The following is a 57,671-nucleotide window of genomic DNA, read 5'->3' as shown; positions in this document are numbered from 1 at the left end:
TGTTCGTGGCGGTCACGGTGAGGGTGAAGCTCTGATCGACGGAGACGAGGCCGTCGGAGAGGCGGAGCACGACGGGGTGATCGCCGACGTCGGTGGGGGTTCCTTCGAGCGCGGCGGTTCCGTCGCCGTGGTCGGTGAGGGTGAGCCAGTCCGGTCGTGTGGGGGCGGTGATCGTGAGCGCGTCGCCGTCGGGGTCGGCGGCGGACACGGCGTACGTGTATGCTTCGCCCTGAACGGGGCCCGTCACCGGCGCGCTCGTGAAGGCCGGCGCGTCGATGACGGGGGCGACGGTGACGGTGACCGTGGCCGTGGCCGTGGCCGCACCGTCGCTGACGGTATAGAGGAACGTGTCCTCGCCGAAGAAATCCGCCTCCGGGGTGTATTGCAGGCTCTCGCCGTCGGTCTGAGTGACGACGCCGTGGGCAGGTTGGGTGAAACTGCTGATCGTGAGCGCGTCGCCGTCGGGGTCGCTGTCGTTGACGAGCACGTTGATGGTGACGGCGGCGTCCTCGTTCGTGGCGGCGGCGTCGTCCGAAGCGGAAGGCGCGCTGTTGCCGCCGAGCACCTCCACGGAGGCGAGCACGTTGCCGGCGTCGTCCCGTCCTCCGAAGACGTAGAGGGAGCCGCCCACGGTCACCGCCGCGAAGCCTTCGCGCTCCGTGTTGAGGGGCGTGGCCGTGCGCCACGCATCGGCGTTCGGGTCATATGCGTTGACCGTGGGTACGACCCGGTTGGCGGCGCTTCGTCCTCCCAGGGCATAGATCTCGCCCCCGAGGGCGGCGGCTGCGAGCCCGCCACGGGGCGGATCGAGCGAAGCTCCGAGCGTTTCGATGCCGTTCGGGTCATAACGCTGCACGGGGCCGCGCGGGCCGGACGTGGAGAAGCCGCCGACGGTGTAGGCGACGCCGCCGAGCGTCACCGTGGCGTGTGAGGCACGCGGCACGTCCAACGCCCAGTTGTCTTCTTCACTCCAGAGCCCGGACGTCGTGTCCAGACGCTCCACGTCGTTGAGGATCTGCGCGTTCTCGTTCGACCCGCCGACCACGTAGATCGTCCCATCCAGCAGAGTCGCCGACGCCCCTTCCCGCTTCTCTTCCAACTCGGCGGCGGAGGTCCACAGGCCGGTGTCGGGATCGTAGACCTGCACGTCGTCTTTGACGTCGCCGTCCTTGTCGCGCCCGCCGAGGACGTAGATGTCTCCTCCGAAGACGACGGCGGCGGCATTGAATCGCTCGTCGTCCATGCGGGGGAGGGTTTCCCAGGTGTCGGTGTCGGGGTCGTAGCGTTCCACCACGTCGAGCACGGCGCCGTTTTCGGCCTGCCCGCCGAGGACGTACACCTTGCCGTCGAGGACGACGGCGGCGACGCCCCAGCGCGGTGTGGGCATGGGCGTGCGGAACGTCCAGCTTTGCGCCGACGCCCCCGGGCCCCACCCCGCCGTCGCGATGAGCAAGAGTGTGAGAAAGATCCCTGGTCTGTTTCGCATTGTTACGGATTTACCTACTGCTGCGCAAATCATGCGCTAGATGAGGCCTTTCGACCTCTTTCATAGAGCTTATGTCAATCACCGTTCCACTTTCCGAAGTCTGCCGCCGTTTCATGGGACGTATGCCTCCCGCATGTTGTATCGAAGGGTCTCCACGGTCCCGGCCGTCACCCGGATCGTATCCTGAAGCATGCCGAGTTGGGGGTGTTCGAGCCGCAAGACATGCGGGCCGGGCGCGAGGAGGAGCGGCTGATCGAGCGGGGTGGCGTCGCGGTACACGTCGTCGACGTAGACGTGCGCCCAGGGGTTGACCTGAAGCGTGATCTGCCCGACGTGGTCCCAGAACGAGAACGCGAGGTCGGCGGCTTCGCCGGGGAGGACCTCCACGGAGCGGGTGAATGAAAGCGACGCGGGAAAGCGAGGATTGCGGAACGCGATCTCGTGGGGGCCGGGAGGGAGTGTGAGGGGCTCTCGCAAGGGCGTCGTGCCGATGGAGTCGCCGTCGACGAACACGACGGCCCACGGCGAAGCCGAGACGCGGAGGCTGCCGGGGCGCGTGTCCTCCGTTTGGACGGCGAGGGTGGAAGAGTCGGTTGGTGCGGGTGCGGCGGCGGTGGCCGTGCGGAGGGTGTCGGGCGCCGGCGAGGGGTCGGCGGGGGCTTCGTCGGAGGGTGGTTCGGCGGCTTCGAGGCGGGGTGAGGCGTCCGCTTCGTCGGTCGTTTCGGGCGTGCGCGCCGCCAGACGGGTTGGCCCGGCCGTCGAAGCCCCGGCGGGCGGGTCGGTCGCGCCTCGGTCCCCCATCCACACGACGCCGGAATAGCCGAGGCTTACCGCGAGCAGGCCGGCGAGCGCGAGGCCGAGGCGTCGGCGCGTGCGCGCCGGTCGGGCGATGTCGTCGGGCCCGGCGGTATTGCGGTCGGTCGGCGGGGAGGCGATCCGTGCGGCAGGGGTGCGGGGCAGGCGCCTCCGGTACGTCTCGGGGTCCCGGAGGAAAGCGGCGAGCTCCTCTGCGCCCTCCGCATAGCCGTATGCACGGCAGAGGGCCTCGAGGTCGTCGAGGAGCGCGTCGGTGTCGGCATACCGCTCTTCGGGCTTTTTAGCGAGGAGCCTGCGGCAGAGCGCGCGCACGCCGTCGGGGAGGTGAGGACCTTCGAGGAAAGGGGTGGGGTCGTGGTGGAGGACGGCGTCGAAGAGGGCGCTGGCGTCCGGGCCGGAGAAGGCGGGCCGCCCGGCGAGCAGTTCGAAGAACGTCGCGCCGAGGGAGAAGAGGTCGGAGGCCCGGCAAGGGGTCGCGCCGAGCACCTGTTCGGGGGCCAGGTAGGCGAGCGTGCCGCGCACCTCCTCGGGGGGCGCCTCGTCGTCGGGGACGGAGAGCGAGGCCATGCCGAAGTCGGCAAGCTTGACGCGGCCCTCGTGCGAGACGAGGATGTTGGCGGGCTTGATGTCTCGGTGGAGCACGCCCGTCTCGTGCGCGGCGCGGAGGCCCTGCGCGGCCTCGTGGAGCACGTAGACCGCCAGGGCTACCGGCAGCGGTCCGCCGGCGCTCAACTCCGAGAGGTTGAGCCCGTCGACGAACTCGGCTGCGAGGTAGGCTACGCCCCCGTCGCGTCCGTATTCGTAGATCGCCACCACGTTGGGATGCCGCACCCGGGCCAGGAGCCGCGCCTCGTCTTCGAAACGCCGGACCAGCTCCTCATCCTGCCCATGAGGCGGGCGCAACACTTTCAGCAGGACGAACCGGCCCTGCGCGCGCTGATAGCCCTTGTAGACGATCGTGGTGGCGCTCTGAGCCAGTTCCGCAAAAGGTTGGATGCCGTTTATTGGTCCGGCGATTCCCATTCTTTCAGCTTGTAGTGAAGCCAGCGCCGCGACACCCCGAGCACGCGCGCCGTCTCGGAGATGTTGCCTTCGTGGGCCTTCAACGTTTGAAGCACGGCGCGTTGTTCGATTTCCTTGAGCGTCAGGCCCGGCTCGAACGGGTCGGCGGCGATCGGCTCGGGCAGGCGGAGGTCCTCCCGCCGAATGAACGTTCCCCGGGCTAGTACGACGGCGCGCTCGATCGTGTTTTCGAGCTCGCGCACATTGCCGGGCCAGGCGTACGACTGAAGCAACTCCAGCGCTTCCGGCGCGAAGCCCTTGATGTAGTCGCGTTTCCCGCGCGCATACTTGTCGAGGAAGTGGTGGGCGAGCAGGGGGATGTCGTTTCGGCGGAGCCGGAGGGGGGGCATCGTGATGGTGAGCGTGTTGAGCCGGTAATACAGATCTTCGCGGAAGTCCCCCGATTGGATGAGTTCCTTGAGCGATTTGTTCGTTGCCGAGAGCACGCGCACGTCCACGCGCCGGATCTGCGTGTCGCCCACGCGCTTGATCTCGCCGGACTGCAGCACGCGCAGGAGCACCGTTTGCATGCGGGGGCTGAGGTCGCCCACCTCGTCGAGGAAGATGGTGCCTCCGTCGGCGACCTCGAAGAGGCCGCGCTTGTCCGAGACGGCGCCGGTGAACGCCCCGCGTTTGTGGCCGAAGAGTTCGCTTTCGAGGAGGTCGTCGGGGAGCGATCCGCAGAAGACGGCCACGAACGGCTTGTTTTTGCGCTCGCCGTTGTAGTGGATGGCGCGGGCGGCGAGCTCCTTCCCGGTGCCGCTCTCGCCTTCGATGAGCACGGTCGCGTCGGTGTCGAGCACGCGCGATATGGTCTCGAAGACCTCGCGCATGGGGCGGCTCTGCCCGATGATCTCGTCGAAGCCGTGGAGGCGTTGCACCTCGCTGCGCAGGCGGCGGTTCTCCTCGCGGAGGGTCTGGTAGAGCCGGGCGTTTTCGAGCGCGATGGCGGCCTGGTTGGCGAAGGCGTGGAGGAACGGCAGGCTCGCCCGCGTGAAGCGCCCGCGCTTGGTCAGGCTGTCGAGGTAGATCGCGCCGATCTGCCGGTTCTTGATGCGCAGGGGCACGCAGGCGATCGACTGGATCTGTTGCACGACGATGCTCTCGGTCTCTCGGTACCGCTCATCCTTCAGCGCTTCGAAGACGAGGATCGGCTCGCCGGTGTGGAGCACCTCGTGCACGACGCTCGTCGAGATGCGGACGAGCGCGCCGAGTTGCTCCTCCGTCACGTTGCGGCTGCTCTTGACCTCGAAGCCCTCCGGGCGATCCCGCGCCGTCAGGAGCACGAAGCCGCGTTCGGCGTCGAGCGTCTCCATGGCTATCGCCAGCACTTTCTCCAGCAGAACGTCCGGATCCTGGATCGTGTTGATCGTCAGGCCGATCTCGGAGAGGGCCTCGAAGGTGGTCTGCGAGGCGTCGTGGGTAGGCTCGGATGCGTTCATACGTGATCAGGGTTGGACCGAGGATGCCGGGGCGTAGCGCTCACGGAATGATGAAGCCGACCTCTTTCGAGCCGCTCCGGTTGCCGAACTCGTCCACGATGGAGACGGTCCAGAGGTAGGAGCCGGGCGCGAGCGGGGCGGCGACCTGCACCGAGGTGCTCTCGGGCGGGAGGCCGGTCATCAGCCGCTCGCGGACCTGCACGTTGGCCTCCTGCCGGATGATCTCCACCTGGAACGTGAACGGATAAGGCAGCCGCACCCGCTCCCATGTCAGCACCGGCGTCGGGTCGCTGAGGACGGCGAGTCCCTGCGGGTCCACGGCGACGGGCGTCTCTTCAATGACGCGCACGAGCGTCCAGGGATCGGTCATGTGTTCGAATCCGGCGCGGTCGCGCAGGCGCAGGCGAAAGGGGCGGCCCATGAGCGCCTGCAAAGCGCCGGTCGGGAAGTCCGCCTCCGGGAGGCTTCGGGTAAAACGGCCCGGCTCGGAGGCGCTCGGCAACGCCGTGGAGTAGCCGAGTTCCGGTATCTCCAGGAAGACGGCCTCGATGTCGGCGACCCCGTCGGGGTCGGTGATCTGTGCGGAGACCTCCAGCCGGAACAGGTCCAGCGGCGGCGGCCACCACCGGCTGATGTGGACCGTGGCCGTGGTCAGGTCCACGACCGACGGCAGCCCGTCGAGCCGAAGCGTGGTCTCGACCGGAGGCCCGAGCGGCACGGCCACCGTGTCGGTCGTGACGGCAAAGCCCTCCTTCAGGGCCTGCACGACGTACGTATCGACCGGAATCCGCCGGAAAGCGAACCGCCCCTGTGCGTTGGTCAGCGCCACGAACGGGCCGGGCGTCAGGCGCACCTCCACCCCGTCGAGGTTCCGGTACGGCGCATAGAAGCTCGTGACTTGCCCGTTCAGCGTGCCCACCTCCTCGAAGTTCTCCGACATCGGGTCGAGCGGATTGCCGTGTCCCGCGTCTTCGAGGCAACCCGTCGCGAAGACGAGGCCGACCACGACGGTTCCGGCCAGGGCGAGGCATCGACTCATCGCGCTGCGGGACGATATCATCAGGGTTGACGGGTCGCTTTGGTGGTGGTGGACACGGGCCGCTTGCGCCGCCTGCGGAGGCCGCCCCCTTCCTAATGTACGCAGCCGCGGCTTCATGCACACCCGGCGTATGAAAGGCGCCCCCCGCCCATGCCCGGCGCTCGCGTCCTTCTCCATACGTCAAGGCACGGAGAGGGTTCAGAGCACGAGGATGCTTCGGACGCGCGCGCCCCGGACGTCGAGGTCGCTGTCGATGGTGCGCCGGAACCGCTTGCGGCCCTCGGGAGCCACTTCGTCCACTACGATCATCATGGTAGAAATGCGGCGGTTGTCGGCGTCGAAGAGCGAGACCTGAATCTGGGCGTGATGGACGGGTTCGGGCGTCGGGTTGTAGAGCGTGCCGCTGAGCACGCGCGTGCCGCCGGGCAGGCGTTTGTACGTGAACGCTTCGATCTGCACGTTCGGCGCGTGCGTCTCCGTGTCCGCGTGGCTGCATGCGGACAGGGTCAGGATCAGGAGGCTGAGCAGCGTCATTCGCATTGCCACGCTTCCGGGGTCTGCTTCAACTCGTCTCTTCCGTGGGTTGCCGGCGCGCCGTCGTCGTTTCCCGGGGACGGCGTCTGCTCCGGGGAACCGCCGCCGCTCAGGCGAGGTCGGCCAGGTTGGCGCGCAGCCGCTGGAGTTCGGCCCGGGCGTCTTCGGCCTTTCGCCGCTCCTTCTCGACCACCTCGGCGGGCGCTTTCGTGACGAACTGCTCGTTCTGGAGCTTGCGCTCGACGCTCGTGAGGAACCGCTCCTTCTGTGCGATCTCCTTCTCGAGGCGGGCGCGTTCCACGTCGAGGTCGATCATGCCGGCGAGCGGGACGAAGACCTCGTGCCGGCCCACCACCACCGAGGCGCTGGCCTTCGGTTTGTCGAAGCCGTGGCCCACCGTCAGTTCGGCGACGCGGGCGAGCCGGAGAAAATAGTGAGGATGCGCGCGGAGGGCGGCTTCGAGCGCGTCGGCGTCGGCGACGTTCACCGTGGCGGCAATCGCCTTGCCGGGCGCGACGCCGTACCGGCTCTTCACGTTGCGAATGCCGGAGACCATCTCCTGGATCACGGCAAAGACTTCGGCGTCGGCGGCGTCCGTCTCCTCCGGGTTCGAGACGGGCCAGGCCGAGACGATGCATGCCTCTTTCTCCGCGCGAGGCCGCAGTTTCCACCACAGCTCCTCCGTCAGGAACGGCATGAAGGGATGGAGGAGCTGAAGCATCTTCTCGTAGAGCTCGACGGCCAGCGCGATCGTTTCCTCTTCCATCGCCTCTCCGGCGGGCGGTTTGATGAGCTCGAGGTACCAGTCGCAATAATCGCCCCAGAAGAGCGTATAAATCTTCGTCAGTGCCTCATTGAGCCGGTAACGGTTGAGGTCGTCCTCGAGGTCGGCAATGGTCCGGTTGAGGCGCGTGAGCATCCAGCGTTCGACGAGCTCGAGTTCGTCGAACGAGCGGCGGCGGCGGTAGTCCTTCGCGGGGCGGCCGTCGGCGTCGGTCTCCATGAACTGCCCGAAGACGTTAAAGGCGTTCCAGATCTTGTTTGCGAAATTGCGCCCCATCTCGAACTTCGAGGGGTCGAGCTTGATGTCCTGCCCCTGCGCGCACAGGATCGTCAGCGAGAAACGGACCGCGTCGGCGCCGTACTGCTCGATCATCTCGAGCGGGTCGATGCCGTTGCCGAGGCTCTTCGACATCCACCGGCCGTATTTGTCCTTGATCATCCCCGTGATGAAGACGTCGCGGTACGGGACCTCGCCCATGAAGTAGAGGCCGGCCATGATCATGCGGGCGATCCAGAAGAAGAGGATGTCGTAGCCCGAGACGAGCACGTGTCCGGGGTAGAAATAGGCGAGGTCGCGGCGGACGGTTTCACTGTCTTCGGGCCATCCGAGCGTGGCGAAGGGCCATAGCCACGAGGAGAACCACGTGTCGAGCACGTCCTCGTCCTGAATCATGCCCGGCTCCGGCTGCTCGACCGACACCACGAAGTCGCGGCTCTCGTCGATCTCGCCGTGCTCGTCGAGGTAATACCAGACGGGGATGCGGTGGCCCCACCAGAGCTGCCGCGAGATCGTCCAGTCGCGGATGTTTTCGAGCCAGCGGAAGTATTCGTTCTCCCACCGCTTCGGGTAAAAGGTGACCTTCCCGCTTCGGACGGCTTCGAGGGCGGGCTCGGCCAGCGGCTTCATCCGGACGAACCACTGCCGCGAAAGCAAGGGCTCGATGACGGCCTTCGAACGATGCGAGATCGGGACGGACACCGTGTACGGCTCGACCTTTTCGAGCAGCCCCGCCGCTTCGAGGTCGGCCACGATCTTCTCGCGCGCTTCGAAGCGATCCATCCCCGCGTACGGCCCGCCGTTTTCATTGATCGTGGCGTCCGGGTTCATGATGTTGACGACGTCGAGGCCGTGGCGCCGGCCGATCTCGAAGTCGTTCTTGTCGTGCGCCGGGGTGATCTTGAGCGCCCCCGCGCCGAAGTCCCTCTTGACGTATTCGTCGGCGATGACGGGGATCTCGCGTCCGATCAGCGGCAGCACGACCTTCTTCCCGATGAGCCGGCGGTAGCGCTCGTCTTCGGGATGCACGGCCACGGCGGTGTCGCCGAGCATGGTCTCGGGGCGCGTGGTGGCGATGGTGAGGAAGCCGCTTCCGTCGGCGAGGGGGTAGCGGACGTACCACAGATGCCCCTCGCGCTCGACGTTGTCCACCTCTTCGTCGGAGAGGGCGGTCTGGTCTTTCGGGCACCAGTTGACGAGGTAGTGCCCGCGGTAGATGAGGCCGTCCTCGTAGAGTTTGACGAAGACGTGTTGGACGGCGCGCGCGTAGCCCTCGTCCATCGTGAAGCGCTCGCGGCGCCAGTCGCACGAGTCGCCGAGGCGGCGTTTTTGCCGGAGGATGATGTCCCCGTATTCCTCGACCCATTCCCACACCCGCGCGATGAAGCGCTCGCGTCCGAGGTCGTACCGGGTCTTGCCTTCCTCTTTCTTGAGCGTCCGCTCGACGACGTTCTGCGTGGCGATGCCCGCGTGGTCCTTGCCCGGCATCCAGAGGGCCTCGTAGCCCTGCATGCGGCGCAGGCGCGTGAGCGCGTCCTGGATCGTGTCCTGAAGCGCATGGCCCATGTGCAGCCGTCCGGTCACGTTCGGCGGCGGCATCATGATCACGTGCGGCTCTTTCTCGGGGTTGACCTCGGCGTGGAAGAAGCCGTTCGCCTCCCAGTACGAGTACCACTTCGCTTCGATGGCGTGAGGGTCGTACGTGGTGCGCTTTTCGGCTTCGGCGGGCGTGCTCGTATCGGTAGACATAGGGTCGGTCGAAGTCCGTGGATGCGTCCGGACGCGGCGACCGTGCCCGGACAATCTTATAGACAACCGAAAACCCGGTCACGGCAAACGGGGTTCCACGCTCGCATCGGCGACCCGGCCGCGCAGACCGGATTGACGCGCAATTCTTCCGGCAGGGCGCAAAAAAAGAGCCGCCAGGTCATTGGGACCTGACGGCTCGGGTGTTGCTTTGATGTGCCCAGGACTGGAGTCGAACCAGCACGCCCTTTCGGGCACCGCCCCCTCAAGACGGCGCGTCTACCTATTCCGCCACCTGGGCTTGTTTCGGAGCCATTGTAGAACGTGAATCGTGGATTTGTTTCCCGGGAGGAAACGCTTGATTCAAAATCTAAAATCGCCCCTTTCTCTTCCGTGATCCCGCCAGGATTCGAACCTGGGACCCTCTGATTAAAAGTCAGATGCTCTGCCAGCTGAGCTACGGGATCGTCGAGCGCGCGGCCCGAAAATACAGAGCGCCAAAGTTACAGCCCGCCTGCGCCCGGCGCAAGGTGGGCGGCCCGCCCGCCCGGTGAAGTATTTATGAGAACGCACGCGGGGAAAACAGGTTCGGGGGGCGTCGTCAGGCCTCGGGCCTCCGGCATGGCCTCTTCGGCCAGAGCTCGCGCATGGGCCGACGCATGACGAGCCGGCCCTCCATGAGCGAGCGGTCATAGTTGATGAAGCCGTTGACGAGGTAGATCTCCTCGGGCGTGCAATCATAGATCAACTTGCACTCGCGGTCGCCCCGGCGATAGTCGTGCGTGAGGATGAGGGCGACGAGGCCGTTGCGGGCCGAGCCGACGAAGAGGTCCACCTCCTCCCCATCGCTGCCGAGGGTGTCGGGGATGTAGCCGTAGTCGATGGGGTAGCGGATGTCGGGGAAGCGGGGATGCGCCGAGCCGTAGGGCCGATCGAGGGTATAGCCGTTGCGGGCGATGAGAGCTTCCCAGCCGTTCCAGTCGAAGCGGTCGGCGATTCGGCGGAGGAAGGAAGGCGAAACGTGCATGGGGAGGGAGGCGGTTCACGGGGCGGCGTCGTGGGGGAGAAATCGCGGGCGGTTCGCGAAAATAAGGTCCCTCCTCGTTACTTGATAAAGCGTTCCGAGCCTGGCGCGAAGGGGCGTGAAGAAGAACTGTTAAGACCGTGTGTTAGAAGCGGCGATCAAAGGAAAATAAAGTGCGCCACACCCCGGAAAAAGCGCTTGCGTTTGACATGGGGAATGCCTAGAATGATCCGAGCGAACGCATGATAGGAAGATGTAAGGTGCACGTCTCGGGTAGGATTCATGCTTCGATTTTACGTGTGCGCCGATGCCTTCGCGATAGATGATTTGCCACCTGAAAGAGCGAGTTGCCGTCGATGCGCCGATTCCCCTCTTGCATTGAACTCGCCGCGCCCGTAGTCCCCGGGGCGTCCGGAGTCAAATCATACCATAGATTGCTATCATCCAAGAAATATCCGGTTGCTCCGGCAGCTGATATTATATACGCAGTTGCATTCCCTGTGGGGGTATCCGCTGGTCCGGGGGGATCCCTGAGGGAGTGATTCATGGCTTATGTATGACGGCATCCGATTTCTTAATCGAGCGATTGGAAGTTGGGAGACCTCGTCGTGTCGCGCGTTCCGGCGCGCGTGCTTTTTCGCCACAGAATGAGGTCGCGGACGTGATCGGTCGGCGGCGCGAGGGGTCGAAAGACGTCGTACCGTTGTTACACCCATTTAAAAAACCCTTTACTCAAAACAAGCATCTGGGAGGTTTCTATGAAACGATTTAGTACTGTGCTGGCTTGTCTGTGTATGGCAGGCATGTTTTTCAGCACCACTGCGCTGGCGCAACGAGTCGTCCAAATGCGCGGTGACATCTCGGCTCCGCTGCGTACGATGATTGGCCAGACCAATCACATGCAGCGCGGTGTGGCGCCGTACGCCATCCCGAACAAGTTCATGCGGTCCGACAAGGGCAACGGCGCCGGCCGTCAGGAGCGTACGCGCGGCGTGCAGGACTTCTACGGCACGGAAGGCACCAATGGCGTCAACGTCAGCTTCGAAGGCGCGCAGGATGCGGACAACGCCGCGCTGCTCGGCTTCGCCATCGTGCCGCCGGACACCAACGGCGACGTTGGTATGGACAACTACTTCCAGTGGATCAACCTCGTCGCCGAGATCTTTGCCAAAGACGGCACCTCGCTTACGGGGCCGTTTGCGGGCAGTGACTTCTGGATCGGCTTCGGCGGCCTCTGCGAGACCACCAACAGCGGCGACCCGATCGTGCTTTACGACGAAAGCGCCGATCGCTGGTTCATCACCCAGTTCGCCATCGCCTCGACCTTCTCGCAGTGCTTCGCCGTCTCGACGACGAGCGATCCCCTGGGGTCGTATGCACGGTATGAGTTGGACTTTGGCAGCGACCTGCCTGACTATCCGAAGTTCGGCATCTGGCCGACCTCGGGCAGCGGCACGGATTCCTACGTGATGACGGCCCGCATCTTCGCCGGCGGCTTCTCGTTCACCGGCATCGACGCGTGCGCCCTGGATCGTCAGGCCATGCTCGCCGGCGCTGCCACGGCCACGTCGGTCTGCTTCGACCTGACGAACAACGACGGCTATCTGCCCGCCGACGCCGACGACGTGCCTCCGGCCGACGCGCCCGCGCTGCTCATGGGCTCCCCCGGCACGACCGGCGGCGCAGACGTGCTGGAGATCTTCGAACTCGATCCGGACTTCGACAACGGCGGCGCCGGCGCCACGCTGTCGCTGGCCGCGACGGTTCCGGTCGACCCGTTCGACCACACGATCTTCTCCGTCCCGCAGCCCTCGCCGGGAGAAACGCTCGACGTGCTCGAGTTCACGCTGATGAACCGGGTGCAGTGGCGCGACGTGACCGGCTCGCCGACGCTGTTGGCCAACCACACCGTCGACGTGGGCAGCAACCGCGCCGGCATCCGCTGGTACGAGCTGCGCGACAGCGGCGGATGGGGCGTGCACCAGCAAGGCACCTATGCGCCGGCTGACGGCGAAAACCGCTGGATGGGCTCCATCGCCATGGACGGCGCGGGCAACATCGCGCTGGGCTTCTCGGAGTCCTCAAGCCAGCAGATGCCCTCGATCTACTACACCGGTCAGACGGCGGATCAGAGCGGCACCGGCATCATGAACGTGGCCGAGACGCTGATCCATGCCGGCACCGGCGTGCAGACGGCCTCCTCGAGCCGCTGGGGCGACTACAGCGCCATGAACATCGACCCGGTCGATGATTCGTTCTGGTACACCCAGGAGTACTATGCCTCCACGGGCAGCTTCGACTTCCACACCCGCATCGCCAACTTCACGCTCGATGCAGGCGCCGGCGGCGGAACGCCCGTCGTGGACATCACGATGCCGGCCGACGGATCCGTCTTCGCCACGGGCGACCTGATCCACTTCGAGGGCACGGCGACCGATGCGGAAGATGGAGACCTGACGGCCAGCCTGGACTGGACCTCCAGCATCGACGGGACCATCGGCAGCGGCGGCATGTTCGACGTCGTGCTCAGTGACGGTATGCATACCATCACGGCCTCGGCGACGGACAGCGACGGCAACACCGGCACCGACCAGATCACCATCACGGTCGGCGAAGTGCTTTTGGACTGCAACGCCTTCACCGAGGTGACGATGGTCGATGGCTTCGCGTTCGAATGGTGCTGGAACGGCGAAAAGATCGACGGCGCGATGGGTCCCGGTGGCGCCGACGGCGTTACCCAGCCCCCGCTCGTCTGTGACACCGACGGCGCGCTGGACGTCGAACTGACCGGTTCGGCCGTGAACATCTACCCCGTGACCTCCTCGACGGGTGCGGTCTGCCGCAATCCGGCCGGTGGCGGCGGCACGTTCACGCAGCTGGAGGCGGTCAACGAAGCGCCCGACGGTTGCACCTCGTTCTCGGACTCGTTCACCTACGATGGTGAAAGAACCGGCAACCTCACCTACGGCGGCGACTGGACGAGCTATTGCTTCGGCGCGCCGCTGGCTTCGGGCACGTGGAGCGGTACGTTCGACGCCTCAGGCCTGTCGGGACCGGTGGCAACGCCGTTGCCGGCCATGGGCGCCGTGGCGATGAAAGCCGCCAAAGCCGAGACGGGCAAACTCGCGGCCGCCGTGGGCGAAGCCGGCGTGCCGGTTGAGTTCACGCTGGAGCAGAACTACCCGAACCCGTTCAACCCGACCACGCAGATCGCCTTCGCGCTCCCCGAAGGAGCCGACGTGACGTTGAAGGTCTACAACGTGCTCGGTCAGGAAGTGGCCACGCTCGTGCAGGGCTACCAGGCCGCCGGACGTCATCAGGTGATGTTCGACGCGACGGATCTGAGCGCGGGTGTGTACCTGTACGTGATCCAGGCGGGTGACTTCACGGCGACGAAGCGGCTGACGCTGCTCAAGTAAACCGGGGAACAGACCTCGTCTCGATCTTCGGATCGACCAGACCGAAAGGGCCGGATGGCAATGCGCCGTCCGGCCCTTTCTCTGTTCCGGGTCAGCGAGCCCGGAAAACGACGTCGAGGAGTCTTGCGCCGAAAGCGCTCGCCTCGGGTTCACTGAGGACCCCTTCCTTGCGGATGCCTCCATGATTTTTAGTCGAAGCGCCTGACCTGAATCGCTCCATTTTTGCCGTATATAATGGAGGGCCTTCCGTAAAGGTCAATCTCAGGATTGCAACGCGCATGATTGGCCGATTCGGAATGCGTCTTCGAGAAGAATCTCCAGCCACATGAAAATGCGCCTTCGCGCAGGGGATGTCACGGTGATTGAGGAGGAGCGCGCGTGGATGACGAAACGTTTCGCTTCGGCGCTTCTTCTGTGATCTTCCGGCTTCTCGGGGCGTCGGCGTGCCCTTTCTTGAATGTGTTGAGGAATCGGTGTGTCGCGTGAAAGGATGGTATTTCCCACAAACGTGTTCGAGGTTCGCAAAAGCGTTCCTCGTTCCTTTATTAGCCCGGATATCAGGCGGTCTCGCCTCGTGTCATAACGTCGCGGTTCCTCGCGGCGTCTCCCATTATCGTCAACCCTTTATCCATTCATACCAAGTTACTCTTATGAGCCGAATGTATACGATGCTGGCCCTCGTGATGCTGGCAGGAATCTTTTCCACGGATGCCGTACAGGCGCAGCAGACGAAGTGGGTGATCCCCGCCGTCCAGCACGACACCTCCGCGCCTCTGCGCACGATGGCGACGGCGCGCGCCCCTCGTTTCAGTGATCAGATTTACCAGGTGCCGAACAAGACGCGCGGAGACAGCCGCTCCGTCGCGAACGTCTATACGGGGCCGGACGCCGCGCTGCAGACCGCGCAGGGCACGAGCGCGACCTCGGTGCTGTCGGATTTCGCCGGCGCGGACAACAACGACAACGCTTCGGTGGTAGGCTTCCGCGTGGCGCCCCCGGATACGGACGGCGACGTGGGGCCGAACCACTACGTGCAGATGGTCAACCTCGTCACGACGATCTTCGACAAGACCGGCGCGATCGTTCAGGGGCCGTTTGCTACGAGCGACTTCTGGGCGGGCTTCGGCGGCCTCTGTGAGACGACCAACCAGGGCGACCCCGTCGTGCTTTATGACGAAACCAACGACCGATGGATCGTCAGCCAGTTCGCCTTCGACGGAGGGTTTACGCAGTTCTTCGAGTGTGTGGCGGTCTCAACGACGGGCGACCCGACCGGGACGTATCATCGCTACGCCTTCGACTTCACGTCCATCGGCTTCAACGACTATCCGAAACTTGGAATCACCACGGAGTCGGTCACGCTGATGGCCAACCTGTTTGCGCCGCCGTCGTTCTTCTTCTCGGGATCGTTCATCGGCGCGCTCGACAAGAACGCGATGTATGCGGGACTGCCCGCCACGATGGTCGGCTTCAACCTCGGCGCCTCGGAGTTCGGCTTCGTCGCCGGCGATCTCGACGATCCCGACGGCACGGCGGGGTTTGTGCCGGCGCTCTTCGCCACGGCCATGTCCCGCGCGAACCTGTTCGATATCTGGGAGGTCGATGTGGACTGGACGAACCCGGGTGCGGCCACAGCCTCGCGCATTGCCGGTATTTCCATCACCCCGTTCGACAGTGACCTGTGCACGGCGGCCCGAGAGGCGTGCGTCCCGCAGCCCGGCACCGGTTCGGATCTCGAAGCGCTCTCCGACCGGCTGATGCACCGGCTCCAGATTCGCGACTTTGGCACGCATCTGAGCATGCTGGCCAACCACACGGTCGATGCCGGCAGCGGGCGCGCCGGGATCCGGTGGTATGAGATGCGCAGCACGGACGGCGGCGCCACGTGGACCGAGCACCAGGAAGGCACCTATGCCCCGAACGACGGTCTGCATCGCTGGATCGGTTCGATTGCCATGAACGCCGCCGGCGACATTGGGCTGGGCTTCCTGCGTTCGAGCAACACCGAGTTCGGCTCCGTGGCCGTCGTCGGGCAGACCGCCGACCAGAGCGGCACCGGCATCATGAACGGCGCCGAAGAGGTCTGTGTGGCCGGCACCGACGTGCAGACCGGCACGGCGCGCGCCGGTGACTACAGCGCCCTGAACATCGACCCGGGCAGCGACACGTTCTGGTATACCCAGGAGTATTTCAACACGAACACGGGCGGCACGCAGTCTTTCCACTGGGATACGCGCGTATGTGAGTTCGACGTGATGTCCGGTGGCGGCGGCGGCGGCCTCCAGGTCACCATGACCCCCGTCAATCCGCCCATCGTGATCGGCGCCGGCGGCGGCTCGTTCGACTATACGTTCCAGATCGACAACACCGGAACGGTTTCGGAAACGGTCGACATCTGGATCACCATCACGGGCAACGGCATCAGTCGCACCCTCGGTCCCGTGACGAAGACCATCGCCGCCGGCGGCACGCTCAGCAAAACGTTCACGCAGACCGTTCCTGCCGGCGCACCCGCAGGCACGTACACGCAGACGGGCAATGTGGGCAACTTCCCCATCGCCGACGCCAGCGACAGCTTCACGTGGGAGAAGTCGGCGGCGAAAGGCGGGGAGATCGCCATCGTGAGCGAATGGGGCTCGAACTTCGAGCAGGTCTTCGCCAGGGGTGGAACGGAAGCCGGCGTGCCGGATGAGTTCATGCTGGAGCAGAACTACCCGAACCCGTTCAACCCGACTACGCAGATCGCCTTCGCGCTCCCCGAAGGAGCCGACGTGACGTTGAAGGTCTACAACGTGCTCGGTCAGGAAGTGGCCACGCTCGTGCAGGGCTACCAGGCCGCCGGACGTCATCAGGTGACGTTCGACGCGACGGATCTGAGCGCGGGCATCTACCTGTACGTGATCCAGGCGGGTGACTTCACGGCGACGAAGCGGCTGACGCTGCTCAAGTAAGCCGGGGAACAGACCTCGTCTCGATCTTCGGATCGACCAGACCGAAAGGGCCGGACGGCAATGCGCCGTCCGGCCCTTTTTACATTTGTGAAGCGTTCCGGCAAGGATTCTTCTCCAACGGCTCTTTATATTTGCTGTGCCGGATCCATCAGACACGCGACGGCCGCCCGGATGCAGGAGGTTGCGGTCGCCGGAAGCCGCGAAAAGACTGTTTCTGCGCGTATATTGGATCAGCAACCCTGTTTGATTGCAAGGTCGTGAAAGGGTATATAGCGGGGGCCTTGCCTTACGGGCAATCCTTATTTTTCAAGATCCACATGCCCGGTCGTTCCCGTTCAGGCAGGAGACGAAGTCCACGCCGGTAGGTTATTCCGTACAATGCTCGGAAAGGGATCTCCGATTGGAATTGGAGAGGACTTGTTTTCGAAGCGTGTGGCGGGGATAAAGCGTATGGATGGTTCGGTGGTCGGGAGATCTCGACCTTGCCGTTTCAGGGGCTCAGGGGCTCAGGGGTCTGGCATCCATCCGATGGACGAACCCTATAGATGAAAAGGACGAGGAGGTTGCGATGTTCGGGAAGCGTCATCTCTGGCTTTTGGGCATGATGGGGGGCCTCACGGTGATGGCCGTTCAGGCACAGCCGACGTTCACCGATGTGGCGGCGAGCGCGGGGGTCGAGCGCTTGCATACCGGCCTCGAGCACGACGACATCGGCATCGGCGCCGGCGCGGTCTGGTTCGACTTCGACGCCGACGGCGACCTCGACCTGTACGTGACGCAGCGCACCGGCGCCAACCACCTCTTTCGCAATGACGGCGGCGGGTTCACGGACGTTGCCGCCCTCGTCGGGGCAGAGGATGCCGCTCACGACGGCGCCGGGGCGGCCGCAGCCGATTACGACAACGACGGCGATCTCGACCTCTACCTCGCCAACACCGACGCCGACGTGCTCCTGCAAAACGTCGGCGGCGCCTTCATCGACGTGACCGATGCCGCTTTTCCGGACGCCGCACACCTGAACGCACGCGGCGCCTCGGCCTCGTGGGGCGACTACGACGGCGACGGCTTCCTCGACCTCTTCGTGGCCAACCACATCCACCTCGACGGGCTGCAGCTCGACCGGCAGGATCGCCTCTTTCACAACAACGGCGACGGCTCCTTCACCGACGTCTCCATGCTGCTCGGCATCGGAGAGCTCATCGGCTTCGCCTTCATCGGAGGATGGACCGACTTCGATGATGACGGCGACCTCGATCTCTTGCTCATCAACGACTGCCCCTTCGGCGGCCTTGCCACGCGGCCCACCAAGCTGTTCCGAAACGACGGCGGCATCGACGGGGAAAACTGGCTCTTCACGGAGGTCAGTGCCGAGGTCGGAGCCGATCACTGCCACAACGGCATGGGCCTGGCCGTGGGCGATTATAACGGCGACGCCCGGCTCGACTATTTCTATACGAACATCAGCCAGCCGCTCCTGCTCGCCAACCAGGGCGGCGTGTTCACGGATCAGACGCTGGCCGCCGGCATCGACGCGGCGACGGTGCCCGGCGGCGACGACACCCTCGTGAGCTGGGGCACGAACTTCCTTGACGCCGACCTCGACGGATGGGAAGACCTCTTCTTCGTGGCCGGAACGATCTCGGGCTCGACGGACGAATATCGGCCCCAGCCCGATCGTTTTTACCTGAACAACGGCGACGGCACGTTCACCGACCTCTCCGACGCCGTCGGCCTGGCCGACACGCTGACGGGTCGCTCGCCCGTCTTCGGCGACTACGATCAGGACGGCGATCCGGATCTGTTCGTCGTCAATTACGGCGAGATCACCCGGCTGTGGCGCAATGACTACGACGGGGGCAACCACTGGCTCATCGTCGAACTCGAAGGAACGGCCGGCAACCGGGACGGCATCGGCGCGCGCCTGACGCTCCGCACGCCGGACGGACGCGAGCAGATCCGCGAGACCCGGAGCGGAAGCAGCCTCGGCGGCGGCGACGACCTGGCGGCGTATTTCGGCCTCGGCGCGAACACGACGGTGGACGAGCTGGAGATCCGGTGGCCTTCGGGCATCGTGCAGACCCTCACGGGCGTGAGCGCCGATCAGCGCCTGCGCGTGGTGGAAGAGGGCGTGCGCGTGACGACGACGCCGTCGGTGTGGCCCGTCGAGATCGCCGCCGGTGGAGGGAGCATCGTCTATACCCTCACCCTCGAAAACCATACGGCGACGACGCAAGTCCTCGACGTGTGGATCACGATCAGCGGGCCGGGGGTGAACGTGACGCGCGGCCCGGTTCCGGTGACGCTGGCGGTGAACGGGCGGTGGAGCAAGACCCTGACGCAGACGGTCCCCGGCAGCATACCGGGTGGCTCATACACGCTTAAAGCGCAGGCCGGCGCGTTCCCGATCGCCTCGCAAAGCGATGCGTTTGCCTTCGAGAAGGCGGCGGCCAAGGGCGCCGCTGCGTCCGGCGGCGAGGCATGGGGCGGGCCCTGGGAGGGCCGTCTGCATGCCGGGCCGGAGACGCCGCGCCGATTTCGTCTCGCGGAGAACTATCCCAACCCGTTCAATCCGGAGACGGTGATCGCGTACGAGGTGGGCGTGGACGGGCCGGTTCGTCTGGCGGTGTACGACGTGCTCGGGCGCGAGGTGGCCGTGCTCGTCTCGGGGGTGAAGCCCGCGGGCGCCTACCGGGCGTCGTGGGACGGTCGGGACGCGAGCGGCGCACCGGTTCCGTCCGGGATGTACGTGTACCGGATGGAAGCGCCGGGCTTTGCGCAGACGCGCCCGATGATGCTCGTCAAATAGCTTTTCTGCGATCACGGTGCGGCGGGGGCGCCGTGTCCTTCCCGAAGCGTATCCACCTTTCCGCCCGGGAAAGGCCCGAAGCGCTCCCGCGCTCCACCCGGCCAGACGACCAGTGCCTCCTCGATCTGCTCTGCGCCCGTCAGGCCGAAATGGACGCGTGGGTCGTTCGAAGCCTGATAGCTGTACGCCGTTGCGACGGCGCGCCACTGCGTGCGACCGCCCGTGGTGAGGCGGACCATGGCGCCGATGGCGTCGCGGCCCGAGGCGTCGAGCACGCGGAAGGCGGCCCATCGCCCGCCGTCTCCCGCCCGGTTGCGGAGCAGTCGCACGCGCCCGCCGTTGTTCACCACGGCAACGTCGACGTCGCCGTCGTTGTCATAATCGCCGAAGGCGGCGGCGCGGCTGGTCTCGATGAACGTCTCGGCGGCGCCGCCCGGCGGCCTCACCTCTTCGAAACGTCCGTTGCCCCTGCCCCGGAAGAGCTGATTCGGTTCTCCGAACGGATCGTCGCCGAGAGGGGCCAGGGACTTGCCCACGCGTCCGTTGGCCACGTAGAGATCGAGGAGGCCGTCGAGGTCGAAGTCGGCGAAGCCGACGCCGAAGCCGGTATAGCTGATGCTCGGAGCGGCGAGGCCGGTCCGGATGGTGGCATCCTCGAAGACGCCGCCGTTGTTGAGGTAGAAGGTGTTCGTCTCGTCGCGGAGGTGGGTCATGAACAGGTCGAGGTCGCCGTCGTGGTCGATGTCCACGGCCGTCACGCCCATGCCGGCCTCGGCCATGCCCTGCCGGTTGACGGCGTTTCCGGCGACGAGGGCGCGGTCCTCGAAGGTTCCGTTGCCCCGGTTGATCCAGAGCTGGTTGGGGTTGCCGTCGTTCGTGACGTAGAGGTCGAGGCGTCCGTCGCCGTCGAAGTCGCCCGTGGTCACGCCGAGGCCGTTGCCGCGCACGCGCGCGATGCCGGCGTCGCGGGTGACGTCGGCGAAGGAGCCGTCGCCCTCGTTGTGAAAGAGCGCATCGGTGGCGGGGGCCTGATAGTTGGCGGGCTGGCAATAGTCGCGCTCGTTTCCTCCGGCAAAGCAGGCGATCTCCTGTGCGGGCGACCAGTCCACGTAGTTGACGACGTAGAGGTCGAGGCGTCCGTCGTCGTCATAGTCGAGGAAGGCGGCGCTCGTGCCCCATCCGGGATGCCCGACGCCTGCGGGGTCCGTCACGTCGGTGAACGTGCCGTCGCCGTCGTTTCGGTAGAGGACGTTCGGTCCGACGTTCGTGACGTAGAGGTCGAGGTCGCCGTCGCCGTCATAGTCGCCCACGGCGCAGCCCATGCCGTAGCCTCCGTCGCCCACGCCCGCTTCGTCCGTCACGTCGGTGAAGGCGGCGCCGTCGTTGCGGAAGAGGCGGTTGCCGGGATGCTCGGGCGCGTCGGGGTCGAGTTCGCCGCCCTGCACGAGGTACAGGTCGAGGTCGCCGTCGCCGTCATAGTCGATCCACCCGCCCCCGCCCGACATGATCTCGGGAAACCACAGGCGGGGGTGGAGGGCGCGGATGTGCGTGAAGTCGATCCCGGCCTCGGCGGCGACTTCGTCGAACCACGGCGCTTCGGTTTTTGGGGCGGCGGAGCCGTCGGGTGCGGAGCGGGGTTCGCCCGCACATCCGGTGAGCAAGGCCAGGAGCGCCCCGGCGTACGGCAGAAGGAACGGGCGGCGTATCGTCATGAAGAAAAGGGAGCGCGGATGCTTCGAGCGTATGCGAAGAGGGCGGCGAGAAGGCGGGCGGGGCCTCATGGCGCCTCTTGAAACTGACGGCTCAGCCGGGCGATGATGGGATGATCCGGGGCGAGTTTCCGGGCGCGCGCGAGCCTCGCGCGAGCCTCCTCGGGGCGTCCCTGCACCCACGCGATGCGGGCGAGGCCGACCTCGGCGGGAAACATGCCCGGGTCGAGGCGGAGGGCTTCTCGGTACTGCGTTTCGGCTTCTTCGTATCGTTTGAGACGGAAGAGCAGGTCGCCGGAGAGGGCGTGCGCTTCGGTTTTCGTCGGATCGCGGCGGAGGCATTCCGCCAGCTCGTCGAGCGCCTCGTCCAGCCGTCCGAGCCGGGCCAGCGCCTGTCCCCGCGCGAAGAGCGCCTGCGGGAACGTGGGCGCGCGCGCCAGGGCCGAGTCGGCGAAGGCGAGGGCCTGTTCCGGGCGCCCGGCCTGCATGGCCCACGAGGACAGGTTGAGATACGTCGAGAAGCGGGCGTCGTCGAGGGTGCGGGCGCGTTCGAGGAGCCGGTGGGCTTCGTCCGTCCGTCCCATCCGCAGAAGCGCGACGGCGAGGTTGTTGATGACGTCCACGTTCTCGGGATGGGTCTTGTACGCTTTCGTGAGCAAATCGACGGCTTTCTTCGGGTTTCCCGCATTCAGATATTCTCCGGCCCGTTGCAGCCGCGCCGTGAGGTTGACGGCATAGGCGCGCACGCGGTCGGTGAGCGCATCGGGGAGGTAGGCGCGTCCGGCATCGACGCCGAGGGAACGTTCGCGCGCGGCCTCTTCCGGCCGGTTCATGCGCTGATAGGCCTGGCCGAGGAGATAGTGCGCGGCCCGGTAGTCGGGGGCCATCGCCACGGCTCGTTCGAGCGCCTCCGCCGCTTCGGCGGGTCTGTCCTGCTGAAGAAGCGCGTCGCCGAGGCCGGCGTAGCCGTGCGGCCGCTCCGGCGAGAGCGCGATGACCCGGCGGAACGCCGCCTCGGCTTCAGCGAAGTCGCCGTGTTCGAGCAAGGCTTCTCCCAGCCGTTGCTGTACGGCGGCGTCGTCCGGATACTGCTCGGCGAGCGTCCGGAGCATCGTCAGCGCGCCTTCGAAGTCGCCGGCCTGCCGGGTGGCGATGGCCAGGTGCAGCCGCCACCCCGGGTCGTCCGGCGCCAGCCGCACCGCCTCGGCGTAGCTGTCCCGCGCTTCCTCCCAGAGCAGGTTCGCCTCGTAGACCAGCCCGAGGTCGCCGTGGGCCGAGGCTTCACGCGGGTGCTTCTCGGCCCGCGCCACCTTCGCCGCCACGAGCGCCGCCACGTCCGGATCCAGCGTGCGCTCGGCGGACGGATGCACGACCGGAGGCGAGGCACGGAGCATAGGCCAGAGGGAAAACTTTGTCGCGAGGATGAGGGTCAGGGCCAGGACGAGGAGGGCGAGTTGCTTCTTCTTTAAATACATCAAACCTGCGCTTCGGAGAAAGGGGGGATCGAGGGTTGGAATATACGACAACGCCTTTGCGCCCCCGGGGTTTTGCCGTCCGTTGGGAAGGCGCGCTCACATGTCCCGAAACCGATTCACGAAGCGGCGTGGCGCGATCTCGGCGCTGCGGGAGGGGCGTGGAGCCGCGCGAGGTGGTCGAGCACGTTGCGGAGGGCGTCGAGCTTGACCGGCTTGGACAGATAATATTGCATGCCGGCGGCCAGACATTCTTCGCGCTGGCGATTCATCGCGTTCGCCGTCAGCGCGACGAGGTGGGGCGCGGGGCGATCGCCGTAGCGCTCGCGGATACGCCGGGCTGCCTCGAGGCCGTCCATCTCGGGCATCTGCACGTCTAAGAAGACGACATCGTATGATCGCGTCTCCAGCGCGCGAAGCACTTCGAGGCCGGTCTCGACGAGGTCGGCTTCATAACCGAGCCGGGCGAGCATCCGGAGAGCGACCTTCTGGTTGATGGGGTTGTCTTCGGCAAGCAGGATGCGCAGCGCGCCGGCGGGGACGGCGTCCGGAGGCCGGATGCGGCGAAGTTCGACCGGCGAGGGGGACGAAAGCGCATGCTTGAGCACCTCCCGGAGGCGCGAGAGCTTGACGGGGCGGGGAAGCTTCGGGGCCGCGTGGGGGCCTTCGTCGGAGGCGTCGCCAAGGGGATGGAGCGTCACGACGGGCAGGGCCGGGGAGCAGGCGGCAAAGGCCTCGCGCGCGCCGGGGACCGCGCCCTCGATGAGGGCGGCGGCATAGTCCGGGTCGCCGTCGAGCAGGCGGCGCGCTTCGTCGCTCGTGGCCACGGCGTCGACCGGCATGCCGAGCGCTTCGAGCTGGCGGACGAGGCTCTCCCGCAGTGCGTCGTTCGGCTGGACGAGCAGCACCCGCCGACCGGCAAGGTCGGGGTCCGGGGCTTCGCCCGCGCTCGTCTCGGCCTCTGTCGCCTCGATGGTGAAGGTGAACGTCGAGCCTGCGCCTACGGTGCTTTCCACCCGCATCGCGCCGCCCATGAGGAGGCACAACCGCTGGCTGATGGCGAGACCGAGCCCCGTTCCTCCATACTTCCGCGTCGTCGAGGCATCGAGTTGCGTGAACGACTCGAAGAGCCGTTCCAGATGCGGCTCGGGGATGCCGATGCCCGTATCCCGAACCGAGAAGCTGAGCACGCACCGCCCCGCCGTGCGACGCTCCAGCGCCGCGCGCACGATCACCTCGCCCGTCTCGGTGAACTTCACGGCGTTCGAGAGCAGGTTCACCAGGATTTGCCGCAGGCGCGTCACGTCGCCGATGACGGAGGCGGGCGTTTCGGGTTCGAGGATGTACGCCAGCGCCAGCCCTTTCCCGGAGGCTCGAAACGCCACCACGTCGAGCGCATCTTCGAGCAATGCCCGGACCGAGAAGGGCTGCTTTTCGAGCGTCAACTGATTCGCCTCGATCTTTGAAAAGTCGAGGATGTCGTCGAGCAAGCTGAGCAGGGCGTCGCCGCTTCGGCGGATGATGGTTACGTATTCCCGCTGTTCGGGGTCGAGGTGCGATTGTTCGAGGAGAGAGGTCATGCCGATGACGCCGTTCATCGGGGTGCGCACCTCGTGGCTCATGTTCGCGAGGAAAGACGACTTCAGGCGGGTCATCTCTTCGGCGCGTTCCTTGGCGGCGATGAGCTGGGCCTCGTATGCTTTGCGTTGCGTGATGTCGTGCATGACGAGCAGCCACTGCTCCTGCCCGGTGATCTCGATGCGGTTGGCGCGCACGCCGACGAACACGTCCTGACCGGTGCGGGTGCGCAGGCAGGCTTCGAAGACGGGCGGTTCGGCGTCCGAGGTGTGGTGGAGGACGTCGTCCCACCGGATGTCGTCGGAGAGGTCGTGGAGGTGGAGGGTTCGAAGGACGGCTTCGGGATAGCCGAGCACGCGGCAGGCTTCGGGGTTGGCGGCGAGGATGAGGCGCTCGGCGTCGGCGACGAGGATGATGTCGAGCACGCCCTCATAGATGGAACGGAAGCGTCGGTCCGTCTCGGTGAGCTGCCGGGTGCGCCGGAGCACCTGCCCGCGCATACGGATCACGCCGGCGAGCGCGAGGATGAGCAGGAGCAGGGCCGCATAGGTCATCTGCCGAAAGAGCCGGTTCGGGAGGCCGGAGCGCACGAGGTCGCTCTGGGAGCGGACGAAGAGTTGATACCCTGCGTCGAGCGGTTCCTCCCGGTCGAACTGTGACACGATGCCGGTGACGCGGTAGCGGTCGCCCACCGTGGCGTGCAAAAGGTCGATGTCGTTGCTTCGCTGGCGTTCGGCATAGACCTGAAGGCGCGCGTCGTTGTCCTCGGGGTCCATGAGGGTCAGGTACTGTCCGCCGTTCGAGGCGCGGTCCTTGAGGAGCACGCGGCCCGTCACGGAGACGAGCCTGCCCTCGTAGCGCTCGTCGCGGACCTGTGCGAGGGGCAGCTCCAACGGCGACGGGGTCGGGCCCCGGGCGCGACGGGTGCTGTAATACAGCGGCCGCAGGTGCGTCAGCCCCGCCCGTTGCGCCACGATGCCGGTGACGATGAGGCTGTCGCCTTCCGCTACGGGATGCGGGATCGTGTCGTCGATCACGCCGATGCCGCCCGTGTCGTCCTGAAGGAAAAGCTGGAGGCGGTCCGTATGCAGCACGCCGGAGCCGACGGTGGCGTACCCGGCCACGGTGAGCGTGTCCCCGAGGCGGTCCGGGACGAAGTCGCCGTCGGCGTCTCGCCGGGCCTCGGCGATGGGCACGGGCACGTCGCGGCGCGCCCGCTGGGCGAAGAGCGGATGCGCCGGAAAAACGGCGAGGAGCATCAGGAAAGCTCCTGCGAGACTTCTTTGTGCGCGTCTCAGGGCCACAACGATGGGAGGAGAGTGGTACGACTCCCCTCTGGTATCGTTGATTCCGAGAGATGCTTAATGCGCGGCGCGGCGAAAATGTGGCGGAAAAGGCCCCTTCCGAGCGATCCGAAAAAGGCTTTTCCCCTCGGCAAGATTGTCCGGAGGGGAGATGCCGCTCGGAAACCCGCCCCGTTATTTTTCCTCGGGCATCACCACGCGGATGTGCAGTTCTTCGAGCTGGTGCGGGTCCACGGTGTCGGGCGACTGCACCATGAGTTCCTGGGCGCTCTGGGTTTTGGGGAACGCGATCACCTCGCGCAGTGAGGCGCCGCCGGCAAGGATCATGGCGATGCGGTCGACGCCCAGGGCGATGCCGCCGTGGGGCGGCGCGCCGTAGCGGAAGGCGTCGAGGAGGAAGCCGAACCGTCGCTGGGCCTCCGCTTCGTCGATGCCGAGGAGCCGGAACATCTGGCTTTGCACTTCTCGGCTGTGGATGCGGATCGAGCCGCCGCCGATCTCGAAGCCGTTCAGCACGAGGTCGTACGCCCGGGCCTTCGTCGCGCCGGGGTCGTCGAACATGGCGTCGAGGTCTTCGGGGCGGGGCGCGGTGAAGGGATGGTGCCGGGCCACGTAGCGTTGCTCGTCCTCGTCCCATTCGAGCAGGGGGAAGTCCGTCACCCAGAGGAAGTGCCACGGTCCGTCGTTGCCCTCGGGGATCAGGTCGAGGTCGCGCGCCATATGGAGGCGGAGCGTGCCCATCTGTTCGAAGACCTTCGGTTCGGGGCCGGCGAGCACGAGCACGAGGTCGCCCGGCAGTGCGCCGACGGCCTCGACGGCGGCCTCGACGTACGCCGACGGCAAGACGTGCTCCTTCACCGACGAGAGCACGGGCGCCCCCGGGGCAGGCTCGGAGGGCAGGCGGAAATAGATCAGCCCGCCCGCGCCGATGCGTTTGCGCACGACGTCCTTGTCGAGCCGGTCCATGTAGCCGCGGCCCTTGTCGCCGTAGCCGGGCACGCGGAGCGCGACGATGCGGCCCTCGCGGGCGAGCACGTCGTCGAAGACGCGGAAGCCGGAGCCTTCGAACACGGCGCTGAGGTCGTGGATCTTGAGGCCGAAGCGCGTGTCGGGCTTGTCGGAGCCATACGTGCGGATGGCCTCGTCGTAGGTCATCCGCGGGAAAGGCGTGTTGATCTCGATGCCGCGCGTCGCCTGCCAGATGTCTTTCATCAACCCCTCGATCAACTCGAAGATCATCTCTTCGGTGGCGAAGGTGACCTCGACGTCGATCTGTGTGAACTCGGGCTGGCGGTCGGCGCGGAGGTCTTCGTCACGGAAGCATTTGACGATCTGGAAATAGCGATCGAAGCCGGCCACCATGAGGATCTGTTTGTACGTCTGGGGCGACTGCGGGAGGGCGAAGAATTTGCCGGGATAGAGGCGGCTGGGCACGAGGTAGTCGCGCGCGCCCTCCGGCGTCGATTTCATGAGCACGGGCGTCTCCACCTCGACGAAGGCATGCCGGTCGAAGAAGCGGCGGGTGGCCTGATAGAGGCGGTGCCGGAGCATCAGGTTGTGTTGCAACTCGGGCCGCCGGAGGTCGAGGTAGCGGTACCGCAAGCGCAGGTCTTCGTTGGTGCGCCGGCGTTTCTCTTCGTGCGCCGAGACGGGGAAGGGCGTCGGCTCGGCGGGGTTGAGGATGATGAGTTCATGCACGCGCACCTCCACCTGGCCCGTCGGGAGCTTCGGGTTGACGGTCTCCTCCGAGCGCGGCGCAACGATGCCCCGGACGGAGATGACGAACTCGTTCCGGAGCGTGTTGCCGAGCTCGTGGGCTTCGGGGTCGTCCTGCGGGGAGAAGACGATCTGCGTCAGCCCGTAGCGGTCGCGCAGGTCGATGAAGATGACGCCGCCGAGGTCGCGGCGGGTGTCCACCCAGCCTTTGAGGACGACCTCGCGCCCGACGTGCTCGGGCCGGAGCGCGCCGCAGGTATGGGTGCGGCGGCCGTGGGTGTCCTGGTTGACGGTGGCGTGAGAGCGCGGGTGTAGGGACATAGGAGAGGTTCGGCGAAGAGCGGCCCGCCAGGCGCGACGGGCTCGGGATGCTGAAAAAAAAGGGCCTTTCGGCCCTCACGGTATACCCGTAAATATACGCGCCAAAGGCGACGATGATGGGGGGGCAATCCTGAAAAATTGGTTTAGACGCCGATCTCGGGCTTTTCTGCCCCGGAAATCGTATTATCCACCGCGCTCGAACCCGAGGAAGTATCGGTCCGGGGCCGGCGGTTCCACCTTCAACAGAAACCAAACCAAGAGATCATGGCAAACGTTGATTTCGGTCAGGCGGGGGCGCAGGGGAAGACCTTTTTCGGTCACCCGCGCGGACTGGCTACGCTCTTCTTCACCGAGATGTGGGAGCGTTTCAGCTATTACGGGATGCGCGCGTTGCTCGTCCTGTTCATGACGGCGGCGGCCATCGAAGCCAACCCCGGCCTGGGTTTCTCTACGGGCACGGCCACGGCGATCTACGGGCTCTACACGTTCTTCGTCTACGTGCTTTCGCTGCCCGGCGGGTGGGTGGCGGACAACCTCTGGGGGCAGCGCAAAACCGTTCTCGTGGGCGGCATCATCATCGCGCTCGGCCATTTTACGATGGCGGCTCCACTGGTCGGCCTCCCGGATCAGCCGACGTTTTTCCTCGGCCTCATTTTCATCGTGTTCGGCACGGGGCTGCTGAAGCCGAATGTGTCCACCATCGTCGGGGACATCTATCCCGAGGGCGGGGCGCGGCGCGACGCCGGCTTCTCTATCTTTTACATGGGCATCAACCTCGGCGCGTTCATTGGGCCGCTCATCTGTGGTTTTCTGGGAGAGAAGGTTAACTGGCACATGGGCTTCTCGGCGGCGGGCTTCGGAATGCTTCTCGGCCTGATTCAGTACAAAATGGGCGACAAGTACCTCGGAGAGGCGGGTTACCTGGATACCGAGGACGGCCCCGACGTGGTCGCCCGCAAGACGCGTCGGTTCTTCACGGGCTTTGCGGCGCTGGTGGGGCTCGCCGTCATCTTCGGCTGGATGGTGGCGCAGGGGATCATCCCGCTGACGATCCAACAGATCGCGGGCAGTCTCGGCGTGGTGGTGGTCATCCTGGCGGTGTTGTATTTCGCCTATCTGATTTTCTTCACGCATCACACGAAGCTGGAGAAGAAACGGCTGGTCGTGATCTTCTGGCTCTTCATCCTCGCGGCGGTCTTCTGGAGCGGATTCGAGCAGGCAGGCTCTTCGCTCAACCTGTTCGCCAAGGAACTCACCGACCGTGTGATCTTCGGGTGGGAGGCCCCGGCCAGCTTCCTACAGTCGATCAACCCGATCTTCATCATCCTGCTCGCCCCGGTTTTCGGCAGCCTCTGGGTATGGCTGGCGCGGCGCAACGCGAACCCGTCGATCCCCGTGAAGTTTGCGCTGGGGCTGCTGGGGCTGGCCGCCGGCTTTTTCGTGATCTCGTGGGGCGCGGCGCAGGCGACGCCGGAACACCCGGTCTCGCCCGCCTGGCTCATCGTGACGTACTTTCTGCACACGTGCGGTGAACTGTGCCTGAGTCCCATCGGTCTCTCGTCGATCACGAAGCTGGCGCCGCACGGACGCGTCGGTCAGATGATGGGCGTGTGGTTCATCGCAGCGGCGCTCGGGAACCTGTTCGCCGGACTGATGGCGGGTCAACTGGAGGCGTTGCCGCCGGATGCGCTCTTCTGGAACGTGGCGCTCTTCGTGGGCGCGGCCGGCATCGTGGCGCTCCTCGCCGCGCCGCCGGTGCGCAAGCTCATGGGCAACATCGAGTGACCGCACGTCGCTCCCGGATGTCTCGAAGAAAGCCGCGCCGAAACCGAACGGCGCGGCTTTCTCGTGTCCGGCCGGGGCGGATCGGCGCTAAAACGTCGGGTTGAGGCGGAGCCGGAGCGTCGGCCTGCTTCCGAAGCCGAGGTCGCGGAGGGGCCAGGAGAGCTCCAGGCGCAGGCGCCGGTCGTGGAGGCCGATCCCGAAGCCCGCCGCCGGAACGACGTCGTCGAGGGCGAACGCATCGGTTCCCCGGTCATTGACCCATCCGGCGTCGAAGAGGCCGAAGAGCTGGAGGTCGTCCCACAGGATTTCGTTGAGGGGGGTGCCTTCGTAGAAGGCCAGCTCGAGGTTGGCCAGGAGCATGCGCGTGCCGGGGAAGACGTTTTGCGGATAGGCCCGCATCGAGCCGACGCCGCCGAGGGTGAACGTCTTCTGGACCGGGGCGTCGCCGGTGGTGAGGCCGCCGCGCAGGCGCACGTTCAGGCCGAGGCCGCCGGCGGGCACGTAGGCGCGCACGTCGCCGGTGTACCGGTTGAACGAGAAGTCGCCGCCGAGGCCCTCGCCGATCTCGGCTTCGAGTCGGAAGGCCGCGCCGCTCGGGCGTTTGTCGAGGTCGTGGATGCGCCCGCCCTCGAAGGCGAAGACGAACGAGTTCATGTCGCCCTCCCGGACGGACGGGTTCGCGCGGAAGCCGTCCCTGCCGAAGAGCGACCATGAGGTGCGTTTGTCGAGACTGCGATAGGCGTCCTGCCGAAACCCGGCGCTGAACTGTGCAAAGGGCGTCAGGTGGGCGACGGCGTAGAGCGTCCAGCCCTCCGTCTCGAAGTAGTCGAAGAAGTCCTGGTTGAAGAAGAAGGCGGCGGCCGTGTTTTCGCTCCACGAAGCCTTCCACAGGTCTTGAGTGGCGGTCTGCCGCCGGTACGCGCCGCCGACCTTGACGTCGAACCGGTCGTCGCCGTAGCGCGGGCCGAAGCGCGCCTCCGCGCCGATCTCATAGCGCGCCCGGTCGAGATCGAAGGCATAACCGATCTGCCCGATAATTTTGCCGCGCTCATAGCTGTCCCACGCCAGCGGCCCCCGCCCGAGGCCGAGGACCAGCCCTTCGACGCGGTTGTACCGGACGGCGGGGATGGGGCGGTAGACGCCGTTCTCGGGATAGGGCCACCGGCTCCAGATCTCGCCCACGAAGGCGTACGGGGTGTCCCGGTCGTGCCGATGCCGGTAGGCGACGGCGTAGTCGTCTTCCCTGCCGAAGCGGGCGCGGGGCTCGTCGTGGCTTCGGCGGCGGGTCCTCCGGCGCGCCCGGTCGTCACGGCGCGCATCTCGGGCGCGGCGCTCGCTCAGGGTGAAGCGGTCGCCGTCCGCACGGTGCGCTTCGGCCAGACGGCGCACCGTGCGGACAGCCTCCCGAAGGCTGCGCTCGATGCGTGCGAGCCGGTCGGCGAGGGGGTATTCCTCTTCGTCTTCGAGGTCTCGGCGGAGGTCTCGGACCCGGGTGTGGAGATCTTCGAGCAAGGCGGCGAGGCGTCTCAGGTCGTCGCCGTCGAGGGAAGGCGTCGCGGCCCTGTCGGGCGCGAGGCCGAGCGGGGCGGTGGCCGTCGTCAGGCGATCGCTCATACGGCGAAGCCGCTCGCCGAGGTCGCCGGTCTGGTTCATCGTGATCTCGTGGATGACGGCCATGACCGTCTGGAGGGCCGAGACGACGAGGGTGCGCTCGGAGGCATATCGGTCCGCCGTCGCGGGAGCGGATTCCTGGGCGAGGAGCGGATGCCCGAGCGCGAGCATCATCCATCCGAAAACGCATAGAACACGGGCTGTCCTGGCCATAGTCGTTCGAGAGTTGGGGGGGGATGTCGAGCGGATGAACGGGCCGCGGCCTCGCTCGAAGGAAGTACGCATCCCGGCGAACGATGGTTACAGACGGGGCGCAGCGCCGGGGCGGCTCAGGCGCGCGCGTCCTCGGAGAGCAGGCTGAGCGGCTTCCAGACGGGCGGGGTGAGACGTTCGAGCCGAACCCAGCGGGGACGGGCGACGGGCGGGCGCGGAGGCGCGATGCGGGCGCCGCCGGCCGTTTTCGTTCCCGGCTCCGAGGTTGCCACACGCGCGACGACCCGCGGGAGGGGCGCGGGGAAATACGCCAGGAGCGCTTCGAGCACGTGCCTTCCGGGCAGCGTGCCTTCGATCGGCACGCACTCCCGCACGAGCGTCGTCTTCGTGATCAGGCGCAGCCGAAGCCGCCGGGCGCGGTCGTCGAGGTGGCCGACAAGGCCGAGGGGCACGAGGAAGTCGCGGGCGCTCGGCCGTTCCCGCACGGTGATCTTCAGGAAAGCGGGCGCGCCGTCGGGGGCGAAGACCGTGCCCGAAACGACGCCGACCGGAAGGCCGAGGGCGTCCGTCACGTCATAGCCGTGCACGCCGCGTGGCTCGGGCGAGGTCGGTGCGTCGATGAGGGTCCAGCGAGACATGGCCTGAGGGTGATGAATCCGGTGGGCGGGTGAGCGTGAAGGCAGGGGGTTTCATCACGGGCGGCCTCACCGATAAGGGACGTCGGCTCGCGGTGCGTTTGGGAACGGGCGGAGAAAAGGGGCGCAGGTGTGCGAAGAGGGGCGGGAACTACCCCCGGAGCACGCGCTCGAAGGCGTCGGCGATGCGTTCGATGGCGAAGGTGCGCTCGGCGTAGGCGCGGGCGTTGCGCCCGAGGGTCTCGCGGAGCGCGGCGTCGGCGAGGAGCCTCTCGGCCGCCGCCACGAAGCCCCCGGCATCGTCCGGCGGTGTGACGAACCCGGCCTCGTGCCCCGTCACGATGCGGGCGGCGAGGTTCTCGGGGGGGACGGCCAGGAGCACGGGCCGCGCCGCGCACAGATACGAGAGCACCTTCGAAGGGACGGAAAAGACGCCCGCGTCCGGTTCGAGGAGCGCCACGAGCACGTCCGCCGAGGCAAGCACGTCGGGGAATCGTTCGAAGGGCTGGAAGCCAAGGATGCGGAGGTTGTCGAGTCCGCGTTCCGCCTTCCGCTCGCGCAGCCATTCGGCCCCGAGGCCTTCGGAGACGACCACGAGGCGCACGTCGGGTTCGTCGCGGAAGCGGTGGGCCAGGCGGACGAGAAGCTCCGGGTTGTGCTTCATACCGAGGTTGCCCGAATAGAGGAGGACGCGCCTCCCGGCGAGGTCGTGCGCGCGCGCCCATTCGTTGTCCCGCGCGCGGAGAGGCATCTCGTCGAGGGGAGCCCAGTTTTCGATGACGTGGAGCCGCTCGTCCGGCAGTCCCGCCCGGCGAAGGATCGGGCGGAAGTCTCCGGTGATCATCACCACGGCGTCGCTTCGCCGGAGCAGCGCCCGCTCGCGCCGGACGTAGAAACGCCCGACGACCTCGCCGGCGACCGGGACCTTCTTCCGGAGCAGGCGATGCGTGGCCACGCCGAGGAGATCCTGAAGCCAGAAGACGAACCGGATGTCGCGCGCCCGGCAGGCATCGAGCAGGCGACGCTGGGCGTCGAGCGGCGTATTTCCTGAGAGCACGACGTCGGGCCGGAAGCGCTCGGTCACCGCGACGATGCGGCGGCCGTACTCGTTTTCCTGCCGCCACCGTTTGACGTACGCGTATTTGTCGAGCGGCTCGCGCAGGCGCACGCCGGTGATCTCGAACGTGGCGGGATCGCCGGGGAGGCGGCGCATGGCGCCGTGGGCAGTGTTCGGGAGAGAACCGCAATACGCGTGAAGGACGGTGTGCCCCCGACGGGCGAGCGCCCGGCTGAGTTGCACCTGAAACGGGTGCCCGGCATAGTCGTGGACGAGGATGCGCATGATCGGGGAAGCGTTCCCTTGTTTTTTCGATTCGGTGTGGTGAGCAAATTTTATGGCTCAGGGAAGGAAGGCCGTGATGCCGGGGTAGTGTGCCGTCAGTTGGGCCTCATCAATCACCCCCCACCGCGTCGGTAACGGGTGGTCCGGTCGGTAGAGCGACACTTCCAGCGTGTCCATGATCTCGAAGAGGGAACGTTGTTCGTCACGCGAGAGCTCGTTTTGCCAGGATCGAAGTTGTTCGAGAGGAGACGTCGTCGAGGTATATGCCGAAGCCGGTTTTTTCGTTGAACGAGAGGGGCGGCGAACGACTTTCTTCATTCGGTCAAGATCCGTCAACTCCAGATTCCGGGCCAATGTCGGGAGGACGTGTTCGGGCAGGAGGATCACTTCCTCATAACTGAGATGAAGCCAGCGGGGGCGTTGCGGGAGCAACTGGAGCGGAATCCGGTTTTCCAGTGTCCAGTTCAGAACATGTCGCTGGAGCAAGGTTCCCTTTTTCTCGAGGTCCCTGCAGAAGGAGTATTGTCTTTCGTCCAGGTGGCGAGCGACGAAGGTCTCGTTGCGCAGATAGGCCGATGTCGTCGGAGACCACTGGTTTCGAATAATGGAGCGCGCTGTCGGGATGGGATGGCGCGTCAGGTAAACGATATGCACGTCATAGTGGGTGTCGAACCAGTCGATCAGGCCTTTGGCATCGGTGATCTTCAGGAGGAGCCGGTCTGAAACGAAGTCGAAGGCCGGACGCCAGAACTCCCAGGGAGCGTTCACTTGCAGAGCGCCCGTAAAGAGCAGGTCCAGGTAGCGTTTGACTTGCCGTTCCAATTCGTCATTGAGGTACATGAACTGGCTTTGCTCCGGGATGGGCAGGTAGGCGATCTGAGCCGAAGACGCTGAGAAGAGCGAGAAGGGTTGATTGATGTATTTGAGACCCTTGTTGACGGACAAAACGTCCATGAGCCAGCTGCTTCCTCCACGACGGTGCGCGAGGAGGCAGATGTTTTTTTGGGGTCCCGGGCGATGGTGGTTGAGAAGCCAGAGCGTTTCTTTGAGAGCCTCTTTCCATGTTTTTCGCAGGGAGTCGTACGTTTTCATGTCGCCGGTAAGAGAGGTCAACTCAGAGATTTGCGGGCTATAAAAGTTGGGAGCTGGTTGAGCGCCCGAACCATATGGCGCACGGAAGCCTCCCACGAATGGGCGCGGGCTACGGCAAAAAGAGCGTCGCGGTGGGCGGCGGAAAGCCCGTCATGGCGGATGGCCTCGATGCGCTCGATCCAGGCCTGCGGGTCGTTATGGATGAGGCTGGGATAGATGCAGGCTTCCGCCTGGGGTCGGACCTCTTCCGTGGCCAGGAAAGGCACGCCGTGGGTCAGTGCGCCGAGGAGCTTGAGCTTGGCGCCGGTGGCATACGGGAACGGGAGGATGGCGAACATTGCCTGCTGATAGAGATGCCGCAATTCGTCGTCCGAGACGTCCGGGTGTAGTTGCCAGCCGTGTTCCCGGCAAAGCGTCCGGACCGCCGGGGAGGGGGTGCTGCCGGCCACGATCACTTCGAGGGCGTCTCCGAAGCGGGCGCGGAGCGGCGGCAGATACCGCCGGGCAAAGTGGGTGAGGGCATCCCGGTTCATTCTGACGCCCAGCGAGCCCACGAAGATCAGGCGCAGGCGCTCCGCGTTCGGAGGGAGCGGCGGCGGCGGAGCCGGAGGAAGTTCGACGCCGATGGGCACGATCAGAGACGGGTGGTCGGGATAATAGCGCCCAAATCCGTCACGGTCCTCCTCCGTAACGTGGAGGAAAGTGAAGTCCTGCGCATGTCGCCGAAAGAAGCCATGGAGCCATCGTTCCGAAAAATAGGCGGCCAGTTTTCCGAGCGGGTTGTCGGTCGTCCGGCGCAGGTCCTGAAACCACTTGAACTCGTCGTTGTGCGTGAAAATCAGGTGGCCGCGATCGGCGGGCAGGTCCGGTGTCTCCGCGACGAGCTGCGCCGTGGTGATGTAGCTGCAAAACACCGTCCGATAGGCCGGATCGCGCAGATGGGTGAGAGCTTCCCGGCGGAAGGCGGGCGTCGTGAACTTCTCGAGGTAAAAATGACTCCGCCGCGCGAGCACCTGCAACGCCGCCGCCCGTTTCGAACGCATCTGGTTCTCGAACGACCGACGTGCGACCTCTCGACCCTCCTGATAGCGCACGATCCGGTCGGAGGCCAGGACGTCCACATAGGGCACAAAAGCCGAGAGGGCGCACGCGGTTCGGTCGACGAGGATATTCGCGCCGGTGCGGGGCGGATACACCAGATGAGGGGCCAGGATCAGGCAGGGCGCGGCGGGATCGAACTCGGGTGAGGGCATCAGGCGTTCGGGGACATTGCGGCGTTGCTCGCCACGGGTTCATAGCCCAGTCGTCCAGCCAGCGGCTCGCAACGCTCGGCGATCATCTCCACGTGGCGGGGCGAAATTTTTCGCAAATAGCGCTCGTTGACGTCCGGCTTCAGCGGGTGCCACCGATCTCGGAAGCGGCTGCCGAGCGGGATCACGTGATGCGGCCGGGGGAGCATGTCCTCGTCGAAAGTGAGGTCGAGGAAGTCGCACAGGTCTCGGAGCGACGGCTCGGGGCTTTGGAGGAAATCCTCGAAACGCATCACTTTGAAGTGGCTCACGTGTGGGCCGTCTTCGAGGGCGCAGCCGATGGCGTTGGCCCAGTGCTCGGCGCAGTACGCGACGCGCTCGTCGAGGCTCATCGTGGCGGCGTATCGCTTCATGTCGATGGCTTTGCCCAGCGCCGCCCGGTAACAGGCCGCATAAGGGTTGCGCGTGATCAGGACGAAATACGGCTCCGCGTCGCCCAGCAGTGCCTGGATGAACCGCATCTTCACGGTGAAGACCTGGCTCTTGTCTGTGAACCGCTTGTCCGGGTCGCCCCCGCCGTATTTGTGGAGCGCCTCCCGGATGAGGAACCGCAGCTTCCGCGCGTCCCGTTCGTTGTAGTCCGCCTCCGTCCGCCGGTAGCCCTCGAGCAAGTCGTCGGTGGCGTATGACCAACTGCGCGGGCGGGTCAGGCGCTCGTGGCTCGGCTCGCCCCAGTAGGCGTACCGGGCCATCTTCAGGTTGGGGGAGAGCCGCAACTCCATCACCCGTTGCATCTCGTCGGCGCCCGACCAGTACCGGTGGTCCCCGGAGATCGAAAGCACGTCCGGGTGTCGCCGGATCATGCGCGAGATCAGGGTGAGACCGCCCCCCTGATTGCCGACGAAGAAGATCGGCCGCCGGATCGGAATGTGTTCGTACCGGCTGAAGAAACGGCGCGGATCAAACAGCCAGCGGTTCCGTCGCCAGTGATAGACCATCGTGTTCAGTCCGGAGGAGGGATTAGCCATCGCGTGCGTCGGAGTTACGGAGCCTGTCGGGAAAACTTAAGGGAGGAGCGTCGTGCCGGATTCATTCCTGGAGTCGCGGTCGGCGGTACGGGGCGCGGTGGGTACGTCCATATGACCCAGTAAGGTTTCGAGGAACCGCTCGATCGTGTTTTCCCGGGCGAAGCGCTCGGCTTCTTCCTCGTCGAAGGACAGGGCGTCGGGCCGGGTGAGGGCGAGGACGAGCGCTTCGGCCAGCGCCTTCGGGTTCGTGGTGTCGACGGTCAGGCCGAGGCGACGGCGGCGGATGTGTTCCCCCAGCACGCCGTAAGCACTTCCGACCACCGGGACCCCTTCGGCGGCGGCGCGGACGAGGACGCCGCTCGATCCGACATGCCGAACGTAGGGCAACAGGGCCAGATCCGCGGCCCGGAAGAGGTCCTGGATCTCCGCTTCCGGCACGAACGCATCCCGGAGGATGAGCTGAAGACACGTCGTCTCTCGGAGGTGTCTGATCGCCGCGTAGACCTGTGCGGCCTCGCTTTCGGCCACGGCGCCGGCCAGCACGATGCACATGCGCGCGGCGGCGGTTTCGGGGACGTGCGCGAGGGCGTCGAGGAGGGCGAGGACGCCTTTCCGCTCGTCCAACACGCCGAACATGAGTGCCGTTTTACGTCCCGGCTCCACCCCCAGTGCGGCCCGCACCGTCTCCGGCGCGCGGGCCGGCGCCGTGCGCTCGATGCCGTCCGGGAGCGCCACCGCACGCGCCTTCGGGGCGAACTTCCGGACGTGCGGGACGACGAAGGGGTCGAAGCAAAACAGGTTCAGGAAATGAGGATTCCGAAGCGCGGCGGTGAGCATCACCTTTTTGCGAAAGCCCCGCACCTTCTCTTTCAGATCGGGAGACGCGCCGCCGAGGGTGTGATAGTGAAACGTGGGGCGAAAATAGATCCCGGAGAAGCGCACCGGGAAATCGAAACGAAGGTCGAGGGCGAGGGAAAGCTGTACGTGATCGAAGTACATCAGCAGGCAATGATCCGGGCGGAGGGTGCGGACGTATTGGCGGAGCAGACGCCCGTGTTCCCGGTCGTTGCGGGCAAGCCGAAAAGGTCCCGGCGGGTCGAGGCGGACGGTCTCCCGGATCGGGATCAGCGCGATGTGCTCCGTATGGGCGGCTTCGACGAGTGACGGCAGGGCGGGGTGTTTTTCCAAAAACGATTCGGGCACGACGATGCTGAGGCGTCCGGGCGGCTCGTGCCGGGTCCAGTATTTGACCATCTGTTCGATGTGATGCCCGTGATGCCCGCCCGCATAGAGGTCGAAGAGCATCAGGTGAGGGCCGTCCGGGGCCGGGGTGTGAGGGTCCATGCGGAGCGAGAGGTCAGGGTCAGTGCGGGGAGGCCGGGCGAAGGCGTCGGAAGTAGCGCGTGAGCAGGGCGGAGAGGATCAGGACTTCGGAGGCGAGGAGGACATAGCAAAGCGCGAAAGCGGCATAGTGAGGGATCAACAGGAAGTTGGCGACGAGACTGAGGAGCGAGATGATCCCGAGCGTCGCGGCCAGGTAGCGTTGTTCGTCGGTCGCCATCATGACCACCGAGAGCAGCCCGTTGAGGCTCATCAGCGGGTAGGCCCACGCCATGATGCCGAGCAGGTCGGCGGAGGGCGCGAACTCCGGACGGCCGCCGCTCAGCAACCGGATCACCGGCTCGCTGAAGACGGCGAGAGGGACCGCGATGGCCAGCGCGGCGAGGAATGCGCCGCCGGTGCTCAGCCGGACCAGCCGCCTGAAGTCCCTCGTCTGGCGCTCTTTGAAAAGACGCGAGAGGCGGGGGAGGACGGCGGCCGACACGATGGCCGGGAGCATGACGAGCGCTTCGAGGATGCGGAAGGCCGCGCTGAACTGCCCGACGGCGGCCTCGCCCTGCATTGCTTCGAGCAGCACCGGTCCGATGCGGACGTAGAAGACGACGAACAGCCCGAAGAGGCCGAGCGGTAGCGCCGCCCTGAGTTTGGTCTTGAGGAAGGAGAGGGAGAGCAGTCCGGAACGGAACGGGGCAAAGCGCCGGTGCACCCAGCTGACATTCCACGCAAGCGCCAGCATCATCCCGCCCGCCAGGCCGAAGAGGGCGCCCTGAGGCGTGCCGGAAATCAGGAGCAACGCCATGCCGCCGCCGATCACCAGCACTTTCTCTAAGATGAGTGACAGGGCCTCGAAGCGGAGCACCTCGAAGGCGCGGTAGAAAGTCCGGCAATAGCTCACGGTGATGAGGCCCGTCGTGTAGAGTCCGGCGGCGGCCAGCGCCGGCAGCTTCGGCGAAGGCATGGCGGTCAGGAACCCGATCAGGACGACGAGGCCGAGCAGGATCAGCCCGACGCCGAGGCGGAACGCCAGCAGGTTCGAGAAAAAGGCTGACGCCTGCGCCCGGTCGCGCGCCACCTCCCGGATGGAATAGGTGGTCGTCCCCAGGTCGCTGAACGCCGCCGCGATGGTCATCGTGTAGAGCGCCCAGTTCATCACGCCGTAGCCGTCGTCGCCGAGAATGGTGATGCAGTAGTGTGTGATGAAGACGAACCAGAGCGGCTTGACCGCCGCGCTCCCGATACCGAGCCATGTGATGTTGCGCAGGATGCCGGCCCGGTCAGGGGGGCGAATCCGGGAGGGAGAATCCGGGGCAGACATGGCGAGGCCTTCAGAGACTGGAAGCGGCGGAATCATTCTTGACGCGCCGGTAGACGCCTCCGGCCAATCCCATCAACAACGCCATGATAAAGGGCGGATCGTTTTGATGGAAGGGGTTGGAGGTGTTGGCCACGAGCGGAAGGGCGAGCAGACAGACGGCGGCTGCCAGCGCGCCCAGGTGCATCAGCCGGGGCGTGACGGTGCTTCGGAACGCCTGCACGCCGCGCCAGGCCATTTTCAGCCAGAAGAAAAGCACCGTAAGCAGTCCGAAGAGCCCAAATTTGAACCAGAGGTAGACATAGCCATTGTGCGCGAACGTGCCGTCGGTGGTGTGGTGGGTCGTGATGTTGAAGAAATGGAAGGAGCCGCCGAGGCCATAGCCCAGGATGGGGTTTTGCTTGATCCGTTCCCACACGGCCCCCGATTCGAGGAACCGGTTGAGCAGCGAGATGTCCTTCGTCGTTGCCGACTGGAGGGTGGCCAGACGCTCGACCAGGCCGGAGAGCACGAGAAACATGGTCTCGCGGAGGAAGAGGAAGCCGATCGTGAAGAGGAGGGCGGCGCCCAGAAAGGCCATGGCCAGCATCCGCTTCTTCTGAGGCGTCTTCACCAGCGCGAAGAGGAACAGCGCCGCCAGGGCGAACGTGATCCAGTATCCCCGGCTCTGGGTCAGGATCAGTCCCCCGAAGAAGAGCGCGAAGAGCGGCAACAGGAGCAGCGCCGCACGCCATCGCCGCGCGAAGACGATCAGCGTCAGCGTGAACGTGGAGCCGATCATCAGGAGGATGTCGTTCGTGGCCACCCGCCCCTTCTCTACCTGCCAGACCTGCGTGGCCGAGAGCAGGATCGCCTGGTAGTTGATGAAGTTGCGCATGGCGACGAAGAAGGCGATCCACAGGATGATGCCGAGGATCAGGACCGGTCCTTTGCGATAGCGGATACAGGCTTCCCGGACCGGAAAGTAAAAGGCGAGCATGGAGAGGGAAACCCACTCGCTGATGATGGCGCCGGGCTTGTTGCCGAAGAGGAGCAGTCCCGTCACGCCGGCAAGGGTCATCAGTGCGAGGAAGAGCACGAGCGCCTTTTCCTCCGCAGTCTCCACGAGCCGTTCCCGGTAGAGGAAGAGGCGGGTGAAGTACCAGTGGCCCAGAAAGGCAAGGTAGTAGATTCCGTAGAGTGCCTCTTCGGGTTGGATACCTTCCTCGTAGCCTACGATGAGCACGAAGGAGGCCAGCACTACGCACAGGTTGAGCAGCGGATGCCGGAAGAGGTACCACGCGCCCAGGCCGCCGAGGAGCAGGATCGGGAAGAAGGGCAGCGCCTCCGGGGCGGCCCAGGTCAGGAACGCCAGGATCAGGAGTCCGAAGCCGAAACCGGCCCGGATGAGCGTGCGGCCCCACGCGCCGAGTGTCTCCGGTGTCAGCGCGAGCGTCTTCATGCGGAGGGGGCGCCGTGGGCGGCGGCGTCACCGTCGGCGGCGGCTTCGTGCAGGCGGCGGGCGAAGACGGCGTGGTTCCGTTGCCACCACTCATAGGTCAGGACGAAGATCACGGCGAGCAGGAAGGCCGACAGCGTGGCCGCGATGCAGATGATCGAACGCTTCGGTTTGTCTTTCTCCACCGGCGGCACGGCGGGGTCGAGCACCTGCACGGCCTCCTTGTCGCGCTCCTCCTCGAAGCGGGCCTGCTCCAGCATCGGCGCGATGAGTTCGAGCGTGCGTTCCTGGATGGTGCGCTCCAGCGTCAGCTCGGCGTATCGCCGGACGGCGGCGGGCACCTCGTCCTGCGCGATGGGCAGGACGCGCTCCCGGCCGTCGAGCGCCTGCTGGTATTTCCGCTCGGCGGCCTCGACGAGCGCGCGGAGGTTCCGGACCTGCGGGTTCTGCGGCCCGAGGGTCGAGCGCAGGGCCTCATACTGGATCTCCAACTGAAGGGCATTCACGCGAAGCTGGGCGACCTGCTCGAAATAGGCGGTCGTCTGCGCTTCGAGATCGAAGACGCCGTAGTGCTCCTGAAAAGCCTGAAGTGAATCGAGGAGGGCCGCCCGCGCCTGCTCGGACTCCAGATAACGTTGCTGCACGTACCGCCGGAAGTTGCCCGCCGTCTCCGAGGAAAGCTTTCCGTTGATCTCGTTGAGCCGGGCCACGAAGAAGTTCGCCATGTCGGCGGCGCGCTGCGGGTCCTTGTCGTAGACCTCTACCGAGAGGAACTCGTACTCGTCGTCGATCAGAAACTCGGCGTTGTCGGCGAGGGCTTCGATGGCGTCTTCACGCGGGGTGTCGCTGTCCTCATACTCATAGACGTGCACGAGGTCGAACGCATCGACCACGCTTTCGAGCATGGTGCGGCTGCTGAGGATGGCCAGGTAGCGCGTGTAGTCCCCGCCGCCGCCGAGGATGGATTGCGCGGCGGAGGAGAGGTCGCCGAGGAGCGCCGAGGCCAGCCCGCCGGAGGCGCCCTCGGGCAAGAGGAGCCGGGTCGAGCCTTTGTACCAGTTCGGCAGCAAGAGCGAGATCACCACCGAAAGGACGGCGACGACGCCCGTCACGCCGGCGATAAAACGGCGGCGGCGATAGAGCGTCCCGAGGGTCGACCACAGGTTTTGCTCCGCGCGCGCCTCGCGGGCCGGGTCCGGCGGATGAATCAACTCGTCGAAAGTATCGCTCGTGGGGGGGAGACTCATGGAGCTGGATTATCTCGTGATGGCGGCAAAGGCGGTGATCAGACCTGCGATGGTGGAGACGCCGGCGATGACGGTTTGCAAACTCAGCAGGCGTGTCTGCCGCCGCGACGTCCGGTCGGTGACGAGGAGCGACTGAAGCTCGGGCGTCTCGGCGACGGGTTCGCGGTTGACGAAGACGGTGTCGCCGGAGCGCACGAGGACGTCTTCGCCCGTCTGCACGGCGCCCGTGCCGCCTGCGAAGACGTAGATGCCTCTGGTGTCGGGGCCTACGCCGCCGGCCGCCTCGATGTAGTGGCGCGCCTTCCGGCCCGGCTCGAAGGGGACGTAGCCGGGCAGGATCACGTTGCCCGTGACGAAGACGGTGCCCTCGTCGCGGGGGAAGACGACGACATCGTTGTTCTGAAGCACGAACGTCTCGCCGCCGGTTTCGAGGACCTGCGCGACGTCGACGGCGATGCGGTTGCGCCGGAGCTCGGTCTTGAGGTAGGTGCGCCCGAAGAAGTCGAGGTCGCTGATGCGCCCGTCGCTTTTGAAGTAGTTGGATTCTCGCCGTTCGACGTACGCCGCGCGCACGTTGGCGTCGGGCTTGAGGCCGCCGCCCATCTCGAGCAGTTCGCGCAACGTGGTTTTCCCGCTCTCGATGGGATAGGTGCCGGGATATTGGACGAACCCGTAGATGGCGGCGGAGGCGCGTTCGGGCTTGAGCACGTCGAGGCGGTCGCCGGGTTCGAGGGGGATCGGGGCGGCGTCGTCGGCACGCAGGTCGGGGATGTGGAGCAGCATCGGTCGGGCGAGGCCGTCGGAGCCGCGTCGGATCAGGCGCACGTCGCCGAGGCGCTCGAGCACGCTCGGGCCGGTGGCGAGCAAGAGCACGTCGAGCACCGTGTCGCCCGGGCGGTAGGCGTATGTGCCCGGATACGGCGCCTCGCCGGTGACCACGACGGCGTCCTGCTCCTCGTTGAAGACGGGCACCGTGATGATGTCGCCGTCGAGCAGGAGCGGGTTGCTCTCGGGGTCGCCCGTGGTGTAATAGCGGAAAAGGTCGATGGAGACCTGCGTGCCGTCGCGGCGCGTGAGCAGGACGTTGCGCAGCGACGGGCGGTAGGGCGCGCTCAGCCGGGGACGCTCGGAGGTGGCCGAAGGGAGAAACGGCGCCGGCTTGTCGGCATTGGGCGGCATCTGGGCCGTCGCCTGAAGGAATTGCAGCTCGAACGCCCGGGCGGCATAGGCCATCTCGAGCGCCTCGCTCACCCGCGAGACCGGCATCACGAGGTATCGCCCCGGCTCCGGCACGGCGCCGGAGATGTGCACGTAAAACTGGCGGGGCTGGGCCAGCGAGATCTCGATGGGAGTGTTCTCATACTGCCGCCGGAGCATCGCCACGGCTTCCGCCTGTACGTCGTGGAGCGTGCGTCCGGCCGCGTCCACCTGCCCGGCGTCGGAAAGGATGAGATGTCCCTCCGCCGAGACCTGCGCCGTCTCCCGGATCGGGACGAGGCCGCCGATGGAGATGGTGAACTGGTCGCCCGGCCCGACGATGTACTCGTCCGGGTTGAGCGCGCCTTCGAGCGCCAGCGTGCCCGCCGCAAGCCCGCTGCCGGAGAAGCGCTGGCGCAGCTGCTGAAGGACGCTCATGCCGCCGAGGTCGGCGGTGGCGGAGGGCGCGCCCTGCGTCTGCGCGTGGAGGGGAGGGGCAACGCTCAGAGCAAACACCCCGAGCAAAAAGAAAACGCCGATCGGCTTCGCGAGGCGGGGAAAACGCATGGAAAGCACAAGAATGATTGGGGAAAACGCGGCCCGGCGAACGGGCGGGACGGATTGCTGCGCTGGATCAACGGTGAACAAAGACGCCGGTTTCAAAGTTCGTCGAATGACGGACGGCGTCGGCGTCGGCGGCTCGTAACGATCGTGCGTATAGGCAATCGGTGGAGAAGGGTGCTCCGGGACGTGCATTCTTGTATTTTAAACTACGACATCGCGCCTGCTCGCGCAACGGAACTCCCGAAAACACATACGCTCTTCAAGTGCTCCTCGAACGCGCCGCGCCCGCCAAGATCAACCTCGGCCTGCACGTGCTCCGCAAGCGCCCCGACGGCTATCATGACCTCGAAACGGTGCTGCTCCGCATCGGGTGGGCGGATCGGCTGACGGCCCGCTCTGCCGAGCGGCTCACGCTCACGTGCTCGGACCCGGCCCTCCCCACCGACGAGGACAACCTGTGCATGCGAGCGGCCCTCGGGCTCCGCGAGGCCTACGGCGTCGCGCGGGGCGCAGCGCTCCACCTCGACAAGCGCGTGCCGTACGGGGCCGGTCTCGGCGGCGGGTCGAGCGACGCCGCCGCCACGCTCCGACTGCTCGTGGCGCTGTGGAACCTCGATGCCTCGGCGGCGGATCTCCATCGCCTCGCCGCCGCCCTCGGCTCGGACGTGCCCTTTTTCCTCGGTCCGGAGGCGGCCTTCGCCACGGGGCGGGGCGAGCGCCTCAGCCCCCTCCGCGCCCCCCGCACCGGCGCGCCGTACCGCCTGCCCTTCGCGCTCGTCGTCGTCGCGCCCCCCGTGCACGTCTCGACGGCGGAGGCGTACGCCCTCGTCCGCCCGCACGCCACGGCCCGGCCCGACCTCCGCGCGCTCGTCGCTTCGAACGATCTCGCCCGGTGGCGCGCCGAACTGGTCAACGATTTCGAAGCGCCGGTCTTCGCGGCCCATCCCGCCCTCCGCCGCCTGAAGGAGCGGCTCGTCGCAGCGGGCGCGGGCTATGCGTCGCTCTCGGGCTCGGGCGCGGCCGTCTTCGGCGTCTTCGAGGACGCGGCCCGGGCCGCCGCCGCCGCCGAAGCCGCCCGCCGTGAAGGCCACCGGGTGTGGGCGGTGTCGAACGTTTGAACGCACAAACGGCCCGGCGCCCTGACGTTCAAACGGATGAACGCCCAACCGCAACGTATCGACGCTTTTGCACCAATGCGCCAGAAGTTAGCACGGATGCGTCGTTTGCGTTTTCGCTGAAGAGGTGCGGCATCCCCTCCTCGTTCAGAATGCGCCGGAAGTCGGCACGGGAGTGTCGAGATCGTTTGCCGGTCCGGACGGCAAACGACGGGAACGACGCCCCGCACGAAGCTGAAAAGTCGAGCGCGGAGGCTTTGCCGAAAGAGACGGGGGCGTGATTGATGGTGATCGTCACGATGGGGATGTCCCGCCCGGCGAGGGGCGGGCAAGGCCCTGACGTAAGGCGAATACGGAAAAATCCGGCATTGCGCTCGCATGACGGCGGATTGTGGGGACACGCGCACGGGCGCTTAAAAAGAAAAATTTAAAGACGATACATTGTAACGAAATTGTAACGTCACCTGTGGCCCAATGACAAAGACACGGAGTGACGATTCGTTCTGAAAAGGTTGTTCCGGTTCGTTTCTGATCCTTTGCCGTGCATCACATCGTACCTCCGGTGTTGGCGCAGAAGGGCCGGGACGCCTTTCCGTTTTAGAATCAGGCTGGATATGATCTTTTTTGCGTGGGGTGCGCGGCTTCGACGAGGGTGCTTGCCGGTGTTGTTTCTCTTCGTGTGTTCAGCAGGGAAGCCGGTGCAGGCCCAGTTGATCGACGACCTGACGATTCGTTATTCCGTCATGGTCATCACGGGATCGACGTTGAAGGTGGAAGCCTTTGAGCCGTCTCTCTATCGGCATAACATCGCCTTGACGCTCGGGCGCGGTTCGGCAACCCTTGGTCTTCTCTTTCAGATCACGGACCGGGGACACGTCGACGACGGGGTGGACTTTTTCTATAGCAAGCCCGAGCAAGGGCTGATGCTCACCGGCGGTTACGACTTTCTGCTTTCGGATCACCTGCGGCTGGAGAGCTACGGACGCCTTGGTCTCACGCGCGGACACGATTACGGCCAGCCGCTCTACGCCACCGACACCGACCTGCGCATCAACCTGGTGGTCTTCGATCTTGACGGGGCGGGATTGCTTCGGGGCAACCCGTATTTCCGCTCAGGCTATGCGGGCGTTATCGTGAACCGGTTCGGTCGCATTCAGGGCATTGCCGGCGCAGGAGTTTGGTGGAACGGCATCGGAACCTATCTGACGGGCTTCTATGCCGTCAACGGCGTCCGCGATCCTCTTCACCCGGGCAACCAGGCCGACCGGGCCTATGCCCGGCTGCAAAACGCCGGTGTGAGCCTGAGTTTTTCCTACGATCTCGGGCCGGTGATGCTCGGTCTCAAACGCAATGTGCCCCTGCTCAACGGCAGCAACGACCTTTCGTTTACCCTGCAAATCCGGCACTTCTTCGAGCGCAGACGATGACGCGGCCCATCCTCATCATATGCGGGAGCCTGCTCCTCAATGTCGCGGCGTTCGTCCTTCCGGTCGAGGCCCAGGGCGCCTGGCGGATCGTCAAGCTCTACCTCAAGACCGACGTGACGGTGGAGCGCGAGACGAAGGACATGCTGATGCTGGTTCATCCCGGCTTGCAAGACACGCTGGTTTTAACCATCGGGCGGCATCCCGACACCGACATCTACGGTCTAATAGAACGTCGTCGGGGGAGCAACCCCCACCGGATCTGGGTTGCCACGAACCGTTTCTGGAACAACCCCGAGCGCCCTCAAAAGAGCTGGGGTCGATTTTTTCGCGCCGCGTTTCTCCGCCTGATCCGTCCCCCACTCGCGAGCGATGATCCTCGCTCCGGATCGCCGTGATCAACACGGTTTCCCGGCGCAAACGGTCGCTGATATGGCCGCGTTGCAACCCTGCAGAAGAATGACCTGGATGATGCATTTCCGCAACCTTTCCATCAACCGCAAGCTGACCCTCATCATCACTCTGGTGGGTGGGACGGCTCTGTTGGCGGCCTGTATTGGTTTCATGGCCTATGACCTGATTACGTACCGCGCCACACTGACGCGCGAGCTTTCGATTCAGGCCCGGATCATCGGCGCCAACAGCAGCGCCGCACTGCTCTTCGGCGACACCGAAGCCGCCGGCGACAACCTGGCCGCCCTGCAGGCCGAGCCGCGCATCGTGGCGGCCTATCTCTACGACGCCGACGGTCGACCCGTCGCCCGGTACCTTCGTCCGGGCGTCTCCGACACCGGAGCCCCCCCCGTTCCCGCCCGAGAGGAGCACCGCTACCATTTCGGCAACATCGAGTGTTTCCAACCCATTCTGCTTGACGGCAACCGGGTGGGCGCCATTTTTCTCCGGTATGACCTGAGCGCGCTCTATGGCCGCCTGAGAAACTATCTGGGCATTGCGGCGCTCGTCTTTCTGGTGTCGATACTGGTGGCGCTGGCGCTTTCCTTCTGGCTCCAACGCTTCATCACCGGTCCGGCGCTGCGCCTGCTCGAAACCACCCGCACCGTTTCGCGGAGACAAGACTATGGGATCCGTGCCGTCAAGGAGAGCGAAGACGAACTGGGACAACTCGTCGACGGCTTCAACACGATGCTCGAAGAAATCCAGCGGCGCGACGCTCAGTTGTCGCGCCATCGTGATCAACTCGAAGCAGAGGTTGCTGCGCGTACGGCCGAACTCCAACGTACGAACCGGGATCTGACCCGCGCCCGCGACCGGGCCGAGCAGGCCAGCCGGCTCAAGACGACTCTGCTCACCAACATGAGCCATGAGTTTCGCACGCCGATCGCCGCCATCCTCGGCATTGTCGACATCCTGCGCGAGGAGGTGGCGGAGGAACACGTCGAGTTTATCGACATGCTCGAGCAGAGCGGCCGACGCCTGTTCGATACCCTCACCGCCGTGCTGGATCTGGCTCGCCTGGAGGCCGACGATCTGAGTCTGGAACCGACGTTGCTTGACCTCAACGAAACCGTGACGGCGCTTGTCGCCCGGCACTTGCCCGCAGCGCAGCAAAAGGGCCTCACGCTCTTAACGAAAACGTCGGGAGCTCCGCTTCCGGGTGTGATGGACCTCTACGGTCTCGAGACCATCGTGTATCATCTCGTAAACAACGCCGTCAAGTTTACGGAAAGCGGTGTGGTGCAGGTCGAGCTGACGGCGCGGGGATCACAGATCTTTTTGAGCGTTCGGGACACCGGTATCGGGATCGATCCGGAGAACCTGCCTCTGTTGTTCGAACCCTTCAAACAGGCCAGCATGGGGTTGTCCCGGTCTTATCAGGGCAACGGGTTAGGTCTGGCCATCACGCAGCGAATGGTTGCGCTGATGGGGGGCGAGATCACGGTGGAAAGCCGCGTCGGGGAGGGCAGCCGTTTTACGGTCACGCTGCCTCGTAACATGCGTTCCTTTCGTCCGAATACGTCGCACACTGCGCTCGGCAAAGCCGTCTCCTGAGCCCTTCTTGCAGGCTGTGGTAGACGGATGCGCCGGGCGGGCGTTTGAACGTGCAACCTTCAGACGCGCCGGTGGATCAACGCTAATCCTCGGTGCGGCGGCGGGCCTCGTATTCGGCTTCGAGCTCGAGGGCGGCGTCGAGGAGGCGGTCTTTCATCGAGGCGAGTTGCTCGTGCTGGGCGATGTACTGGATCATGGCGTCTTTGAGCGATGAATCGCGCGTGACGACGGTGCGCCGCTGCCGGTCCGTCGGCTCCACGGTCCGCTCGATGGCGGCGATGATGTGGGCGGAGGCGAGCGCCTCGCGGATACGCTGCGCGTCCATGAGCGCGGCCTGGTTCTCCTCGATGTGATACCGCACGCGCACGATGGCCTCCGTCACGTCCTCGGCGGCGATGGCGGCGAGGACGGCCTCCGTCGGGTCGGGCGCCTCGCGGGCGTCCACATATACGTTCACGAAGCGCCGCGCGGGCGTCTCGACGAACGTGTACGTGGTCGTCTTCCCGGCTCCCTCGCCCTCGATGTCGACGAGCACGAAGCCTTTCCGGTCCTCCCATTCCTTGAACGAGATGCGCTCGATGCTGCCGGGATAGATGACGGGCGGCGCGTGACCCTCGTTGCGGTCCTGCGGCCGGTGGATGTGTCCGAGCGCCACGTAGTCGATGCCCGGGCGGGCGAGTTGTCCGACGGTGAACTTCGGCTCGTGCTCGATCAGGCTGGTGCGTTCCGAGCCGGCCATCTCGGCGCCCTGAACGGTCAGGTGCGCCGCCAGCACGGTCGGCAGCGCCGGGTCGATCTCCCGGGCCATCAGGTCGAGGAATTCAACGTATTTCTCCTCGATGAAAGCCCGGATCTCGGCGGGTGACTTTTTGCGGTGTTCCTCGCGCGAGAGGAGCACGCTCCGGATGGGCCACGGCAGGGCGAGGATCTGCACGGGACCGCTCTTCGTGGAGATCGTTTGCCGGCCCGGACGGCGAAAGACGTGGACGTCGCCGCGCATGAAGCTGAAGATGTCGAGCGCGGAGGCTTTGCCGAAAGAGACGGGGTGGTCGTGGTTGCCGGTGATCATCACGATGGGGATGCCCCGGTCGGTGAGCGGGCGGAGGCATTCGGCGAAGGCGCGCTGCTGGGTCGGCGTCGGGTCGGCGGTGCGGTAGGCGTCGCCGCAGAAGAGGAAGAGGTCCACGTCCTCTTCGAGCGCGCGCGTGACCATGGCGTCGAAGGACCGCTTGAAGTCCAGCAGGCGCGTGTTCAGCCCCGTCTCCGGATCGATGCGCCCGTACACGTTGCTGCCGAGGTGGATGTCGGCGGTGTGAAGGATTTTCACGGGGAAGGCGGGATGGGGGGAGGTACGGGAAGGAAGCGGACGGCGGTCGGATGGCCGGTGCGCAATCTACGATCCACGCCCGAAAATCCCCAGCCGGATCACCAGCTGACCCGTCCCCGGTCTTTGCGGGGGTCTTCGGGGCCGGAAGGCAGGCCGTAGTCTTCGGGATCGGGGAAGCGCTCGTCGCTGATGAGGTCGCCGGCTTCGGTGGCGCGCTTGAAGAAGTCGCCCACGAGGAAGAGGGCGTTGTGCGCGCCCTGCCCCCACCAGTCCGTGCGGAAGGTGACGCGGCGGTCGTTGAAGCCGACCCACGCGCCGGTGACGAGGTCGGGGTGCATGAGGATGAACCAGCCGTCGGCGCTGTTTTGCGTGGTGCCGGTCTTGCCGGCGAGGTCGTAGTCGCCCAGGCCGAACTGATGGCGGATGCGGACGCCGGTGCCTTCCTGAATGACGCCGCGCATCATGTCGACCATCGTGTAGGCGGTCTCTTCGGAGAGGGCCTCGCGCGGGGCCGTGTCGTTCTCATAGAGCACGTTGCCGTTGCGGTCCTCGATGCGCGTGACCACGGACGGCTCGTTGTAGAGGCCGCCGTTGGCCAGCGTGCAGTAGGCGGAGGTCATCTCCAGAAGCGTCACGTCGCTGGTGCCTAGGGCAAGCGCCGGCACCTCGTCGAGCGCGCTCTTGATGCCCATGCGCCGGGCGAAGAAGGCTACCTCCGAAGGGCCGACTTCCAGCATGAGCCGCCCGGTGATGGTGTTCATCGAACGGGCGAGCCCCTCGCGAAGCGTCGTCATCCGTCCGGTCGACTCGGCGGTGTTCTGCGGGCTCCACACGTTGCCCGCCGCGTCCACGTATTCGAACGTAGAGTCGGGCAGCGTGTAGTAGGGCGACCAGCCGTTGTGGATGGCGGCGGTGTAGACGAACGGCTTGAACGTGGAGCCGGGCTGTCGTTTCGTTCCGGCCACGTGGTCGTTCCAGTCCTCTTCGAGCTTGCGCCCGCCGACCCACGCCTTCACCTGCCCCGTGCGCGGATCGATGCTGACCAGACCCGCCTCCAGGCGCGACTTGTTCGTCTTCAGCGAGTCCATGAAGGCCTCGTTCCGCCGGAGCGAGTCGAGGGAGGCCCGGACGCTCATCCCCTGTCGCCGCAAGCCGGCAAAACGCGCCGTCTCGCGGATGAACTGGTCGAGGAGGCTCTTTTGCGAATCCCAGAAATACTTGAACGGCTCGTATCCGGTCTTCTGGAGATACACGTCGATGGTGTTGCCGAGGTGATAGCCGGTGGGGCGGCTCCACTCGTAATCGACGACGGCCTGCAGGCCCTTCATCTGCTCGGCGACGGCCTGCCGGGCCAGTTCCTGAAGCCGGCTGTCGAGTGTGGTGTAGATGATAAGGCCGTCCGTATAGAGATCGTAGCCGTTTTCTTTGGCCCACGTGCTCACCCAGTTTCCGACGTACGTGGCGAAGTGCGGTGCGGCGCTGTTCGTGATGGCCGTCGAATGATAGCTTGCCTCGACGGGGTCGTCCTTGTGCGCCTCGTAAAACTCCGGGCTCAGGTGGCCGTGCTTGATCATTTGCTGAAGCACCACGTTGCGTCGTCGCCGGGCGTTTTCGGGATGCGTGACGGGGTTGTAGATCGTCGTGCCCTTGAGCATGCCCACCAGCGTGGCGCTCTGGAGTTCGTCCAGCTCCATCGGGTCTTTGCCGAAGAAGGTGCGCGCCGCCGCCTCGATGCCGTAGGCGTTGTAGCCGAACTCGACCGTGTTCAGGTACATCTCGATGATCTCGCGCTTCGTGTACCGCCGTTCGAGTTCGACGGCGGTGATCATCTCTTTGAGCTTGCGTTCGACCGTCACGCGGCGCCCGATCTGCTCGTTGTACAGGTTGCGCGCGAGTTGCTGCGAGATCGTCGATCCGCCCTGGGGTTTGCCGCGCAGCACATGGTACGGGATCGCCATCGTGCGGAAGAGGTCGATGCCCCAGTGGTCGTAGAAGCGATGGTCCTCCGTGGCGACGAGCGCGTTGATGACGTGCGGGGAAATCTCTTCGAAGGTGACCCAGGCGCGGTTCTGCCGGGCATAGCGCGCCAACTCCTGACCGTCGGCGGTATAGGCGATGGAGGCGAGCTGAAAGTTGGGGTTTTCAATCTGTTCGAGCGAGGGCAGATCGCTTCGGAGCGAGAGCATGAAGAAGACGACGCCAAGGAAGCCCGCGAGCAAAAAGCCGGTGACCACCGTGAGCGCGAAGGCCGCCTGCGCCTTGCGCGGATCCTTGAAACGGCGGGCGAAATAGCCCCGCAGCCCTCGCTTCGAGGTCGGCGGCCGTCCGTTCGCGCCCGTCCCGTTTCCCGGAGACGCCGCGTCTTGCCGGGCCTCCGGCTTTCGGAAATATTCCTCCAGTTCTTCTTCGGTATAAGACCAGTCGGACATAAGGTTTGTCTATGGCGCATCGGCATCTCGAGATGCCGGTTGATCACGAATTATGTATTGATGACGGGTTGAATGCGCCGGCGCAAGTACCGTTCCAGCGAAGCAGTTGCGGTCCTTTTTCAGTCAGGCGGCCGAACGTGCGGGCGCCGTGCCAGTAGCCCAGGTTCATATAGGTTCCTTCGGGCCAGACGTGGAACGCCGGTTGATGGCTGTGGCCCATCACGACGAGCTCGGCGTCGGTTTCGGTGAGGATGCGGCGGGCATGCGCGCGCAGCCCCGCAACCGTTCCTTCGAGGACTTCCTTGTTGCCGTAGCGGGCTTTCACCCATTTCGCCAGCCCCAGCCCCAGGTCCCCGGGGAGGAGCGTGCGGTACATCCACACGGGCGCCGGGTGACGCAAAAGCGGTCGGATCCGGTTGTAAAAACGGGTGTTGGTCGTCAGGCCGTCGCCGTGGGCCATGTAAACGTTGCGGCCGAAGAGAGGTTCGTCGAAGGCGTCGAAAACGACGCGGACGCCGAGTTCGCGCTCGAAGTAGTCGCGATGCCACGGGTCGTGGTTGCCGACGAGGTAGGTGACGGGCACGCCGCGCTCGGTCCACTCGGCCAGCAGCGCCTGAAAACGGACGAACCCCCTGGGCATGAGGTGACGGTATTCGATGTACGCGTCGAACACGTCGCCGAGGAGGTAGAGGCGCTCGACCTCCGTCTCGTGCGCGCGCAGGCAAGCGATGAGGTCGCGCTCGTTGGCGCGTTCGTCTTCGGCATCGGACCGGCCGAAATGGATGTCGGAAAAGAAAAGGACCAAGGGGGAGGCAGGGTAAGGGAACGCGAAAGGTAGCGGTGGGGAAAGCGCAAGGTAACGGAAAAGAAACACCAAAGGAACCGGCGCGGCTTCGGGGGGCCTCCGATGCGGATTGCTCGAAAAAAAGGGCGCTCCGGAAACCCCGACGGACGGTGGGGCGTGTTGAGGCGGACGCCGACTTCGGGCTGCAACCTTTCGACGGACGCGACCGCTATAACGGAACCCGAAGGGGGCGCCCGTCGCGCCCGGCCCGGCGGTGAGCTCCGCTTCTCCATTCGCAGGATCGCATGTACAACACGTATCAGCCGCCCACCCGGCTTTCGGTATTTCCGCCGGTCATCAAGAACCTGTTGATCCTCAACGGGCTCTTTTTCATGGCCTCGCTGGTGCCGACGACGCGGGAGTTTCTGATCGACTGGCTGGCGTTGTGGCCGCTCGGCGCTCCGGACGTCGTCCGCACGGCTTTCGGCGTCGCGCGCGTGCCGGATTTCTGGCCGTGGCAGCTGATCACGTACAGCTTTCTTCATGCCGGCTTCGGACACCTGTTCTTCAATATGTTCGCCCTCTGGATGTTCGGGGTGCAGATCGAGAATACGTGGGGCTCGCGCCGTTTCGCCATCTTCTATTTCGCCTGCGTCATCGGAGCGGCGATCAGCCAGTTGATCGTCTCGTGGGGCGTACCGGTCCCGACGCTCGGCGCTTCGGGGGGGGTGTTCGGCATTTTGCTGGCTTTCGGCATGATGTTTCCCAACCAGCCGATCTACCTGTACTTCCTTTTCCCGATCAAGGCCAAGTGGTTCGTGATCGGATACGGGCTGATCGAGTTGTGGGCGGGTGTTTCGGGATCGCAACCGGGCGTGGCGCACTTCGCGCACCTGGGCGGTATGGTTTTTGGCTTTCTGCTGATTCAGTACTGGCGCGGGAAGCTGCCGCTCCGGCCGGAACGGACGATGCGCTGGTGAGCAATGATCCGGGGGCGCCGCCGGGCGTCGGAGACGCGGCGCGGCGTAACGCGCCGGACCTCCTTCGGCACTCAGGCACAGCGCCCGCGCCGCCGCTCCTTCGGCCAAAACCTTCCGGCGCTTACCGGGTATTATCGGGGCGGGAAAAGGCAAACCTTCTCCCGGGTCGTGATCCCCGCGCTCCCGTTTTGCGTTGCATGATTTTTGGTCTCCGGGGACGCCGTTTTGCCTTCATGAGAACCCTTTCAATGTCGATGCCCCCGGAAGATCAGGGGTTGTGACAGCCGAAGAACGACGTGAATCGATTCTTAGCCTGGTATCGCATACAGCCGAGGGCGCTGCGCGCGCTGTTGACGATCAATGTCGTAGCCTACGTGCTGTGGCAGGTGTTGCTGATCCATTTCTCGGCCACGCGGAGCCTGGTGGTAGATCATCTGGCGCTGAACCCGCAGTTTCCGGAGATCCTGCTCGAACCCTGGCAACTGGTCACGTACAGTTTTCTGCACCTGCAACCGGGCTTCTGGGGCTTTCTCCATATTCTTTTCAATATGCTCTGGCTGGTGTGGATCGGGCGTGAGTATGAGGAACTTCACGGCGCGCACCGGCTGCTGGCGGTCTATCTCATCGGAAGCATCGGCGGGGGGCTGATGACGGTGCTGTTGCACGCGCTCCTGCCCTCGGTCGGCGCGTTCGGCGGCATCGTGCACGGGGCGTCGGCTTCGGTGCTGGCGGTGCTGACGGTGGTGGCGATCACGTATCCGTACAAAAGCATCGCGCTGCTGTTCATCGGGACGGTGCGCCTCATCTACGTGGTGATCGGTTTCCTCGCGCTGGACGTGCTGTTTCTCGCGGGCGGAGGCACGTCGGTGTCGGCGCATCTGGGCGGGGCGCTCTCGGGTTACCTTTTTGCCCGGGCCGAGGCAAACGGCGTCAACCTCTCGTCGTGGGCGCGCATCTTCTTCCGGCAACGCCGCCGCACCCGCCGGACGGCGCGCACGGCGGAAGGGGAGAGCATCCTCCGGCAGATGGAACTCTGGCTGGCCTCGCGACGCTCGGAAAAAGGCGCTCCGCCGGAGGCTCCGGCAAAGGGACGCCCGCGCCGCAGCCGCGAGGCCCGCCGGGAGGCGGCGTCGCTCGAAGGCGAAGTGGACCGCATCCTCGACAAAATCAGCGAGCAAGGCTATGACGCGCTCACCGACGAGGAGAAACGCATCCTTTATGAAGCCAGTCGCCGGTAAGACGGCATGAGGAATCGTCGCGTGGCCCGTCGTGTGTTCCGGGGAAGTGTGCTGCTGCTCGATGCCGCGCTGATTCTGGTGTTTTTGGCCGGATACGCCGCCCGGTACGTGCATCCGCGCCATGTGTGGTGGATCCAGCTCATCGCCATCGGACTGCCCTTTCTGAGCCTGCTCGTGCTGGGCGCGACGGCCGTGGCGGCGATGACGCGGCGTTGGCGTCTGCTGGCGGTGCATCTGGCGCTCACGGCGCTGATCGTGGCGCGCTTCATCCCGTTCGAGCGCCTCGCCCGCGAAGCCGGACCGGACGCGCCCGCGCTCACGCTGATGACGTTCAATGCGGGGTGGGGATGGACCGCGGGCGGCGACGCCCCGCGCGGCATGGAGGCGCTGATCCGCCGGGAAACACCGGACCTCGTGGCCCTTCAAGAGGCCGAGGTGACCTTCTCCCGGCGCGCGATCCCCGTGCGGCCCTCCGTCTACGTGGCTCCCCTCATCGACTCGCTCGGCTACCGGATCCAGCCGCCGGGAAGCGCGACCCACCACCTCTCGAAGCCGGTGCTGAGCCGTTTTCCCCTCGACGACCTCGCGGAGCATACGCTGCGTCCGGGCGAGCACGAGATGAACGAGCTGGTGCGCGCGACGTTCACGTGGCAGGGGCGAGCCGCCGTGCTCTATAACGTGCACCTGCGCACCTTCGGCGGCAAGAAGCCATGGGAGGACGATGCCTTCCGGCTGCTCGACTTCGCCTCGTGGCTCCGGTATGCCCGGCAATACCGGGACGCGTTTCTGATCCGCGCCCGGCAGATCGAACAGATCCGCCGGATGACCGACGCCGAGACCCTGCCCGTGCTCATCTGCGGAGATTTCAACAGCACCCCGCACAACTGGGGCTATCGGCAGATGAGCGCGGGCTTTACGGACGCTTTCCGCATTGCCGGCAATGGATGGGGCGCGACGTACCATCAGCGCTTGCCCTTCGTCCGCATCGACTATGTGCTCGCGAGTCCGGACTGGGAAGTGACCTCCGCGCGCGTGGTCGGGGCCGCGATCTCCGACCACCGCGCCCTGGTGGTGGGCCTGCGGTGGCGGGCGGGAGAACGCGGCGCCGAAAGCCGGTAAACGGGGGAGGACGGGCAGCGGGCGGCGCCGTCGAACCTGCCGCACGCTGGCGGGTATAGAGGGCGATTCTCATGATGGCATATTCCGGAGCATAGACCGTTATGGAAAGACCTCGTCGCATTTCCCGCGCCGTTCAGGTCGGCAACGTACCCATCGGCGGCGGCGCGCCGATCTCGGTGCAGTCGATGACCGTGTCGAAGACGCATGATGTGGCGGCCAGCCTCGCCGAGATTCGCCGGCTCGCCGACGCCGGGGCCGACCTCGTGCGCGTGGCCGTGCCGCGCCCCGAGGACGCCGACGCCCTTCCGGACCTCGTGCAGGGGGCGCCCGTGCCCCTCGTGGCCGACATCCATTTCAACTATCAGTATGCGCTGAAGGCCATCGAAGCCGGCGTGGCGAAGGTGCGCATCAACCCCGGAAACATCGGGAAGGAGGAGTGGGAGCGGGAAGTGCTTCTGGCGGCCAAGGCGGCCGGCATCCCCATCCGTATCGGCGTCAACTCCGGCTCGCTCGAACGCGACCTCCTCGACAAGTATGGCTATCCGCAGCCCGAGGCCCTCTTCGAAAGCGCCATGCGCCACATCGACATCTGCCGGAAGCACGGCTTCGAGGACCTCGTCATCTCCGTCAAACACTCGGACGTGTTCTTCATGATCCAGTCGTATCGGCTGTTGGCCGAGCGCACCGACTATCCGCTTCACCTCGGTGTGACCGAGTCCGGGTCGTACAGCACCGGCTCGATCAAGAGCGCCATCGGCATCGGGGCGCTTCTGGCGGAAGGCATCGGCGATACGATCCGGGTGTCCCTGGCGACGGAGTCGGTCCGGGAGGTGGAGGTGGGGCATCAGATCCTGAAGTCTCTCCGGCTCGGGCGTCCGGGAGTCAACATTATCGCATGCCCCACGTGCGGTCGCCTCACCGGAGATCTGTTCAGCATCGTCAACGAGGTGGAGGAGGCCGTCAAAGCGCGTAAGTTCGACAAAGACCTGAACGTCGCGCTGATGGGATGCGCCGTCAATGGGCCGGGAGAGGCGGCAGGCGCGGACCTGGGCGTCTCGCTCGGACGCGGACGGGCGCACCTGTTCAAACGGGGAAAGATCGTCCGTACGGTCCCCGAAGACCAGATCGTTGAGGCGGTGCTCGAAGCGATCGAGATGTGGGACGAGGAGCCCGTGTCCGAATCATCCTGAGGCGCCGTCCACGGCGTCATCCCTCCAGCCGATCCGTCCGGGTCGGCTTTTTTTTTGAATGTGGCTCGATCCGGGACAAAAAAAACCGGCCGACCCAGAGAGCCGACCGGTTCCAGCGATGTGGTTTAATGGGGTACGCAAATACCCCGCGGGCAAAGCCCGGTTTTAGTTGTTGTTGTGGCCGTCGCCGCCAACGCCGGGCGCGTTGTTGTTGTGGCCGTCGCCGCCAACGCCGGGCGCGTTGTTGTTGTGGCCGTCGCCGCCGACGCCTCCGTAACGTTCGACGAGTTTGCCGAAGAACGCTCCGGTGTTTGCATCGCCGTTGCTGGTTGCAACACGGTTATTATTGTGACTGTCTCCACCCTCTGCTTGAGGCCCGGTGAGGGTGTCGGCGCTACAACCCGTGAGGACCAACGCAACGGCGAACAGCGCCGTGCAGAGCAGGGACACTACAGATCGTGATACAAATCCCTTTCTCATGGTAACTCCTCCAGTTTGATTAACTGCTAGCAGGG

General features: G+C 65.6%; 38 protein-coding genes and 2 tRNA genes (1 of these 40 running past the window's edge). 12 read left to right on the top strand and 28 right to left on the bottom strand.

Going from position 1 to position 57,671, the window contains the following annotated elements:
• The 9 genes from AC1HIY_RS01950 to AC1HIY_RS01910 all read right to left on the bottom strand — a co-directional run.
• On the bottom strand, nucleotides 1-1,387 hold the 5' portion of the coding sequence (locus tag AC1HIY_RS01950; protein ID WP_479575016.1) for an Ig-like domain-containing protein. 956 nt of this gene lie to the left of the window's left edge; 1,387 of the gene's 2,343 nt are visible here — the first part of the coding sequence; its start codon is at nucleotides 1,385-1,387; the stop codon falls past the left edge of the window.
• Between the two features lie 210 nt (nucleotides 1,388-1,597).
• Nucleotides 1,598-3,325, bottom strand: coding sequence for a protein kinase domain-containing protein (locus tag AC1HIY_RS01945; protein ID WP_479575015.1), 1,728 nt, complete (start codon nucleotides 3,323-3,325; stop codon nucleotides 1,598-1,600).
• Complete coding sequence (locus tag AC1HIY_RS01940; protein WP_479575014.1) at nucleotides 3,304-4,806, bottom strand: sigma-54 interaction domain-containing protein; 1,503 nt, start codon at nucleotides 4,804-4,806, stop codon at nucleotides 3,304-3,306. Before AC1HIY_RS01940 ends, AC1HIY_RS01945 begins: the two co-directional genes overlap by 22 nt.
• A gap of 40 nt (nucleotides 4,807-4,846) precedes the next feature.
• Nucleotides 4,847-5,845 (bottom strand): carboxypeptidase-like regulatory domain-containing protein, encoded by a 999-nt coding sequence (locus tag AC1HIY_RS01935; RefSeq protein ID WP_479575013.1) that lies wholly within the window; start codon nucleotides 5,843-5,845, stop codon nucleotides 4,847-4,849.
• A 198-nt stretch (nucleotides 5,846-6,043) separates the two neighbouring features.
• The gene (locus AC1HIY_RS01930; protein ID WP_479575012.1) at nucleotides 6,044-6,385 is read right to left on the bottom strand and encodes an FxLYD domain-containing protein; all 342 of its coding nucleotides are present in this window, start codon (nucleotides 6,383-6,385) and stop codon (nucleotides 6,044-6,046) included.
• Between the two features lie 103 nt (nucleotides 6,386-6,488).
• A complete protein-coding gene (locus tag AC1HIY_RS01925; protein WP_479575011.1) occupies nucleotides 6,489-9,188 on the bottom strand; it encodes a valine--tRNA ligase in 2,700 nt (899 codons plus the stop codon).
• A gap of 214 nt (nucleotides 9,189-9,402) precedes the next feature.
• Nucleotides 9,403-9,486: transfer RNA gene (locus AC1HIY_RS01920), tRNA-Leu, on the bottom strand.
• 93 nt (nucleotides 9,487-9,579) lie between these two features.
• A tRNA-Lys gene (locus AC1HIY_RS01915) sits at nucleotides 9,580-9,652 on the bottom strand.
• Between the two features lie 134 nt (nucleotides 9,653-9,786).
• Nucleotides 9,787-10,212 carry an inorganic diphosphatase gene (locus AC1HIY_RS01910; protein WP_479575010.1) on the bottom strand — a complete coding sequence of 142 codons (426 nt, stop codon included), beginning with the start codon at nucleotides 10,210-10,212 and terminating at the stop codon, nucleotides 9,787-9,789.
• 842 nt (nucleotides 10,213-11,054) lie between these two features.
• Here AC1HIY_RS01910 and AC1HIY_RS01905 point away from each other — a divergent pair.
• The 3 genes from AC1HIY_RS01905 to AC1HIY_RS01895 all read left to right on the top strand — a co-directional run bounded on the left by AC1HIY_RS01905 (nucleotide 11,055) and on the right by AC1HIY_RS01895 (nucleotide 19,385).
• Nucleotides 11,055-13,628 (top strand): T9SS type A sorting domain-containing protein, encoded by a 2,574-nt coding sequence (locus AC1HIY_RS01905; RefSeq protein WP_479575009.1) that lies wholly within the window; start codon nucleotides 11,055-11,057, stop codon nucleotides 13,626-13,628.
• A gap of 650 nt (nucleotides 13,629-14,278) precedes the next feature.
• Nucleotides 14,279-16,579, top strand: coding sequence for a T9SS type A sorting domain-containing protein (locus tag AC1HIY_RS01900; RefSeq protein WP_479575008.1), 2,301 nt, complete (start codon nucleotides 14,279-14,281; stop codon nucleotides 16,577-16,579).
• A gap of 568 nt (nucleotides 16,580-17,147) precedes the next feature.
• Entirely contained in the window at nucleotides 17,148-19,385 is a 2,238-nt protein-coding gene (locus AC1HIY_RS01895; RefSeq protein WP_479575007.1) for an FG-GAP-like repeat-containing protein, read from the top strand.
• Nucleotides 19,386-19,396: 11 nt separating this feature from the next.
• Here AC1HIY_RS01895 and AC1HIY_RS01890 read toward each other — a convergent pair whose 3' ends face one another.
• The 4 genes from AC1HIY_RS01890 to aspS all read right to left on the bottom strand — a co-directional run bounded on the left by AC1HIY_RS01890 (nucleotide 19,397) and on the right by aspS (nucleotide 27,485).
• Nucleotides 19,397-21,097, bottom strand: coding sequence for a CRTAC1 family protein (locus AC1HIY_RS01890; RefSeq protein WP_479575006.1), 1,701 nt, complete (start codon nucleotides 21,095-21,097; stop codon nucleotides 19,397-19,399).
• 65 nt (nucleotides 21,098-21,162) lie between these two features.
• Nucleotides 21,163-22,569 carry a tetratricopeptide repeat protein gene (locus AC1HIY_RS01885; protein ID WP_479575005.1) on the bottom strand — a complete coding sequence of 469 codons (1,407 nt, stop codon included), beginning with the start codon at nucleotides 22,567-22,569 and terminating at the stop codon, nucleotides 21,163-21,165.
• 116 nt (nucleotides 22,570-22,685) lie between these two features.
• The gene (locus AC1HIY_RS01880) at nucleotides 22,686-25,403 is read right to left on the bottom strand and encodes an ATP-binding protein (protein WP_479575004.1); all 2,718 of its coding nucleotides are present in this window, start codon (nucleotides 25,401-25,403) and stop codon (nucleotides 22,686-22,688) included.
• 219 nt (nucleotides 25,404-25,622) lie between these two features.
• Complete coding sequence (aspS, locus tag AC1HIY_RS01875) at nucleotides 25,623-27,485, bottom strand: aspartate--tRNA ligase (protein ID WP_479575003.1); 1,863 nt, start codon at nucleotides 27,483-27,485, stop codon at nucleotides 25,623-25,625.
• 264 nt (nucleotides 27,486-27,749) lie between these two features.
• Here aspS and AC1HIY_RS01870 point away from each other — a divergent pair, with 264 nt between their 5' ends.
• Nucleotides 27,750-29,270 carry a peptide MFS transporter gene (locus tag AC1HIY_RS01870; protein ID WP_479575002.1) on the top strand — a complete coding sequence of 507 codons (1,521 nt, stop codon included), beginning with the start codon at nucleotides 27,750-27,752 and terminating at the stop codon, nucleotides 29,268-29,270.
• 87 nt (nucleotides 29,271-29,357) lie between these two features.
• Here the strand turns inward: AC1HIY_RS01870 and AC1HIY_RS01865 are convergent, their stop codons facing one another.
• The 11 genes from AC1HIY_RS01865 to AC1HIY_RS01815 all read right to left on the bottom strand — a co-directional run bounded on the left by AC1HIY_RS01865 (nucleotide 29,358) and on the right by AC1HIY_RS01815 (nucleotide 43,543).
• Entirely contained in the window at nucleotides 29,358-31,094 is a 1,737-nt protein-coding gene (locus AC1HIY_RS01865) for a BamA/TamA family outer membrane protein (protein WP_479575001.1), read from the bottom strand.
• A gap of 116 nt (nucleotides 31,095-31,210) precedes the next feature.
• On the bottom strand, nucleotides 31,211-31,732 hold the full coding sequence (locus AC1HIY_RS01860; protein WP_479575000.1) for a hypothetical protein: 522 nt from the start codon (nucleotides 31,730-31,732) through the stop codon (nucleotides 31,211-31,213).
• Nucleotides 31,733-31,880: 148 nt separating this feature from the next.
• Nucleotides 31,881-33,071: a glycosyltransferase family 4 protein gene (locus tag AC1HIY_RS01855; RefSeq protein ID WP_479574999.1), complete on the bottom strand. Its 1,191-nt coding sequence runs from the start codon at nucleotides 33,069-33,071 to the stop codon at nucleotides 31,881-31,883.
• A gap of 57 nt (nucleotides 33,072-33,128) precedes the next feature.
• Complete coding sequence (locus tag AC1HIY_RS01850; RefSeq protein WP_479574998.1) at nucleotides 33,129-34,163, bottom strand: hypothetical protein; 1,035 nt, start codon at nucleotides 34,161-34,163, stop codon at nucleotides 33,129-33,131.
• A 17-nt stretch (nucleotides 34,164-34,180) separates the two neighbouring features.
• Nucleotides 34,181-35,416, bottom strand: coding sequence for a glycosyltransferase (locus AC1HIY_RS01845; protein ID WP_479574997.1), 1,236 nt, complete (start codon nucleotides 35,414-35,416; stop codon nucleotides 34,181-34,183).
• The gene (locus AC1HIY_RS01840; protein WP_479574996.1) at nucleotides 35,416-36,441 is read right to left on the bottom strand and encodes a sulfotransferase; all 1,026 of its coding nucleotides are present in this window, start codon (nucleotides 36,439-36,441) and stop codon (nucleotides 35,416-35,418) included. Before AC1HIY_RS01840 ends, AC1HIY_RS01845 begins: the two co-directional genes overlap by 1 nt.
• Before the next feature lie 36 nt (nucleotides 36,442-36,477).
• Entirely contained in the window at nucleotides 36,478-37,785 is a 1,308-nt protein-coding gene (locus AC1HIY_RS01835) for a glycosyltransferase (RefSeq protein WP_479574995.1), read from the bottom strand.
• 19 nt (nucleotides 37,786-37,804) lie between these two features.
• Nucleotides 37,805-39,097, bottom strand: coding sequence for a flippase (locus tag AC1HIY_RS01830; RefSeq protein WP_479574994.1), 1,293 nt, complete (start codon nucleotides 39,095-39,097; stop codon nucleotides 37,805-37,807).
• Nucleotides 39,098-39,107: 10 nt separating this feature from the next.
• Nucleotides 39,108-40,535 (bottom strand): O-antigen ligase family protein, encoded by a 1,428-nt coding sequence (locus AC1HIY_RS01825; RefSeq protein ID WP_479574993.1) that lies wholly within the window; start codon nucleotides 40,533-40,535, stop codon nucleotides 39,108-39,110.
• Nucleotides 40,532-41,779 (bottom strand): GumC family protein, encoded by a 1,248-nt coding sequence (locus tag AC1HIY_RS01820; RefSeq protein ID WP_479574992.1) that lies wholly within the window; start codon nucleotides 41,777-41,779, stop codon nucleotides 40,532-40,534. The genes AC1HIY_RS01825 and AC1HIY_RS01820 overlap by 4 nt, the downstream gene beginning before the upstream one ends.
• A gap of 9 nt (nucleotides 41,780-41,788) precedes the next feature.
• On the bottom strand, nucleotides 41,789-43,543 hold the full coding sequence (locus tag AC1HIY_RS01815; RefSeq protein ID WP_479574991.1) for a polysaccharide biosynthesis/export family protein: 1,755 nt from the start codon (nucleotides 43,541-43,543) through the stop codon (nucleotides 41,789-41,791).
• Between the two features lie 260 nt (nucleotides 43,544-43,803).
• Here AC1HIY_RS01815 and AC1HIY_RS01810 point away from each other — a divergent pair, with 260 nt between their 5' ends.
• From AC1HIY_RS01810 to AC1HIY_RS01795, 4 genes are all read left to right on the top strand, one after another.
• Nucleotides 43,804-44,658: a 4-(cytidine 5'-diphospho)-2-C-methyl-D-erythritol kinase gene (locus AC1HIY_RS01810; protein ID WP_479574990.1), complete on the top strand. Its 855-nt coding sequence runs from the start codon at nucleotides 43,804-43,806 to the stop codon at nucleotides 44,656-44,658.
• 695 nt (nucleotides 44,659-45,353) lie between these two features.
• Entirely contained in the window at nucleotides 45,354-46,082 is a 729-nt protein-coding gene (locus tag AC1HIY_RS01805) for a hypothetical protein (RefSeq protein ID WP_479574989.1), read from the top strand.
• Complete coding sequence (locus tag AC1HIY_RS01800; RefSeq protein ID WP_479574988.1) at nucleotides 46,079-46,477, top strand: hypothetical protein; 399 nt, start codon at nucleotides 46,079-46,081, stop codon at nucleotides 46,475-46,477. The genes AC1HIY_RS01805 and AC1HIY_RS01800 overlap by 4 nt, the downstream gene beginning before the upstream one ends.
• Nucleotides 46,478-46,538: 61 nt before the next feature.
• Complete coding sequence (locus tag AC1HIY_RS01795; RefSeq protein WP_479574987.1) at nucleotides 46,539-48,089, top strand: sensor histidine kinase, YfiR-like protein-associated; 1,551 nt, start codon at nucleotides 46,539-46,541, stop codon at nucleotides 48,087-48,089.
• Between the two features lie 82 nt (nucleotides 48,090-48,171).
• On the opposite strand, the gene AC1HIY_RS01790 is transcribed toward AC1HIY_RS01795, so the two are convergent.
• From AC1HIY_RS01790 to AC1HIY_RS01780, 3 genes are all read right to left on the bottom strand, one after another.
• The gene (locus tag AC1HIY_RS01790) at nucleotides 48,172-49,416 is read right to left on the bottom strand and encodes a metallophosphoesterase family protein (protein WP_479574986.1); all 1,245 of its coding nucleotides are present in this window, start codon (nucleotides 49,414-49,416) and stop codon (nucleotides 48,172-48,174) included.
• 98 nt (nucleotides 49,417-49,514) lie between these two features.
• Nucleotides 49,515-51,845 (bottom strand): penicillin-binding protein 1A, encoded by a 2,331-nt coding sequence (locus AC1HIY_RS01785; protein WP_479574985.1) that lies wholly within the window; start codon nucleotides 51,843-51,845, stop codon nucleotides 49,515-49,517.
• A 43-nt stretch (nucleotides 51,846-51,888) separates the two neighbouring features.
• Nucleotides 51,889-52,650, bottom strand: a complete 762-nt coding sequence (locus tag AC1HIY_RS01780) for a UDP-2,3-diacylglucosamine diphosphatase (RefSeq protein ID WP_479574984.1) — start codon at nucleotides 52,648-52,650, stop codon at nucleotides 51,889-51,891.
• Between the two features lie 284 nt (nucleotides 52,651-52,934).
• On the opposite strand from AC1HIY_RS01780, the gene AC1HIY_RS01775 reads away from it, so the two are divergent.
• The 4 genes from AC1HIY_RS01775 to ispG all read left to right on the top strand — a co-directional run bounded on the left by AC1HIY_RS01775 (nucleotide 52,935) and on the right by ispG (nucleotide 57,156).
• Nucleotides 52,935-53,609 carry a rhomboid family intramembrane serine protease gene (locus AC1HIY_RS01775; protein ID WP_479574983.1) on the top strand — a complete coding sequence of 225 codons (675 nt, stop codon included), beginning with the start codon at nucleotides 52,935-52,937 and terminating at the stop codon, nucleotides 53,607-53,609.
• Between the two features lie 296 nt (nucleotides 53,610-53,905).
• The gene (locus tag AC1HIY_RS01770) at nucleotides 53,906-54,847 is read left to right on the top strand and encodes a rhomboid family intramembrane serine protease (RefSeq protein ID WP_479574982.1); all 942 of its coding nucleotides are present in this window, start codon (nucleotides 53,906-53,908) and stop codon (nucleotides 54,845-54,847) included.
• A gap of 6 nt (nucleotides 54,848-54,853) precedes the next feature.
• Complete coding sequence (locus tag AC1HIY_RS01765) at nucleotides 54,854-55,966, top strand: endonuclease/exonuclease/phosphatase family protein (RefSeq protein ID WP_479574981.1); 1,113 nt, start codon at nucleotides 54,854-54,856, stop codon at nucleotides 55,964-55,966.
• A 101-nt stretch (nucleotides 55,967-56,067) separates the two neighbouring features.
• Entirely contained in the window at nucleotides 56,068-57,156 is a 1,089-nt protein-coding gene (ispG, locus tag AC1HIY_RS01760) for a flavodoxin-dependent (E)-4-hydroxy-3-methylbut-2-enyl-diphosphate synthase (RefSeq protein WP_479574980.1), read from the top strand.
• Between the two features lie 165 nt (nucleotides 57,157-57,321).
• On the opposite strand, the gene AC1HIY_RS01755 is transcribed toward ispG, so the two are convergent.
• On the bottom strand, nucleotides 57,322-57,671 hold a 350-nt coding region (locus tag AC1HIY_RS01755; protein WP_479574979.1), incomplete at its 5' end, for a hypothetical protein.

The organism is Rhodocaloribacter sp., assembly GCF_056451265.1.
Note: the sequence above shows the minus strand (reverse complement) of the source record. Positions and strands in the feature narration are given on the sequence as shown.

Excerpts from the sequence above, each read along its gene's own strand:
- AC1HIY_RS01785 (WP_479574985.1), bottom strand. The coding sequence starts at position 51,845 with ATGTCCGACTGGTCTTATACCGAAGAAGAACTGGAGGAATATTTCCGA.
- AC1HIY_RS01890 (WP_479575006.1), bottom strand. The coding sequence starts at position 21,097 with ATGACGATACGCCGCCCGTTCCTTCTGCCGTACGCCGGGGCGCTCCTG.
- AC1HIY_RS01925 (WP_479575011.1), bottom strand. The coding sequence starts at position 9,188 with ATGTCTACCGATACGAGCACGCCCGCCGAAGCCGAAAAGCGCACCACG.
- ispG (WP_479574980.1), top strand. The coding sequence starts at position 56,068 with ATGGAAAGACCTCGTCGCATTTCCCGCGCCGTTCAGGTCGGCAACGTA.
- AC1HIY_RS01885 (WP_479575005.1), bottom strand. The coding sequence starts at position 22,569 with ATGTATTTAAAGAAGAAGCAACTCGCCCTCCTCGTCCTGGCCCTGACC.
- AC1HIY_RS01765 (WP_479574981.1), top strand. The coding sequence starts at position 54,854 with ATGAGGAATCGTCGCGTGGCCCGTCGTGTGTTCCGGGGAAGTGTGCTG.
- AC1HIY_RS01830 (WP_479574994.1), bottom strand. The coding sequence starts at position 39,097 with ATGTCTGCCCCGGATTCTCCCTCCCGGATTCGCCCCCCTGACCGGGCC.
- AC1HIY_RS01865 (WP_479575001.1), bottom strand. The coding sequence starts at position 31,094 with ATGGCCAGGACAGCCCGTGTTCTATGCGTTTTCGGATGGATGATGCTC.
- AC1HIY_RS01775 (WP_479574983.1), top strand. The coding sequence starts at position 52,935 with ATGTACAACACGTATCAGCCGCCCACCCGGCTTTCGGTATTTCCGCCG.
- AC1HIY_RS01860 (WP_479575000.1), bottom strand. The coding sequence starts at position 31,732 with ATGTCTCGCTGGACCCTCATCGACGCACCGACCTCGCCCGAGCCACGC.
- aspS (WP_479575003.1), bottom strand. The coding sequence starts at position 27,485 with ATGTCCCTACACCCGCGCTCTCACGCCACCGTCAACCAGGACACCCAC.
- AC1HIY_RS01815 (WP_479574991.1), bottom strand. The coding sequence starts at position 43,543 with ATGCGTTTTCCCCGCCTCGCGAAGCCGATCGGCGTTTTCTTTTTGCTC.
- AC1HIY_RS01800 (WP_479574988.1), top strand. The coding sequence starts at position 46,079 with ATGACGCGGCCCATCCTCATCATATGCGGGAGCCTGCTCCTCAATGTC.
- AC1HIY_RS01835 (WP_479574995.1), bottom strand. The coding sequence starts at position 37,785 with ATGGACCCTCACACCCCGGCCCCGGACGGCCCTCACCTGATGCTCTTC.
- AC1HIY_RS01945 (WP_479575015.1), bottom strand. The coding sequence starts at position 3,325 with ATGGGAATCGCCGGACCAATAAACGGCATCCAACCTTTTGCGGAACTG.
- AC1HIY_RS01910 (WP_479575010.1), bottom strand. The coding sequence starts at position 10,212 with ATGCACGTTTCGCCTTCCTTCCTCCGCCGAATCGCCGACCGCTTCGAC.
- AC1HIY_RS01820 (WP_479574992.1), bottom strand. The coding sequence starts at position 41,779 with ATGAGTCTCCCCCCCACGAGCGATACTTTCGACGAGTTGATTCATCCG.
- AC1HIY_RS01850 (WP_479574998.1), bottom strand. The coding sequence starts at position 34,163 with ATGAAAACGTACGACTCCCTGCGAAAAACATGGAAAGAGGCTCTCAAA.
- AC1HIY_RS01855 (WP_479574999.1), bottom strand. The coding sequence starts at position 33,071 with ATGCGCATCCTCGTCCACGACTATGCCGGGCACCCGTTTCAGGTGCAA.
- AC1HIY_RS01905 (WP_479575009.1), top strand. The coding sequence starts at position 11,055 with ATGCGCGGTGACATCTCGGCTCCGCTGCGTACGATGATTGGCCAGACC.
- AC1HIY_RS01900 (WP_479575008.1), top strand. The coding sequence starts at position 14,279 with ATGAGCCGAATGTATACGATGCTGGCCCTCGTGATGCTGGCAGGAATC.
- AC1HIY_RS01895 (WP_479575007.1), top strand. The coding sequence starts at position 17,148 with ATGTTCGGGAAGCGTCATCTCTGGCTTTTGGGCATGATGGGGGGCCTC.
- AC1HIY_RS01825 (WP_479574993.1), bottom strand. The coding sequence starts at position 40,535 with ATGAAGACGCTCGCGCTGACACCGGAGACACTCGGCGCGTGGGGCCGC.
- AC1HIY_RS01845 (WP_479574997.1), bottom strand. The coding sequence starts at position 35,416 with ATGCCCTCACCCGAGTTCGATCCCGCCGCGCCCTGCCTGATCCTGGCC.
- AC1HIY_RS01880 (WP_479575004.1), bottom strand. The coding sequence starts at position 25,403 with ATGCTCCTCGCCGTTTTTCCGGCGCATCCGCTCTTCGCCCAGCGGGCG.
- AC1HIY_RS01940 (WP_479575014.1), bottom strand. The coding sequence starts at position 4,806 with ATGAACGCATCCGAGCCTACCCACGACGCCTCGCAGACCACCTTCGAG.
- AC1HIY_RS01840 (WP_479574996.1), bottom strand. The coding sequence starts at position 36,441 with ATGGCTAATCCCTCCTCCGGACTGAACACGATGGTCTATCACTGGCGA.
- AC1HIY_RS01870 (WP_479575002.1), top strand. The coding sequence starts at position 27,750 with ATGGCAAACGTTGATTTCGGTCAGGCGGGGGCGCAGGGGAAGACCTTT.
- AC1HIY_RS01795 (WP_479574987.1), top strand. The coding sequence starts at position 46,539 with ATGACCTGGATGATGCATTTCCGCAACCTTTCCATCAACCGCAAGCTG.
- AC1HIY_RS01930 (WP_479575012.1), bottom strand. The coding sequence starts at position 6,385 with ATGCGAATGACGCTGCTCAGCCTCCTGATCCTGACCCTGTCCGCATGC.
- AC1HIY_RS01935 (WP_479575013.1), bottom strand. The coding sequence starts at position 5,845 with ATGAGTCGATGCCTCGCCCTGGCCGGAACCGTCGTGGTCGGCCTCGTC.